Genomic DNA, 56,020 nt, shown 5'->3' on the forward strand with positions numbered 1-56,020 from the left:
CTGATTGCGGGACATTCCGCCCTCAATCGCCGCCACCACGCGCTTCCGCAGATCAAGAGAGTAAGGCTTGCCCATCCGTGCTGGCCTCCGCCCAGCCAGCATGGTGAATCAGAAACACACTGATTTGGGAATCCCAAATCGATTCAGCCTAACCCCATCCCGCTTTAGCCCCACACCACGCCGGCGTCTGGTTTCGCCGCGGCCATCCGCGGCGGCCGCACCACGGTGACGGTGCAGGTCGCCTCTGCAGCCACCTTGGCCGAGACGCTGCCGAGCCAGGTACGCCTGAACGAATTTTGCCGCGCTCCGATGATGAGATGGTCGACCGAGTTCATCTCGGCGAATTCCAGCAGCGCCGTGGCGGGATCGACCGCTTCCAGCACATGAACCGACAGCCGGCTCTCGTCCAGCTTCAGCGGCGTGGCCCAATGCCTGAGCGCAACCAGACGGTCGATATGCTTGTTGGAGCCCTGCTCGTCCAGGGTCCGGTCGATCGCGATACGGTTGAGCTTCAGCACATTGAGACAGGCGAGCCGCGCCGACGGCAGCGTGGCGAGAATGCGTTCCGTCGTCATGCGCAACGCCTCGTTCAGCTCCGGCGCGCCTTCCTCGGTGTCAAGCGCGACCGCCAAAATCGGGCTCGAGGCGATCTGCTCTGCGACATCCGATTTCGCATGCGGCTGCATGACACCCTGGTTGAAGCGGCGCCGCCAGGCGACGCTTAACGGATCGCGCTTCAGCCGCTCCGAGCGTGTCGTGAGCCTGACCTGGTCCGGATGGGTCAGGTCGAAGGCGAGTTGGGACGCAGTCGGATAGCGCCGCACCGGCTCGATCTCCAGGCATCGCAGCACCACCTCCTGGAGCCAGGACGGATAGTCGCTGCGTAGCGCGCGCGGCGGATGCGGATCGCGCCACAGCCTGCGCCGCATCGCGCGCAGCGTCTCGCCCTCGCCGAACGGCCGCTCGCCCGTCGTGAAGAAATAGAGCAGCACGCCCAGCGAAAACAGATCGCTGCGCGGATCGTCGCGCACCCCCAGCAGCCGCTCCGGCGCCATATAGGGCGCGGTGCCGTAAGGCAGGCGGAACTCCTCCTGCAACAGATCCGGCAGATGGTTGTGGTGCGACAGGCCGTAGTCGATCAGCACCGCCTCGCCCGAATCGCGGAACATGATGCTGCTCGGCTTGATGTCGTGGTGGATCACGTTCTGCCGGTGCAGGTCGGCCAGCGCGACCGCGATCCTCGCAACCAGCCGGCGCGCTTCCTCGTAAGGCAGCGGCAGGTCGGGCAGCCGCTTGTAGAGCGTGGCCCCGGGAATGCGCTCGATCACCACATGGGCCTGGTGGGCGAAATCGCCAGTGCCGAAACAGGCTGGCACGTGCGGCCCGGCGAGCCGCGGCAATATCATCATCTCCATCTCGAAGGAGACGATCGCGGCAGGATCCTCGCCCTCCGACACCCGCGGAATCTTCATCAGCAGCGGCACGTCGATGCCGGGATGGGTGACGGTCCACAGCGTCGCCATGCCGCCGGCGTGGACGCATTCGCCGATGGTATAGCCGTCGATCTGCGCGCCTGACTTGACCAGGGGTTTCGGCATCGGCCTCTAGCGCCCTTGCGACAGCCGCTCGGCGAGCCAGGGCGGCAAGCCGTTCTCGCGGATGCGGCTCGCAGCCGTCTCGATGTCATAGGGCGCGCGGCAATAGGTGATCTGACAGGACACGGTGTCGAACAGCACGAAGGCCGCGGATGGATCGCCGTCGCGGGGCTGGCCGACCGAGCCGAGCACGGCGAGCCATTGCCGTCCGCGCAGCAGCGGCACGGACATGTCGGTCTTGGGCACAAGGCCGGTCATCTTCGCCGTCACCGACATCGAGTACAGCGCCGGGCGGTGGATGTGGCCGCAGAACGTGACATGGGCACGGGTCGATATCAGGCTCCTGGCCGCATCCGCCGTCGAGCGAACATAGTGCCAGCGCTGGGGGCTGGAGGCCTCCGAATGCACGAACAAGCGATCGCTATCCTCCACCAGCAGCGGCAGCTCGGCGAGGAACCGCCGCTGCGCGGCGTCGAGCCGGCCGCGGGTCCATTCGATCGCGATCTGCGCCTCGGCATTCATCGTCTCGGCCGAGGAATTGACCGCCTGATCATGATTGCCGCGCACGGCGACTGCCCCCTGGGCAACCAGCTTCATCGCGGTATCCACCACCCATTCCGGATCAGCGCCATAGCCGACGAAGTCGCCGAGCAGGACGAACCGCTCCGCCCCCTTCGCGCGGGCAACCTTCAGGCAGGCCTCGAACGCCTGCCGGTTGCCGTGGATATCCGAGAAGACAGCGAGAAGCACGCACCCTCCACCCTCAGGTTCTTATTGGAAGCCGATAAGGCCAAATTGAGGGAGGTCAAGAAGATGCGCCAGCGCGGGACGGTTTACCAGCGCGGCCCTGCCGCAATGGTGAAGAGCCTATTGCTCGTCCTTCGGCGGCATCCGGGGCGGTGGCAACGGCGTGAATACGACACCTTGCGCGCCGGCCGGTGGTGCCAGGAATTCGCCGGTCGAGGAATCGCCGCCGCTGGTCTCCAAAATGGTCTTCGGCGTCACATATTCCCGAACCATGTCGATCAGGCTGCCGTCGCCGCCGCCGAAATCCGCCGCGCGGCCGCCTTGCAGATGCCCCAGCGCAATCTCGTTCTCCGCTGCATGGGTCTTGTCGGCGAGGCGGTCATTGTAGGGCACGCGAAAGGCGCGCGGAATGCCGCTCGGGCGATTGTCCTCATCCAGTGCCTCGACCCAGAGATAAATCGAGCCGGGATCGCCCTCCAGCGAATGTGGCTCGACGATGCGGGTCTTCAGCAGCTTGAAGGCAGCAGGCAGCCGGTCGGAACTGGCCCAGCCGAGCAGCCCGCGCATTTCGGTGAAGCTGACGACATAGAACGCGCTGGTCACGACCACCGCGACCGCTTTGAACGACCAGTGCAGCCGCGCATAGACCAGCACGACCAGCAGCAGCGCGCCGATCACGGCGTAGGCGACCGAGAGCGTGAGGATGACCGTTTGCAGGTTAGTCACGGCGCACCCTCGTAGCGTTCTTGCTCACTCCGGTCCTTGGGTCGAGATCGGCGCCGTTGCGCCAGCCGCTGCGGAATGTCTCCAGCAGCGATTTCGGCCGTTGATCCACGTTGACGACCTTGCCTTCCGCGTCCAGCCGGAACCGCACCGCAGTCTTCTCGTCGCCGGTGTGGTCGAGCGTGAACTTGTTGTCGAAGACCACCTGCGCGGTGGGATTGAGTTTTTGTACCTTCACATTGGCCGTCACAGGCTCGCCGGTCGTAGCGACGAAATGCGAGACATTCACCGTGTATTCGCCGGCGACGATGCCACGCACCGTGACGATCTCTTCGCGGATCGGCGAGGCGATCTTCTTGCCGTTGACCATGATGAAGTCGTTGGCCCCGCCGCGGTCGTCGCGGTCGAGCGTGAGGAAGCCGGCCTCGCGGTGGCGGTACCAGGCGATGTTGCCAACAGGATCCTGCACGAACAGGTCGAGATCGTCGGGGTGGCTGTCCGGCCAGTCCAGCGTGATCATGAACTCCGCCTTGGAATCGATTTTGCCGTCCTTGGCGTCCGGGGAGACCGCGAGAAGCGCGAGGAAGAACAGGAAGGCGATCACCTGGAGCGCCTTGAACAGCATCACGCCCAGCGGATCGAACGGCTCCTCGCGCGGATAGAGACCGAAATCATCCATCATGACGGCGTTCCGGCGCCTTTAATCACAGCACCTTGGCGCTCGAGCACCGGCGTCACATAGGTCTCGGTCAGTACCACCGCCTCCGAGAACACCCGCTGGGTCGCGGCATCCAGCATGTAGTACTGGATGCGGACCAGGATCGAACCGACGAGGCCCGCCAGCGTCGTGTACATGGCAACCGCCATGCCGTCGCTCATCAGGCCCATCGAGGAGCGCATCGCGACCTTGTCGGCGGCATCCAGCCCCGCGATCGGCGCCAACATGATGATGAAGCCGATGATGGTGCCGAGCAGCCCGAGCTTCATCAGCGTGTCGGAGACGAAGGCGCCGAACCCGTTGGAGCCGCGCAACCGGTCGGCGAGCGTCCGCAGCAGCAGCGTCTGGTCGACCGGCCGATAATCCTGCGCCGCCGCCTTGGTTACGAGGCTCTCGATGTGATCCCGCACCAGCCCGCGCGGCAGCCCGGCCGCGCCGGCATCGAGCACCTTGCTGCCACCGGGGGCCGCCAGCGCCGCCCGGCAGCGCCGCGCCGCCGCCCCTTCACGGGCAATCGCCCGCGTGCGCAGAAAGCAGTGGCCGCAGGTGAGGACATAGAGCAGCGCAATCACGCTGGAAATGTAGGTGCGGTCAGAGGTCAGCATCAGGCGGATCAGGCCGAAGCGCCACAGCAGGACGACGGCAAAGATCGAAAGCCCGGTGAAGATCATCCAGAACAGCAGCGCGCTGCGCTCGGATGGGTCGGTCGTTACAGGCACGATCGGTCCAATCGTCATCGAGCTCATGGTGCACCGCTCCCGGCCTGTCGAGATTCCTGCCCAATTAGATCAAAGCCGCCGCGCCCGGTCCAAAGAGCCATGCCCAATCCGGCTTGGGAAATTTGCCCGAGCTGCAATTCTGCCGTTCACTGCAATTGGCAAGGCGCGGCGGCGTTGTTAGGCTGAGCTTACCAAACTTTGGGGTGATCGCATGCGCCTTGTGCTTCAGCTCGTCGCCCGTTTGCTTGTCATCGTCGCGCTGTGCCTTGGCGCAGCAACGGTGTGGGCCACCTTCGATGCCTATCGCAGCGTCGACCGGGCGACCGCGGCCTCGGCACAGCGGGTCGCGCAGGCGCTTCAGGCACTGTACTGGCACGAGTTCTTGTTGCGCAGCAGCAGAACGCGCGAGCAGCTCCTGCCGGTTCCGGAGTGGCGCACGCTGGAGACGATGAAGCTGATCTCGCCGGGCGTCTGCGTCGAGTTCCAGCCCACGATCGCATTCGAAAGGCCGCTCTGCGGCCAGAGTCAGGGCATCGGCAGGACGCCGCCGAGCTGGTTCGCGGCGATCGTACCGATCTTCCTCGGCAGCCACGCCGAGGTGATAAGGCCCGTCAGTCCCCGCGCGGCAGGCGCCGGGACGATCGTTGCGACGCCGGACGCCGCAGCGGCCATCTCGCTTGCCTGGGAGTACCTCCTCAACGTGGTCGATGTCGCGCTGCTGATGGCAGCGGCGATCTCGCTGCTCGCCTCGCTCGCCATCGCGCACGCGCTGGCGCCGGCGCGCACCATCGTCGCCGCGCTCCAGCGCATGGCGCGGGGCCAGTATCGCACCAAGCTGCCGCGCTTCCGCTCGATGGAGCTGGCGATGATCGGCAGCGCCGTCGGCGAGCTCGGCGGCCGGCTAGAGGAAGCGACCGAGCAGCGCGCGGCGCTGACACGGCGGCTGATCGAGATCCGCGACGACGAGCGCCGTGCGCTCGCCCGCGAGCTGCACGACGAGTTCGGCCAGAATCTCTCGGCCATCCTCGCCTTCGCCAACACCATCGAGACGGCGAGCGCAAGTCAGAGCAAGGACAACGGCATCGCGCAGGACGCCCGCATGATATCGCAGGCCACCCATCATCTGATGACCTCGCTGCGCGATGCGCTGAAGCGCCTGCGCAATCCCCTGCCCGACGAGCTCGGGCTCGAGGCCAGCCTCGTCAATCTCGTCGACAGTTGGCGTTCGCAGAGCACGGCGCGGCCGACGATCCAGCTCGACCTCAGGGGCGACCTCACCGACATCAGCGGCCCGGCCGCCACCACCGCCTATCGCGTCGCCCAGGAATGCCTAACCAACGCGCTGCGCCACGGCGCGGCACGCGAGATTTCGCTGCGCGTCGAGCGACGCGCGGGCGATGACGACGCATTGCTGATCCGGGTCGAGGACGACGGCGGCGGCGATGCGGCGCGCGTGGCACAGTCGGCCGGATTCGGCCTCACCGGCATTCGCGAGCGCCTCGCGGCGGCCGGCGGATCATTATCGATCCTGCCCGCCAGCCGCGGCCTCAGCGTCGCCGCCACCATTCCGCTCGCCGCATGAGGCCGGCATGAGCGAGGTTGCGGCATCAGGCATCTCCGTGCTGCTGGTCGACGATCATCCGATCGTGCGGCAAGGCTATCGGCGGGTGCTGGAGAGCCAGGGCGATCTCCATGTCGTGGCGGAAGCCGACAACGCGGCGGATGCCTACGGCGCCTTCAAGGCGCACGACCCTGACGTCGTCGTGCTGGATATTTCGATGCCCGGTGCGAGCGGGCTGGAGGCGATCCGCAACATCCGTGCGCGCAGCCCGCGGGCGCGCATCCTCGTCTTCACCATGCACAACGAGGCCGTGCTGGTGAAAGCGGCCTTCGGCGCCGGCGCCTCCGGCTTCGTCACCAAGAGCAGCGAACCCTCCGCGGTCGTCACCGCGATCCGCGCCGTCGCCCGCGGCGAACGCGCCATGAGCGATGATATCGCGCACATCCTGGCCGAGGACAGCCTGTCGGCGGGATCAGTGCTCGATCAACTGGGCGAGCGCGAGATCGAGATTCTGCGCCAATTCGCCGGCGGCGCCACCACCGAGCAGATTGCGACGCATCTCAATTTGAGCGTGAAGACGGTGCAGAACTATCACTACCTGATCAAGACCAAGACCGGCGCACGCACGGATGCGCAGCTGGTGCGGCTTGCGGCAGCCTGCGGGCTGACGAGGATTTAGCTGGGGAAAGTTGCTTACGCCTTCAGCCCGCGCAGCAGCAGCGCCAGCGTCGCATCCATGCGCGCGGGCAAATCTGAGTCCTTCCACTCGTCCGCATGGGCCGGGTGATGGAAGCGGACGGTGGCATCGAAGATCGCGCGCGCAGTGGTCTTGACATCGTCCACCGCGAACACGCCCTGCTTCACGCCATCAGTCAGGATCGCCGCGATCTGGTCGATCATGGTGTCCTTGTGGCACTTGACGGCCGCGCAGGCTTCGCGTGCCAGCGTCAGATAGGTCTCGAACATCTCGGGGTCGTCGAGCACGCGCGAACGTTTTGCGGCGAACAGCGTGCGCAGCCAGCGGTCGAGGCGCACAGGCGCGGGGCCCTGCTCCTCGGCGATCGCCAGCAAGGGCGCGTCGATGCGGTCCAGCCAGCGCTTGGCGACCGCCTCGCGTAGCGAGGCTTTGCTCGGGAAATGGCGATAGACGCTGCCGTGGCTCACATCGAGCGCACGGGCAACGTCAACCACGGTGGCCTTGGCAAGTCCGTAGCGCCGCAGAACGTCCTCGGTGACTTCGAGGATCCGCTCCGGCGTCAAAACAACGGCTTCGTTCATGCCAGCACCTTGTTCCCGTTCAGAGGTTCACCCGGCGATGGAGCTGCTTCCGAAGCGCCCACACCGGTCGTTCGGAAAGCTCTCGCCTCAATGAGGCAGTTTTGCAGCCTGCGCCGCGATCTGGCGCGCAACCAGTAAATTGAGCCAATGCCCAATCGTCCCGGTGAGATTGATGATTTCGGTCGTCATTGTCTTAAGTCTCCATTCGTCCGCGATCCCCTCTCTTCAATTTCGCCCCTCGATCCACATTTGTTTCGGATCTCAGGTTTGCCGGGGGTAGCCGCGGGACGCCCAATCGGAGCGTCCGAGAACGGATATACACGTCTCGCTGACAGATTTCAATATCTGTCAGTCAACGATCCGTGATTGACAGCCAGTTTTTTCGGTTCCGGCCTGGGTCGCTGGCCGTCGTCCGCCGCATCTGAGCCTGTAGCAGCCCATCATCCCCCGCTACCTTGCGCCGCCGCCTGTTTCGCCCTCCCCCTCTGCTAAATCGCGGCGTAGAAAGCACTTTGGCCGGCCCCTCGGGCCACCGTCCCAGATTATCCCCGGCATCGGGCGGGTTACGCTACGCTCACCGCGCCCTGCGAAGAAGAAACGGATCCCTTCATGCCCATCGTCAACCGCGTTGCCGCCCTCTCCGACGAAATGGCCGCCTGGCGCCATGACTTCCACGAGAATCCGGAGCTGCTCTACGAAGTCCACCGCACTGCCGGCATCGTCGCCGACCGCCTGCGCGAGTTCGGCTGCGACGAGGTGGTGACGGGCATCGGCCGCACCGGCGTGGTCGGCGTGATCCGCGGCCGCAAATCGGCCTCCGGCAAAGCCGTTGGGCTGCGTGCCGACATGGACGCGCTGCCGATCATGGAGACGTCAGGCGTGCCGTACGCCTCAAAGGTCCCAGGCAAGATGCACGCCTGTGGTCATGACGGCCACACCGCGATGCTGCTCGGCGCCGCCAAATACCTCACAGAGACGCGCAATTTTGACGGCACGGCCGTGGTGATCTTCCAGCCCGCCGAGGAGGGTGGCGGCGGCGGCAAGGCGATGGTCGAGGACGGGCTGATGACGCGCTGGAACATCCAAGAAGTCTACGGCATGCACAACATGCCGGGCCTGCCCGAAGGCCATTTCGCGACGACGCCCGGCGCGATGCTCGCCTCCTCCGACAACATCCAGATCACGGTCCACGGCAAGGGCGGCCACGCCGGCGCGGGTCCGCACAAATCGGTCGACAGCGTGCTGATCGGCGCGCAGATCGTCAATGCGCTGCAATCGATCGTGGCGCGCAACGTCGATCCGCTGAAATCAGCGGTCATCTCGATCACGCAATTCCACTCCGGCACGGCCTTCAATATCATCCCCGAGATCGCCGAGCTCGGCGGCACCGTGCGCACGCTCGATCCCGAAGTGCGCGATCTCGTCGAGCGCCGCATCGGCGAGGTCGCCGACAACGTCGCCCGCGCCTATGGCGGCTCGGCCGAGACGAAATACACGCGGATGTATCCGGTGACGATGAACCATGCGCGCGAGGCCGGCCTTGCCGCCGACGTCGCCCGCGACATCGTCGGCGCCGATCGCGTCAACGACAAGTTCATCCCGATGATGGGCGCCGAGGATTTCTCCTTCATGCTGGAGGCGCGCCCCGGCGCGATGGTGCTGGTCGGCATGGGCGACGGCAACGAGTGCCACCACCCGTCCTATGTCTTCAACGACAACATCCTCGGCCACGGCGCATCGTTCTGGGCGCGCCTCGTCGAGACGCGGTTACCGGCGGGCTGAAATCGTAGCGTGGTCGGCCCTGCGGCTGCGCGCCGCTCGGCGCAACCCGATCTGCTCCGGCGACAGCAAATTGAACATCTATGGCATCGGCCGCTTCACGGCGGAATCATCAGTTACATTCTTCCTGCTGACCGATAGTGGTTGTCCCTGCCATTCTGTTTCCTATTCGGCAGCCAGGCTTGACCGGGCGACATCCGGCATTGTTGCAAATAATCTGGCCAGTAGCCTGCGGCCTTGCCGGAGCAGTCTCGATCTGCTTTCGCTCCGTATCCCGCTTCCGAGACTCATCCCGCGTCGCTACGGGCTTTTTCTCAGGAATTTTCTCGCACTCGTTATCGTCACCAACGCGATAACCGGCGCGGCAGGTGATCTTCACGCATTGATCGCCGTCGGCCTTGAATCCGAAATTGCAAACGAGCGGGCAGACCCGTCCTGGCTTTGCCTTCAGCGCATCGAGCGCGTCGATACTAGCGAGCTTCACATCGAACTGCGTACCGGCATATTTGTTGAACAGCGTGAGCGAGCGTTGCGCGGCCGACGACCACCCGCCCTCTGCAGTCGACGTAAGGCAGCCGACGCGACGTAATTCGCTCTGCAAGGATTTTGTCAGCTCGGCCGTGGATAATGTGGATGTCGATGCCGGAGAGAGTGCGGCCACTTTCTGGTTCTCGGCTTCGGGCATTTGCCGATCGGGAGCCGGCTTTGCGCCCTGCTCCGCTTTCTCTGCAGCCTGTTTTGCAGCGAGCTCCGCCTTTGCCTTCTCCGCGGCCTGCTTCTCGGCCTGTGCTTTTGCGGCGGCAGCCTCAGCCACCTTGCGCTGCTGTTCGGCTGCCTCGGCCCTTGCCTGCTCGATCTGCTTCTGCTTCTCCGCGACGATCCGGGCGTCGTCGGCAGCTTTGGCCGCCGCAGCCGCCTTGTCCTGCTCGGCCTTCTGGGCGCGCTCGGCAATAAGCCTTGCCTTCTGCTGCTCGGCCGCATTGGCTTTTTGCTCGGCCGACGCGCGCGTCTCTTCGGCGGCGATCTTGTTCAGCTGGCCCTTGGCGAGGTTGGCATAGAACCCCTCGGGATATTGCGCCAGGAACGCTTCCCAGCCGTCGCGCGTGCCGAGTTGGAGCGCAAGTTCATAGTCTCGCCGGAGCTCAGACTGCGGATTTGCCTGCGGACCGCTCGCGACCGGCTTGGCAGGAACCAGCGGCACGTCATCGCCGCCCAGCGAGCCATACACGAAGGGCTCCTGCTTGTTCGCGGTGCTCCTCAGCACATCGTCGCGCACGAAGCCGAACGCCTTGCGCAGGTCCAGGCCGGGCTTTGGGAGGTGCTCTACAAGCGCCGTCGCAAACGGGCTGTTTCTGGAATCGCCATCCGACGCCGTCGAGCCCGCCTTTGCCGCAAACGCGATCATCGTATTGGGACTGGTCGGCTCGACCTTGGCAAGCCCGCGGCCGATTGCGCGGTAGGCCACCGTGCGCTTCATCGTCTTGGCGAAGGGATTGTCGCGGCAGGCATCGAGAATGACGAGACGAAGCTGTTTGGCCGGCTCGATGCTCACCAGCACGCGGTCGATCGGCAACGCCTCATCGTAGACGTCGGTGTCGGTTTCGAGCGCGGCATCGATCGGGATCAAATAGTTGGTGCCGTCCACCTCGAGACCATGGCCCGCATAGTAGACGATCGCAACATCGGCGTCTCGCGTCCGTGCGACGAACTCGCGCAGCGCCTTGCGCATTTCGGGCGCGTTCAGATCCTGCCTGACGTCAACCGTATCGAAGCCGGCTTTCCTGAACATGTTGCCCATCAGGATCGCGTCGTTCACGGGATTGCCGAGCTTGGGCGCGCTCTTGTAGGCGGAATTGCCGATCACGAGCGCGACGCGCTTCTCGGCCTGCGCGGCGGCACAGCCGAGCCAGCTTGCAAGAATCACGAATGCGAGAAGCCTAAATCCTATCATCAGAGATCCAACAATGCTCGATGGCAGTCAGTTGCATATCTCCGTGGTGACTGTGACCCCGATGTTAAGCTTCGTCGTTCCGAGACGGCACCCTTTTCCAACCGGCCGGCATCCTGCGCCGTTGCAGACCATCTGGCCGGACGCTTGGGACTTCGGCGCCGCAGAATCGGCATCTTTCCGGTCCTGATCGCGCTTTCTGGAATCATCGCGCGTCGCGACCGGCTTCTTCTCCTGAACCTTCTCGCATTCGTTGTCGTCGCCGACGTGATAGCCGGCGCGGCAGGTGATCTTCACGCATTGATCGCCGTCGGCCTTGAAGCCGAAATTACAAACGAGCGGGCAGACTCGCCCCGGCTTGGCCTTCAGCGCATCGAGCGCGTCGACGCTGGCGAGCTTCACATCGAACTGCGTGCCGGCATATTTGTTGAACAGCGTGAGCGAGCGCTGCGCGGCCGACGACCACTCGCCCTCTATAGCCGGCGTGAGACAGCCGACCCGGCGCAATTCGCTCTGCAGGGATTTCGCGAGATCGCCGGGCGGCGGAGCACTCGGCGGCGGCGCCAGCGCAGCGACCTTCCTGCTCTCGGCATCGGCCGCCTTCTTCTCCGCAGCCTGCTTCGCTGCGGCCTCAGCCGCCGCTTTCTCGATCGCCTGCTTCTCCGCGAGCGACTTGGCCGCGGCAGCTTCCGCCGCCTTGCGATCTCGTTCGGCCGCCTCCGCCTTGGCCTGCTCGATCTGCTTGGCCCTCTCGGCCGCAACCCTCGCCTCTTCCGCGGCTTTCGCGGCGGCGGCAGCTTTGTCCAGCTCGGCCTTCTGGGCTCGCTCGGTCGCGAGCCTCGCCTTCTCCTGTTCGGCCAGACGCGCCTTCTCGGTCGCCGCTGTGCGATCCTCCTCGGCGGCAATCTTCTTCAACTGCACGCGGGCGAGGTTGGCGTAAAAGCCATCCGGGTAGGTCTGGAGGAATGCTTCCCAGGCTTCGCGCAGGCCGGCTTGAAGGGCGAGCTCGTAGTCCTTGCGTATACTGTCCTGTGGATTTGCCTGCGGACCGGCTGCGGCGGCCGGCCTTGCCGGCACCAGCGGCACATCGCTGCCGCCCAGGGAGCCATAGACATACGGCTCCTGCTTGTTGCCGGTCTTCTTCAAGACGTCGTCACGGACAAACCCGAACGCCTTGCGCAGGTCGAGCCCGGGCTTCGGCAGATGATCGGTCAGCGCCACCGCGAACGGGCTGTTGCGGGAGTCGCCGTCGGACGCCGTCGATCCCGCCTTGGCCGCAAAGGCGATCATCGTGTTCGGACTGGTCGGCTCGACCTTGGCAAGCCCGCCGCCAATCGCGCGCGAGGCCAGGGTGCGCTTCATCGTCTTGGCAAAGGGGTTGTCGCGGCACGCATCGAGGATGACGAGCCGAAGCTGCTTGGCCGGTTCGACCGCATACAGCGCGCGATCCAGCGCGATCGTCTCGTCGAGGACGTCGCCGTCGGTTTCCAGCATGGCATCGGTCGGAACGAGATAGTTGCTGCCGTCGAGCTCGATGCCGTGGCCCGCATAGTAGATCACCGCCATGTCGGCATCGCGCGTCCTGGCCGCGAACTCGCGCAGCGATCGCCGCATTTCGCTGGCATTGAGGTCCAGCCTGATCTCGACCGTATCGAAGCCCGCGTTCCTGAACATGCCGCCGACCAGCCCGGCGTCGTTCACGGGGTTCGCGAGCCGCGGCGCGTTCTTGTAGGCGGAATTGCCGATCACGAGCGCAACGCGCCTCTCGGCCTGCGCGGGTGCGCAGGCGACGAGAAATGCAAAAATCAAAGCGCAGAAGAATCGAACAATATTCACGTAAATCATCCGCGGACCTTGAGAACCTGTCGGTCGGGAAAGGCTAATTGCACACCTCGTAGGAGCCTCCCGTAGCGGTATTTGAGCTGACCCGGCCAGGGATGACTCCGCTGACGAGCCGACATCCCTTCTGGACCGGGCGGCAGCCTGTCGAGCTGCAAATGATCTGCCCACTCGCCTCGGGCTTGGGAGGAGCGGACTCCGTCGTCCTCCGCTCCGCGTCGCGTTTTGACGAGTTTTCCCGCGTCGCGACCGGCTTCTTCTCCTGTACCTTCTCGCACTCGTTGTCGTCGCCGACGCGATAGCCGGCGCGGCAGGCGATCTTCGCGCATTGATCGCCATCGGCCTTGAAGCCGAAATTGCACACCAGCGGGCAGACCCGTCCCGGCTTCGCCTTCAGCGCGTCGAGTGCGCCGAGGCTTGCGAGCTTTGCGTCAAACTGGGTGCCGGCATATTTGTTGAACAGTGCCAGCGAACGCTGCGATGCGGCGCTCCAGTCGCCGTCCGCAGTTGTGGACAGACAGCCGACACGGCGCAATTCGCTCTGCAGGGATTTTGTCAGGTCAGCGGCCGACAAGGTGGATGCCGGCGCCGGCGAAAGCGCCGCAACTTTTTGCTCGACCTCGGGCATCTGCCGATCGGCTGGCGGCTTTGCGGCCTGCTCCGCCTTTTCTGCGGCCTGTTTGGCAGCAAGCTCGGCCTTGGCCTTCTCCGCGGCCTGCTTCTCGGCCTGTGCTTTTGCCGCGGCAGCTTCGGCCAGCTTGCGCTGGTGCTCCGCCGCATCAGCCCTTGCCTGCTCGATCTGCTTTTGCTTCTCCGCCGCGATCCGGGCCTCTTCGGCGGCCTTGGCCGCCGCGGCCGCCTTGTCCTGCTCGGCCTTCTGGGCGCGTTCGGCGATCAGCTTTGCCTTCTGCTGCTCGGCCGCATTCGCCTTTTGCTCGGCCGACGCGCGCGTCTCTTCAGCGGCGATCTTGTTCATCTGGCCCTTGGCCAGATTGGCGTAGAAACCTTCGGGATATTGCGCCAGGAAGGCTTCCCAACCATCGCGCGTGGCAAGCTGCAGCGCGAGCTCGTAATCCCTGCGAATTGAATCCTGCGGGTTGGCCTGCGGGCCGGTCGCGGCCGGTTTGACCGCAACCAGCGGCACGTCGTCGCCGCCGAGCGAGCCGTAGACATAGGGCTCCTGCTTGTAGCCCGTGCTCTTGAGCACGTCGTCGCGCACGAAGCCGAAGGCCTTGCGCAGATCGAGTCCCGGCTTCGGAAGGTGCTCGACCAGCGCGGTGGCGAACGGGCTGTTGCGGGAGTCGCCGTCGGACGCTGTCGAACCTGCCTTCGCGGCGAAGGCAATCATCGTGTTGGGGCTGGTCGGCTCGACCTTGGCGAGCCCGCGTCCGATCGCGCGCGAGGCCAGCGTGCGCTTCATGGTCTTCGAAAAGGGATTATCGCGGCACGCATCCAGGATGATCAGGCGCAGCTGCTTGGCCGGCTCGACCGCGAACAGCGCGCGCTCGACCGGGATGGTCTCGTCGAGCACGTCGCCATCGGTCTCCAGCGTCGCGTCAGTCGGAATGAGATAGTTGGTGCCTTCCAGCTCGATGCCGTGGCCGGCATAGTAGATCACCGCCATGTCGGCATCGCGCGTCCTGCCGGCGAACTCACGCAGCAGGCGCCGCATCTCGCTGGCACTGAGATCCAGCCTGACGTCGACGGAATCAAAGCCCGCCTTCTTGAACATGCCGCCGACCAAGGTGGCATCGTTCACGGGATTGCCGAGCTTGGGCGCGCTTTTGTAAGCCGAATTGCCGATGACGAGCGCGACCCGCCGGTCCGCATGGGCCGGTCCAGAGGCAAGGCAAATCGCAAATATCAATAAGGCAAATAGCCGAAGCGGAATCACTTGCGTCCCCCCGGATGCAATTCCATGAGACTATTCGGTAGCGTCGCGGATTGCCAATTCTTCCTCTGTGACATCAGTCACATAGGGCCTCGCCAGCAGCAGTATGGATAATGCGGGGAAGCGCCGCCCTTCCCGTCGAGCGGGCGAAGCCAAAGCCTGATCTGTTTGGGCTCGCTACGCCTGCACCACCTCGTGGCGCATCACGAACGGTGCAAGCAGCGCGTGTACCTCGCTCGCAACCGCCTCGCGTTGCTCCGAGGGCAGGCCCGCCAGCGTCACAGTCGCGATCGAGCCGTGGCTGCCATGGGCACCGACCTTCACCTTGCAATCGATGCCGCGCTCGACGAGCGGCGCGAGCACCTTGGTGAACACGCGCTGCGCGGCGTCCCAGCGGAGCTGCGGTTTGAACACCTTGCCGACGCCTGTCACCGGCATCGGGTCGATCGGAATGACCTGCACCGGAACGGCGGCGCGCTCCGGCGTGCGCTCGCGCACCCACGTCTCCAATTCGCCGGGCTCGACCTTGGCGCCCGGTTTCAGCTGCACGTAGCCGACCGGCAGCTCCCCGGCATAGGCGTCGGGCTGGCCGACCACCGCGGCGAAGCCGACCGCAGGATGCCGGAACATGATCTCCTCGATCGGCGCCGGATCGATGTTGTGGCCGCCGCGGATCACGAGATCCTTGGCGCGGCCGGTGATCCAGAGATAGCCCTCGGCATCGAGCCGGCCGAGGTCGCCCGAATTGACCCAGACCTCGTCAACGAAGGCGCCCTTGTTGTGCTCGTCGTTGAGATAGCCGCCGAACACGCCGGGCCCGGCCATGACGACCACCCCGATTTCGTCCGGCGCACAGTCGCGGATCAGGCGGCCGTCGGCGTCGAGCTGCACGATGCGCACGCGCGCGTAGGGCATGGGAAGCCCGACCGAGCCGAGCCGGATCGGCCGCGACGGATAGGCCAGCGTGTGCACGCTCGACGTCTCGGTCATGCCGTAGACCTCGACCACCGGCAGCTTGAGCTTCTCCTGGATCGCCGAGCCGACCGCGACCGGGATCGCCGAGCCGCCGCCGGCCGCATATTTCAGGCTGGAGATGTCGGCATTGCCGGGCGGCACCGCGAGCGTCGCCGCGAGCACCGTCGGCACGCTCGACAGCGCTTCGGGCTTGAAGCGCGCGACCAGCCCCCAGATGTTCTTCACCGCATTCGGATTGCGCCAGCCGCTCGGCGACAGCACGACCAGCGAGCCGCCGCTCGATAGGGTCGCCAGCACCTGGGTCAACGATCCCCCGACGTGAAACAGCGGCATGCCGAACAAAAGGTTGGAGCCCGGTTTCGGCTTCAGCAGCAGATTGAGCGCCCAGGCCTGGTAGACCTGGTTGGCGTGGGTGTGTCGCACCAACTTTGGCGTGCCGGTGGTACCGCCGGTGTGGAAATAGGCGGCGATGTCGCTGCCCGAAATCTTGCGCCCGCTGACGAGCCGGTCGGAGGGCTGCTGCTTGATCAGGTCGTTGAAGGCAAAGATGCTCTTGTCGGGATCGCCGCCGCCGAACACCTGCACGATCGCCTTGAGATGCTTCAGCTGCGGCCGGATCTGCTCGACCTTCTGCCAGATATCGGTGCCCGGCATCGGCCCGAGCGCCACCAGGATCTTGGTGTTGGCAGCTTCCAGGATCTCCGCGATCTGATGCGGTTCGAGCAGCGGGTTGACGGGATTGGCAATGCCGGCGGCCTCGGCGCCGAGCAACGTCACGAAGGCATCGGGCACCAGCGGCAGCATGAAGCTGACGACGTCGCCCTTCTCGACGCCGAGCGCGTGAAACATGTTGGCGGCCTGCGTGACGCGCGCAATGAGATTGCGATACGTCACCACGACAGGCGTATCCGCCGGATCGGCATTTTGCAGAAACTGGATCGCCGCGCCGTCCGGATTGCGCGCAGCACCGAGCCTGACGGCATCATAGGTGCTCTCGGCCGCGACGCGATCGGCGTAAGGGACCTGTTCGAAGGCCCGGACGTCTTCGTCCGTCAAAAACTCGGGATAGTCATCGCCGATGAACCGATCGAGCGCGTGGATGCCCGCCATGGAATTCCGTCCTCCCTCAGATGCACTTCCCCGCCCCCTGTCTTTTGACATTTTGGTTCGGCGGGGCCCCGACCGACAGGCCGGTCGAGCACGGACAGAATGGTGGATGATTGAGCGTTCGTCCATGGCCTAACGGTTACGGTAGTCACACTCGGATCGAGGCCTTTGAACCTCCGCGCCCGATCGGGGGACCAAGAACATGCACTGGAATCGCCTGCCAGCGTCCTGCCGCAAGACTTGAGGTGATCTTGACCATGCCCCCGCAAAACCGCGTCACACGGCTGATTGCCGCGCTCGCCATGACTTCGGCGATTATGGCGATCGCCCTGCCCCGCGCGGCGATCGCTGGAGACAGCCAGTTCGACAAGATGCGCGCCAAGATCGCGGCCTTCGTCGGCGACAAAGTGGAGAAGCTGGGCGGCTCGCGCATCACCTACAAGGTGGACAGCGACGGCTTGCGCGCGAGCGTCGTCACCGATTTGCGCGACGACGTCTACAAGACCCTGCGCGAGGGCAAGATCGCCTTCTCCGGGCTTGCGATCCGCGACGGCGGCGTCGAATTGAAGATCGCGGATGCCAGGGGCCGCGAAGAGCTCAAGCGCAAGCTCGCCTCGGCCGCGGAGGGGTTGCCGTCGCATGCACTCGCCGCGACCGACGGCGGCGACGGACTGGTCAGGCTCGCGCCGACCGATGCCGCATCCGCCGCGCGGTTGCGCGATCTGGTCGAAGATTCCATCGCCATGATCGAGCAGCGCCTCAAGGACGCCGGCATCAACCTCGCCAGCGTCCAGCCCGAGAGCGCGGATCGCATCAGCATTTTCATCCCGGGCGTGATGGATCCCGAGCGCGTGACCGCGATCTTCGCCAGGAAGGTCAAGGTCAGCTTCCGCCTGGTGGACCTCTCGATGCCGGGCGGGCAGGCGCAATCCGGCACGGCGCCCGCGGGCTCGGAAGTCCTGCTCGGCTTCAAGGACAAGCTCCCCTATCTGGTCGCCAAGGACAGCGCGCTGGACGGCGACGACATCAGCGATGCCGGGCCGGGCTTTGCCAGCGCCACGAAGGAGCCGATCGCCTCGTTCCGCTTCAACGGCCGCGGCACGCGGCGCTTCGCCCACCTCACCGCAGAGAACGTCGGAAAGCCGTTTGCAATCGTGCTCGACGACAAGGTTATCGCCGCTCCCGTGATCCGCGAGCCCATCACCGGCGGCTCCGGCCAGATCTCCGGCAATTTCACACTGGAGGAAGCAAACAGCGTCGCCATGATGCTGCGCGCCGGTTCGCTGCCCGGCCACCTCGGCCTCGTCGAGCAGCAGGTCGTGCAGCCCGCCGCGAAGCCATAAGGCGGAGTCCGGCTTGCGCTCGCCTCGTCGGGTGCCGAGGTCCCTCCGCGCCGCCGAAGCTCACGCCCAGAGGCCCCGAATCGCGGGCGCGCCAACGTCATACGCGCAACCAACGGGCAATTGCCGAAACGCCCGATCAGGCTAAAATTTGCCTCTTGCGGCACGACGGCCAAAGGCCTCATTTCAGGCGGTCGTCATTCGATTTCGGCTATACCTGTCGAGCATACCGACCAGGACCGAAGGCCTTACGCGGGGTTAGTACCATGCCGTCCGGCAGCGCAGACATTTCCTCGATCCTCGACCGCATCCTCGAGGCGGCCACGGATAACCTCAGGATCGCGAAGATTTTGGTCCAGATGGGCCTCGATCCCAACAACGTCACCTATGACGCGATCTTCAACCGGATGCTGGAGATCTTCGTCCACAACATCACGTTCGCCAATCTGTTCGCCGCAGTCGGCGCCGGCTTCTTCGTCGCCACCCTCTTGATGCGGACGATGGTGCCCCTGCGCGTCGCCAACATGATCGGCTGCGCGTTCTTCGCCGTCTTCGGCGCGCTCACCGCCAACGTCGCGACGTTCCTGCTCTATCTTCTGCTGCTTCCGATCAACGCCCTGCGCCTGCGGCAGATGCTCAAGCTGGTCAAGAAGGCGCGCCACGCCGCCGAGGGCGACATGTCGATCGAATGGCTGAAGCCGTTCATGACCGAACGCAAATATCGCCGCGGCGACACGCTGTTCAAGCTGCGCGATCCGGCGAACGAGATGTTCCTCACGGTGACCGGCAAGTTCCTGGTCAAGGAAATCAACATCGAGATCGGCCCCGGAGCGCTGATGGGAGAGCTCGGCTTCCTCACGCCGGACAACCGGCGGACCGGAACGGTCGAATGCATCGAGGACGGACAGGTGCTGACGATCACCTATGACCGGCTGCTCGAGATCTACTTCCAGGACCCGCAGTTCGGCTACTACTTCCTGGTGCTGACCAGCCAGCGCCTACTGCAAAACATCGACCGCTTGCAGAAGCAGCTGGCGACGGAGCGGGCGGCGACCACGAACCGGATCGCGTGACCTTTGTGCAGTCCTGGCGCGACGCCGCATCCTGCTCCATCATTTCGATCGCAGCGAAATTCACGCGGGCTCTCCGGAGTTTTGCGGGCCTGTGCCTGCTCGCACCGCAGCATGGCTGCCGACAGCGGGAACATGCGGCAATCACGGAATGGAATCGCTCCAAATTCGCGCCAAGCAGGCCCGCCGCAAAACCGCCCCAAAAACCGAATGGTAACCATGCCGGGCTAGGGTAACGACGTGACAGACTCTCCGACGATCCTGGTGTTTGATTCCGGCCTTGGCGGGCTCACGGTGCTGCGTGAGGTCGTGGCCGCACGCCCGGACGCACATTACGTCTACGTCGCCGACGACGCCTTCTTCCCTTACGGGCACCACAGCGAGGACGAGATTATCGCCCGCGTCGTGCCGCTGATGGGGGAATTGATCGGCCGCCACGATCCCGACCTCGTCGTCATCGCCTGCAACACGGCGTCCACGCTGGTCCTGTCCCACTTGCGCGCGGCTTATTCCGTGCCCTTCGTCGGCACGGTGCCGGCGATCAAGCCGGCCTGCGCGCAGTCGAAGAGCCGCCGCGTCTCGGTGCTCGGCACCAAAGGCACGGTGAAGCGCGAATACACCAAGACGCTGATCCGCGATTTCGCCCTTGGCTGCGAGGTGACGCTGGTCGGCTCGCCCGAGCTTGCCTCGCTCGCCGAGGCCGAACTTAGCGGCACCCCGATCAGCGACGGCGACATCCTCGCCGAGCTCGCCCCCTGCTTCGTCGGCGATGCCGCGGACGCAGGCGCGCGCACCGATACGGTGGTGCTGGCTTGCACGCATTATCCGCTGCTGCTCGACCGGATGAAAAAACTCGCGCCCTGGCCGGTCGAATGGATCGACCCGGCCCCCGCCATCGCCCGCCGCGTCTCGGATCTGCTCGGCGTGCGGATCGGCGGCATCGCGCAGTCCGGCGCCGAGATGATCTTCACCTCGAACCGCGCGCATCGCCTCAGCGCCATGTTGACGCCGTTCTTTGGCGGCCGCGCGCTGGCCTGACTTTCCGAGCTAACGGCGCGCTGCTAGGTTTCGCCGTCGTCATCTTGCGCAAGGTCATCTCATGTCGCTGCCTGCAACGCCGCTCAACCGTCTCCGCCAATTGTGGAGCGAAGGGCGCCCCGCCTTCGGCGCGATCGCGACCATCCCGAGCGTGCAGACCGTGCAGATCATGGCGCGCTCGCTCGACTGGATCATCGTCGATCTCGAGCATGGTCCGATCGGACTGACCGAAGCGCATGCGATGATCGCCGCGACGACCGGCACGCCATGCACGCCGCTGGTGCGGATCGCGGCGAACGAGCCGTGGCTTGCGAAAGCGCCGATGGACATCGGCGCTTTCGGCATCAATTTCCCGATGATCACCAATCGCGACGAAGCCGAGAAGGCGGTGCGCAGCGTGCGCTATCCGCCGCGCGGCGACCGTCTCTGGGGCCCCTTCCACGCGCCGTTCCGCTGGGGCCAGTCGATGCCCGACTACATGGCCAGCGCCGATGACGAGATGATCTGCATGATCACCATCGAGCATGTCGATGCGGTCAATCGCATCGACGAGATCATGGCAACGCCCGGCATCGACGTCGCGGTGATCGGTCCCGGCGATCTCGCGACGTCCATCAACAAGCGCGGCCAGATGGACGATCCGGAGCTCCTGGAGCTGGTCGCGCGCGCCGAGGCCGGCATCCTCCGGAGCGGCGTGCCGATCGGCGGCGTCGCCCGCACCGCCGATCAGGCCAACCAGTTGGTCGACCGCGGCTACCGCGCGATCGCGCTCGGCTTCGACTGGTCGCTGTTCCAGCGCGGCATCATGGCGGCGTTCGAGGGGATCAGGCGCTGAACCGCCGGAGCAAGGCCTTGCCGGGAACTGCCGCGCTGCTAGGCTCAGCCGTTCCAGGGAGGAAAATCATGCTCAAAAAGACTGTGCTTGCTCTCGCCTTTGCCGGCCTCGCCGTTGCGGCCTTCGCTCAGCAACCCAGCATCAAGCGCACCCCGCTCCAGAAGGTCGAATTTCCGGATAGTTACAACACCATCACCGCTATTGCGGAAATCCCGGCGGGCGGCGCGGCCGGACGTCATACCCATCCCGGGATCGAAACCGGCTATGTGCTGGAAGGCGAGCTCAATCTTCTGATCGACGGGCAGCCGGAGAAAACCCTCAAAGCCGGCGATTCCTACCAGATCCCGGCAGGCGTCGTGCATGACGCCAAGGTCCACGGCGACAAGTCTATGAAAGTGCTTGGAGTTTACGTCGTCGACAAGACCAAGCCGCTGGCCTCGCCGGCACCCTGATGCGGCGAACCGACCGGCCCCAAGCGGGTTGGTTCGTGCTAGGAGAAATCAGGCGGCGAGCGGGAACCCACTCGCTGCACATATTTTCATCCTCGGGAACCGGAGACTGATGCGCGGGACGCCCAAGACCATTTCGCTGCGGCGCCGCCTGATTTGCGACCTGATGCGCGCCTCGATGGGCGTGCCGTTCGTCTCGCTGTCCCGTTCGCTCAATATCCGTCCCCTGCTGGAGGCCCGCGCAGATGCGATGGCGCCGGCCGGTTGGGCGGCGATGTTCGTCAAGGCCTTTGCCCTGGTCGCCAGGGACGAGCCGGTCCTGCGCACCGTCTACGCCAAATGGCCGTGGCCGATGCTTTACGAACTGCCGAAGAGCGTGGCGTCGATAGCCATCGCCCGGGTCGAGGACGGCGAGGAATGCGTGCTGCCGCAGCGAATCGCCGCCCCTGAAACCATGACGCTGGCCGCGGTGGACACCGAGATCCGGCGCGCCAAGACGGCGCCGATCGCGGACATCCCGATGTTCCGCAAGATCATGCGGGCGACCCGGCTGCCGCTACCGCTGCGGCGCCTGTCCTGGGCGATTGGCCTGAATTTCGGCCGGCAACGAGGCAACTGGTTCGGCAGCTTCGCGGTGAGCTCGGTGGCCGCCTATGGCGGCGGCGAGCTGCATCCCATCACGCCCGGCCCCTTCATCGTCAATTACGGGATGGTCGAGCCCGACCAGACCATCCATGTCGTGATCCGCTGGGACCACCGGGTCACCGACGCCGCCCCCATCGCTCGGGTCCTGACCCGGCTGGAACAGGCCCTGAACACTGAAATCGCCGCCGAATTACGCTCGGCGGGGCCGAAGCCGATCCGGGTTGTCGGGACGTAGAATACCGTCGTTCCGGGGCGGCTCGCAGAGCCGGACCCGGAACCTCGAGATTCCGGGTTCGCTCTGCGAGCGCCCCGGAATGACGGCTAAACGATTGACAGAACGACCCACATTCACCTAAAAGCCGCCTGCTCGCGGGCCGATTTCGGCCCGCGAAGCGTTTCGCGACCCGTGGTCCTGTCCCTTAAGCTTTGGGGATCGGGCCTGTCAGTGCCGGACCTAGGTCCGTCACACAGGAGGGCGCGTTTCCTCAAACCATGTACCTGAAGAGGACGCGATGACTAAGCGCAGTGAGGCGAAGTACAAACTCGATCGCCGTATGGGCCAGAACATCTGGGGCCGCCCGAAGAGCCCCGTGAACCGCCGCGAGTACGGCCCCGGCCAGCACGGCCAGCGCCGCAAGGGCAAGCTCTCCGACTTCGGCGTGCAGTTGCGCGCCAAGCAGAAGCTGAAGGGCTATTACGCCAATATCTCCGAGCGCCAGTTCCACGGCATCTATGTCGAGGCCAGCCGCCTCAAGGGCGACACCGGCGAGAACCTGATCGGTCTTCTGGAGCGTCGTCTCGACGCGGTCGTGTACCGCGCCAAGTTCGTCTCCACGATCTTCGCCGCGCGCCAGTTCATCAACCACGGCCACGTCAAGGTGAACGGCCGCAAGGTCAACATCTCGAGCTACCAGCTCAGGGTCGGCGACGTGATCGAGGTCAAAGAAGCCTCCAAGCAGCTCGCCCACGTCCTCGAAGCGAGCCAGCTCCCCGAGCGTGACACGCCCGACTATCTCGAAGTCGACCACGGCAAGATGACCGCGAAATACATTCGCATCCCCCACCTCTCCGACGTGCCGTTCCCGGTGCAGATGGAGCCGCATCTGGTCGTCGAATTCTATTCGCGCTGATAGTTTCGGCATCAATCGCTCAAAGGCCCCGGTTTCCGGGGCCTTTTTGTTGTGACCGGCCATTTCCGTGTTTCGATCCACTCGTGCTATGATTGCGTAGTGGAGCTTGATCATGACGCGTCTTCTTGAAGAAGCCTTCAACAAGGTTTCCGCCCTATCTGATTCAGAGCAAGACGAGCTGGCGCGCACCCTGCTTGAACTCGCCGGGGTCGATCAGCCTCCGATCCAGCTGACGGCAGCGGAAGAAGCAGACCTCGCCGAGGCCGAAGCTGAAATCGCCCGCGGCGAACTGGCTAGCTCCGACGAAGTTCGCGCGATGTGGGCCAAGCACGGACTGTGAACGTCCGTTACACAAAGCGGGCACTCGCCCAGATCGACGAAATTCTGACCTATATCGAAGCGCGATCGCCCCAGGGCGCGGGCCACGTCCGCGACCGCATTGTCGCTCTGATCGCGCTGCTCCAGACTCATCCTTATGCAGGGCGACCGACCACTCGTGCATACGTCCGTCGCTTGCCGGTCAATCCTTATCCCTATCTGATAGACTATCGTGTGACCGCGACGGAAATCGTTATCATGCGGTTTCGTCACGCCGCCCGGCGTCCACCCAGAACTCGCTGACAGCGAGTGACTGCCATTCCCTCAGGGAGCAAGTTGATGCTCTACACCCCTCCCCCGATCGATCCGAAGGCGCCGCCGGTGCGCATCAATCTGCTGTCGGACACGCAGACCAGGCCGACGCCTGCGATGCGCGAGGCGATGGCGCGGGCCGAGGTCGGTGACGAGCAGGTCGGCGACGATCCGACCGTGAACGCGCTGTGCGAGCGCGTCGCGGATTTGCTCGGCAAGGAAGCCGCCGTGTACATGCCCTCCGGAACGATGTGCAACGTCACCGCGACGCTGGTGCACTGCCGGCCCGGCGACGAGATCCTCGCGCACGAGACTGCCCACATCATCGCTCGCGAAGGCGGCGCCCATGCCGCGATCGGCGGCTTCCAGGTCACGCAGCTGAAGGGCCCCGACGGCCAGTTCACGCCGGAGACGTTCCGGAAGGCGCTGCATCCGCGCACACGCTACCAGCCGCCGCAGACGGTCGTCAGCGTCGAGCAGACCGCCAATATCGGCGGCGGCACGATCTGGAAGAAGGCCACGCTCGACGAAATCGTCGCGATCGCCAAGCAGCACGGCCTCGTCACCCACATGGACGGTGCGCGCCTGCTCAACGCCACTGTCGCAAGCGGCATCTCTCCGCGCGACATGACGGCGGGATGGGATACGGCCTGGATCGACTTCTCCAAGGGTTTGGGCGCGCCGATCGGCGGCGTGCTCGCCGGCACGCGCGCCTTCATCGACGCGGTCTGGCAGTGGAAGCAGCGCCTCGGCGGCTCGATGCGGCAGGCCGGAATCTGCGCGGCCGCCTGCATCTACGCGCTCGACCATCACGTCGAGCGTCTTGCCGACGACCACGCCAATGCGCGCGCGCTCGCCCGCGGGCTGTCGCAGATCGCAGGCGTCGAGGTGCAGGAGCCCGAGACCAACCTTGTCTTCTTCAAGCCCGATGGCACTGGCGTTGCCGGCGACAAGATGGTTGCGGCACTCCGCCAGCGCGGCGTGACGCTCGCGATGATGGACGGCCGTATCCGCGCCTGCACGCATCTCGACGTCAATGCGAGCCAGATCGAGGAGACGATCGGCTATGTGCGCGAGATCGTGCGTGGGGCGTAATCAGAGCGTTTTCGAGCGAAGTGGATACCGGTTCGCGTAAAGAAAACGCGTCGAAACAAAAATCTACCGCCCCATCGCCTGATAAATCAGCGTCTTCAGCGCGAGTTGAATCCGGCCGCGCTGTGACGGGGTCTGCATCATTAAGATCCCGAACAGATCGTCTTCGGGATCGATGAAGAAGAAGGTACCGCCGACGCCGTCCCAGCGATATTCGCCGAGCGGCCATGACGTCCCCGCCGGCACCGAGGTGCGAACGGCGAAGCCGAGACCGAAGCCGGAGCTGCCGCCCGGATAATAGTTCTGGTCGCGCGCGATCTTGGTCTCCGGCCCGATATGATCCGACGCCATCAGCGCGATGGTCTCGGGCTTGAGATAGCGCCGGCCTTCAAAAGTGCCGCCGTTGAGAAGCATCTGCGAGAAGCGCGCGTAGTCGCCGATCGTACCGACGAGGCCGCCGCCGCCCGACTCCCACCTCAGCGGTTTCCTGATATCGCGCAGCTGCGTCATCGGGCTGATGGCGCGATCCGTCGGCAGCGGCTCGGCGATGCGCGGCCACTTGGCGGGATCGGCGACATAGTATGCAGTGTCCGTCATCCCGAGCGGATCGAGCAACCGCTCCTTCTCGAACTGGAACAGCGATTTCCCCGAAATAACCTCGACGATGCGGCCGAGCACGTCGGTGGAGTGGCCGTAATCCCAGCTCGTGCCGGGCTGTTCGGCGAGCGGCAGCGCGGTGATCTTCGCGACGAGTTCGGCATTGGTCAAAGCCTTGTTGTCGAAAAGACCGGCATCGGCATAGAGCTTGTTCACCAGGCCCCCGCCATAATAGCCGTAGGGCAGCCCAGCGGTGTGACGCATCAAATCCTTGATCGTCACGGGATGATGGAGCGGCTCCAGCTCCAGCGAAATCTTGCCGTCCTCGGCCTTCTTCTCGACGCCGACTTTCATCCCGCCAAACGCCGGAATGTATTTTGCGATGGGATCCTCGAGCGAAAGCTTGCCCTCCTCGACCAGCATCATCGCCATGACCGTGGTGACCGGCTTCGACATCGAATAGAGCCGGAAGATCGTGTCCGCGCTCATCGATATCCCGGTCGCGACGTCGCGGACGCCGAAATTCTCGTAGTAGACCGGCTTGCCGTGCTGCTGGAGCAGCAGAATCGCGCCCGGAAACGTGCCGGCCGCGATCTCGCCCCGGATGTAATCGGAGACCTTTGCCAGACCTTCTGGCGAGAAATTGTGGGCGCGTCCCTCGGAGCCCGCCCGCGCACCGACTGCACTGAACAGAAGAACGAGCGCCGCGATCAGCCCGCGGCGCCCGAACATCTCACTTTTCCATCGCTTCATAAACCAACTGCTTCAACGTCCGCTGCACGCGCTGGCGCTCGGTCGGGGTCTGCTCCAAGAGAACAAAGAACATGTCCTGCTTGGGGTCGATCACGAAATAGCAGCCGGAGGCGCCGTCCCACTTCAATTCCCCGAGATCGCCGGGCGGCGGCGGCTTTGAGTTGCCGGGATCCGTGCGGACCGCAAGGCCGAGCCCGAAGCCAAAACCGTCGCCGGGGAAATAGAAATAATCGCGGTCGACGCCTGATTTAGGGCCGATCTGGTCGGTCACCATCAGCTTGAACGTCTCGGGCTTGAGAATGGTCCTGCCGTCGAGACTGCCGCCGTTGAGCAGCATCTGTGCGAAGCGCTCATAGTCGGCCATGGTCGTGACCATGCCGCCGCTGGCGAACTGGATCTTCTTGACGACCGTCGGATCGTTGATCCGGCCGACCCGGAAATCGCTGTCGTTCGGCACCGGCTGCGCCAGCAGCTTCTGCTTCTCGGGGTCGGTGACGAAGAAGCCGGTGTCGACCATGCCGAGCGGATCGAGCAGCTTCTCCCGCATGATGTCGATCAGCGGCTTGCCCGCCGCGACTTCCATGACTCTCGCCAAAATGTCGGTGGAATGGCCGTATTGCCACAGCGCGCCCGGCTGATTGTGCAGCGGCAGCTTGGCGATACGCTCGGCGAACTCAGCGAGGTCGAAATCGCCGTCATAGATCTTGGCGTCGCGATAGGCCTTGCGGACCAGGCTGTCGCCATAGAAGCCATAGGTGACGCCGGACGTGTGCGTCATCAGGTCGTGCACCGTCATTGGCCGGTTCGGCGGCACGAGCTCGAGCGACTTGGTGCCGTCGTCCGCTTTCTTCTCGACGCCGACCTTCACATTGGCGAAGGACGGGATGTATTTCGAGACGGGATCGCCGAGCTTGATCTTGCCATCCTCGACCAGCTGCATCGCGACCACCGAGGTGATCGCCTTGGTCATCGAGAACAGGCGAAAGATCGTCCTGTCGGTGATCGGCGCCTTGCTCACCACGTCCTGCACGCCGTAGGCTTCGCGAAAGACCGGCTTGCCGTGCTGCTTGATCAGCACGGTTGCGCCGGCGATCTTGCCGGTCGCGACCTCGTTCCTGAAGAACTCGCCGACCTTGGCGAGCTTCTCCTGGTTGAAATGCGCGCCGGCCGGAATCTCGTAAGTGCCCTCCGCTCGCGCGAACGACATCGCGCCAAGCAACACCAGCGCGCCGCAGACCAGCGCACGCAGTCCAGACTGTGAAATCATCTCCCCTCCCCGGAACATGGTCCGGCGGAGTGTACCGGCAGCGCCATCAGGCACAAGGGCTGCCGTAGCGCGCCAAAACGTCCGTGTGAAGAGCGGCGCTCCTCTCCGAGAAACAACAGAATATGACGCGGGCGACCGAGGGAGCGGTCGGCAGTGCCTCGATAGTCGCATGCACTGCGATCTTCGCGGCCTGGTCGGCCGGAAAGCGATACACCCCGGTCGAGATCGCGGAGAACGCCAGCGAGTTCAGCTGATTGACCTGGCAGAGTTCGAGCGCGCGACGGTAACAGGAGCGTAGCGCCTCGGCCTCGCCGCGGCCACCGCCGTGCCAGACGGGGCCGACCGCGTGGATCACATGGCGCGCGGGCAGAAGGTAGCCCTTGGTGATCTTGGCGTCGCCGGTCGGGCATCCTCCGAGCGTCCGGCACTCGGCGAGAAGCTCGGGACCCGCAGCGTCGTGGATTGCGCCATCCACGCCGCCCCCGCCAAGGAGCGACGTGTTGGCGGCGTTGACGATGGCGTCAACGCCGAGTGTGGTGATGTCGGCAACGATGACCTTGAGCTCGGCGCCGCCAATGCGACGCGTCAGCGTGGTCAAGCCTCAGGCCGCGACAGCGACGCCCTTCTCGGACAAGAGCTGCTGCAATTCGCCGGCCTGGAACATCTCGCGGACGATGTCGCAGCCGCCGACGAACTCGCCCTTCACGTAGAGCTGCGGGATGGTCGGCCAGTTCGAGTATTCCTTGATGCCGTTGCGCAGCTCGGCGGATTCGAGAACGTTGAGGCCCTTATAGCCGACACCGATATGGTCGAGGATCTGGACGACCTGGCCGGAGAAACCGCACTGCGGAAATTGCGGCGTACCCTTCATGAACAGAACCACGTCGTTCGACTTCACTTCGTTGGCGATGAATTCCTCGATGCTCATATCCATGTCCTTCCGGGGCGGAGCCCTCAACGATTCCTTCGGGCCGGCTCAGCCGATCTAACCCGATGCATGGCTATATATGTAGCCCAAACCGTTGTGCATCCAAAGTAAAATGGCGGCGAGAAGCCCCCGGGCGGCAGGTCCCGACCGCCTCGGCCCATTAGATGACGGCCTGAATATCATCACCGGGGAGGACTTTCATACCGTAACGGAGCCCCTATCTAGGACGAACCCGGGTTTTGGAACCGGGTAACGCCAACAACGTTCTCTTGTCCTGTCTGGAGAAAAACGTGACGAAACAAGCCTCCGCTACGGCCAGTCCGCCGCTTTCGTCACAGTCCTCCGACCCGGGCAACCTCGCTCTGCGGCTCGAGCATGCCTTTCTCGCCGTCCGCAACGAGACCGAACGCCATGCCGCGCCGCTCTCGCCGGAGGACCAGCAGATCCAGTCGATGCCGGATGCGAGCCCGGCGAAATGGCACCGGGCGCACACCACCTGGTTCTGGGAGCAGTTTCTGCTCGGCGAGCACGTCCCTGGCTACCGGCCCTTCCACCCCGATTTCGCGTTCCTGTTCAATTCCTATTACGTCAGCGCCGGCCCGCGTCATGCCCGGAATCATCGCGGCGACATTACCCGTCCCAGCGCTAGCGAGGTCGGCGCCTATCGCAGCTATGTCGATACGGCGGTCGTAAAATTCTTCCGCGAGGCCGGTGAGGACAAGCTTCGCGAGATCGCACCGGTGGTCGAGGTCGGGCTCAATCACGAGCAGCAGCATCAGGAGTTGATGTTCACCGACATTCTGCATGCGTTCGCGCAGAACCCGGTCTACCCGGCCTACGATCCGGACTGGCGCTTTCCGTCCGCAACGCGCCCGGGCGAGGATTGGCTGATGCTGAACGAGGGCATCCACACCGTCGGCCATGTCGACGACAGTTTTCATTTCGACAATGAGAAGCCGGCGCATCGCGCCCTGGTCGGACCCGTCAAGATCGCCCGCAATCTCGTCACCAATGCAGAATGGCTCGCCTTCATGCGTGACGGCGGCTACCGGGCCGCAACGCTGTGGTTGATGGACGGCTTTGCCGCCGCCAGCAAGGAAGACTGGCAGGCCCCGGGCCATTGGCGCGAGATAGATGGCCAGTGGCACGTGATGACGCTCGGCGGCGTGAAGCCGGTCGATCCCGACGCGCCGGTCTGCCACGTCAGCTATTACGAGGCCGACGCCTTCGCCCGCTGGGCCGGAAAGCATCTGCCGACCGAGATGGAATGGGAGGTCGCGGCACGCGCCGGCCAGCTCAACGACGCCTTCGGCATCGTCTGGCAGTGGACCCGCAGCTCATACTCGCCCTATCCCGGCTACCGCGCGGTCGAAGGCGCCCTCGGCGAATACAACGGCAAGTTCATGATCAACCAGCTGGTGCTGCGCGGCTCCTCGCTTGCAACCCCCGAAGGCCACAGCCGTATCACCTATCGCAACTTCTTCTATCCGCACCACCGCTGGCAGTTCACGGGACTGCGGCTCGCCGATTACGAGTAAAATTCTCATCCGACGACAAATGCGCGCCGGACAGCGCGTTCAGGAGAGTATCATGAATGTGCACGCCAGCGCTTTGGCCGAAGCCCATCTCCCCGACGAACAGACCACCGCTTTCGCCCGCGAGGCCATCGAGGACCTCTCGCAGCAGCCGAAGAAGCTGTCGCCGAAATATTTCTACGACGCGACCGGATCGGAGCTGTTCGAAGCGATCACGCGCCTGCCGGAATATTATCCGACCCGCACCGAGCTATCGATCCTGACGGAGCGCGGCAGCGAGATCGCGAAGATCATTCCGGAGCATGCGGCGCTGGTCGAGTTCGGCGCCGGCGCGACGACGAAGGTCCGCCTATTGCTCAACCACTGCAAGTTCGCGGCCTATGTGCCCGTCGACATCTCCGGCGACTTCCTGAAGGCACAGGCGAACGGCCTGAAGCGGGATTTTCCCTCGCTCGGCATCTATCCGGTGGCGGCCGACTTCACCACGCCGTTCGAGCTGCCTAAGGCGGTCGCATCGATGCCCAAGGTCGGCTTCTTCCCCGGATCGACCATCGGCAATTTCGAGCCGCAGGAGGCCCAGGCCTTCCTGAAGAGCGCACGCCAGATTCTCGGCCGGGGCGCGCAGATGATCATCGGCGCCGACCTCGAAAAGGACGAACGCGTCCTCCACGACGCCTATAACGATGCCGCCGGCGTCACCGCGCGCTTCAACCTCAATGTGCTGGTGCGCATCAACCGCGAGCTCGGCGGCAATTTCGACCTGTCCGGCTTCACCCATCGCGCGATCTACAATCGCGAGCGGCACCGGATCGAGATGCACCTGATCAGCAAGAAGAACCAGACCGTGCGCCTGCTCGGCACCAGCTTCTCGTTCCGCCCCGGCGAGAGCATCCACACCGAGAACAGCTACAAATACAGCCTCGAGCGCTTCGCCGTGCTGGCGCAGGGCGCGGGCTGGCGCGTGCGCGAAAGCTGGACGGATGCGGCCAGGATGTTCTCGGTGCACGCGCTGGAGGTCGCGGAGTAAGCGCTCCGGGGCCAGTGGCGCCGGGTCAATGCTCCTCCTCGGCCTGTTCCGGAGAGGTCCCCAGCGACACCGACTCCCACACCGCGACCACGATCAGGATCCCCGTCGTCGCGACTGACAGCCAGAGCGGCGACAGGTCGGCGGCGAACCACCACAGCACCGCGAGCGCGATGATGCCGATGCCGTGCGAGAGCTGGAGAAAGCCGCGGATCGCGTGCTTGAATAGGATGGTGCCGACCAGGAACACCAGCGGACCGCCGATCGTGCTGACGATGATCCTGATATCGGAATGGCCGCCCGGATGCTTCAGCACCAGCTCGTCCGACACCGCGGTCAGGATGATGCCGGCGATGATCGGCATGTGCAGATAGGTGTAGGCGAGCCGCGCCAGCCGGCCGGATTCGGTGGATTTCGAGATGCGCTCGGCGCCGGCTTCGGCGCCCTTGTGGAAATAGATCCACCACATCGCGATGGCGCCGGTAAGCGCTGAGACGAAGGCGAGCATGTTGTCCGCGGTCCAGTCCAGCTCGGCAAAGGTCGCGCCGTTGACGACGACGGCCTCGCCGAGCGCGATGATGACGAAGAGAGAACATCGCTCGGCCATGTGGCCGCCTTCGACGGCCCAGGCCTCGACAGACGAGAAGCCCAACTTCGGGACCCAGAAGCGCGCTGCGGGCGAGACGTATTCGATCGTCAGCGCCGCGATCCAGAACCACAGCCGCGCGTCGTCATGCGCAAGCCCTCCGAGAACCCAGAAGATCGCGGACGCCGAGAGCCAGACCAGGATACGGATCGCGTTGTGCCGCACCGCAGTCCGGTGGCGCGGCGTTGCCAACATCCAGAACGCGGTGCGGCCGACCTGCATGGTCGCGTAGGCGATCGCGAACCACAGGCCACGCCCCTCGAACGCTGTCGGGATCGTCGTCGACAGCACGAGGCCGCCCAGCATCATCAGGAAGATCAGGATGCGGACCGGCGTCAGTTCGGGATTGAGCCAGTTGGTGACCCAGGCGGTGTAGACCCACACCCACCACACCGCCAGAAACAGCACCGCAACGTGCACCGCGCCGAGTGGCGTGAAATGGTGCAGCAGCGTGTGCGAGACCTGCGTGACGGCGAAGACGAAGACGAGATCGAAGAACAGCTCGACATTGGTGACGCGGCTGTGCTGGTTCGGCACGATGACGCGAAACATCGCGCCGCGCGGATTGTCCGCAGCCATCATCGTCCCCCGTCGCGCTGGTCAGGCCAGGTGCAACTCCGTCAAGTACCTGGTACCCCGGTTTGCAGCGCCAGCGCGTGCAGCACGCCGCCCATCTGGCCTTGCAGGGACTGATAGACGATCTGGTGCTGCTGAACGCGGGACTTGCCGCGGAACGATTCCGAGATCACGGTCGCGGCATAGTGGTCGCCGTCGCCGGCGAGGTCACGGATCGTCACCTCGGCATCGGGGATCGCTGCCTTGATCATCGCCTCGATATCGTGGGCGTCCATGGGCATTCGGGTCGTGCTCCTTGTCTCGGCTGCAATCAGCCTCGTCGTCGAATCGCTGCCGGGGTCCCCTTGCCGACAGGGCCAAACTTAGCGTGAACGGCCTTCTACGTCACGCTTTCCGGCACTATATCCCTGATCGCACCGGGATAAAGACACGACAAAGTGCCGCGCGCGGCAGATTGATGGAAAAAGGCGTGAAATCATGAAGCTTCCAGGGCCCGACCACCCCATCACCATCACCCCGAACCCGCGCCGCGTCCGCGTCACGGCCGGCGACATCGTGATCGCCGAGACCAGCAAGGCGCTGACGCTCAAGGAGGCCAAATATCCGGCGGTGCAATACGTGCCGCGGGAGGACACCAACATGGCGCTGCTCGAGCGTACCGACCGCGTCACCCATTGCCCCTACAAGGGGGATGCGAGCTATTACAGCGTCAAGGCCGACGGCAAGACGCTGGATAACGCGATCTGGACCTACGAGACACCGTTCCCCGCGATGACCGGGATATCCGGCCATCTTGCCTTCTATCCGGACAAGGTGAAGATCGAGGAAGTGGGGTAAGCCACCCCACGTTGCTACGACGTCATGGCCGGGCTTGTCCCGGCCATCCACGTCTTTGGCTGTAGCGATATGGAAGACCGCGGATGCCCGGGGCAAGCCCGGCCATGACGATTGTGCGTGTAGGAGCAGCCCGAGCTACGACGCCCTGAAGATCGTGAGCCCGAGTATCAGCAGCACCAGGAAGATCACGACGAAGACGTAGAACAGGAAGCGGGCGATATCGGCGGAGGCGGCCGAGATACCGGTGAAGCCGAGCACGCCGGCCACGATCGAGATCAAGAGAAAGATCAGCGCCCATTTGAGGATCGTCATCGCCAGCTCCAGATTGGTACCGCTTTCGCAGCCCTCAAGCCCTTTGGCGAACGCTAACTTCGCTGCGGGGAACTGGTTCCTAGCGGTTGTGGACCACGCGGCGCATCCCAAACGAGGCTTGCTGAATCGAGTTCCCGGCGGCACAGTCCCGCCAGGGCAGGAGCGCGGGCGACCATGGTCACGATGTCACATTCAGCGATGATCGGCGCGGAAGCGCATGCCGCGCCGAAGGCCAGGGCGCGCAACGTCTCGCTCGACCGCGCCCGCACCTTCCTGACGCTGGTGGTGCTGCTGCATCACGCCGTGATCCCCTATACCTATTTCGGTCACACTGATCCGGCGTCCTTTGCCGGTTTCGACATGATCGTGCTCGCCACCGACAGCTTCTTCATGGCGATGTTCTTCTTCCTGTCGGGCCTGTTCACCTGGCCCGGCATCGCGCGCAAGGCGCCATCGGTCTTCCTGCGCGACCGCCTGCTGCGGCTGGGGCTGCCGTTCGCGATCGCGGCCCTCACCGTCATTCCGCTCGCCTATTACGCGATCGCGCTGCGGCACGATCCGGAGCTGAGCTTCGCTTCCTTCTGGTGGACGACGGTCACATCGGGCCCGTGGCCGAGCGGCCCGATCTGGTTCGTATGGGTGCTGCTGGCGTTCGACCTCACCGCGAGCCTGCTCTACCGGGTCTCGGCCCATCTGGTCGATCCGGTCAATCGTGTCTCGCTGCGCGGATTCGAGCAGCCGGCCGTGTTCTGGCTGCTGCTCGCCGTCGTCAGCGTCATCGTCTACGTGCCGGCGCTGCTCTATTTCGGCGGCAGCAGATGGTTCGAGTTCGGGCCGTTCTCGGTACAGGCCAGCCGCATCCTGCTCTATTTCGCCTATTTCTTCTTCGGCGTCAGCGTCGGCGCGGCGAATTTCGATCGCGGCATCCTCAGCCCGGACGGCCAGTTGCCGAAAAGCCGCTGGACCTGGGCGATCATCACGCTGATCCCCTACTGCCTGATGTGGGTCCTGATCTACATCAAGCGCGAAATTCTCGGCAACCCCGACCCGCTGCCGCACTGGTACCTGGCGATCTACGGCACGTGCGTCGTGCTGTTCTCGGCCTCGATCCTGCTGGCGATCCTCGCCTTCTTCCTGCAGCAGACCTCGCCGGGGCCTGGCCTGCTCGACCGCATGCAGGCGGATGCCTATGGCATGTTCCTGGTGCACTACCCGATCGCGCTTTGGATCCAGTATGCGTTGTACGATTACAGCCTGCCGGCCATCGTGAAGGCCGCGGTCGGCTTCGTGCTCACGGTGCTGCTGAGCTGGGGACTGACGGCGGGCCTACGGAAGATTCCGGGCGCCTCGCACGTGTTGTGAGATTTGAGAGTCTGTAGCCCGGATGGAGCGCAGCGCAATCCGGGGCGTTTCCTCATCGAGCACTGTCCCGGATTACGCTGCGCTCCATCCGGGCTACGGGACTGAGCTGTGGCGACGCCCTACGCCGCCTTCCCGCCCATATATTCCGGCAGCCAGCGCTCGAACGAGGTCCGCAAGCTGTCGATCGTTACAGGCGCTTCGCCGGCGATCGCGATCGCATCGCCGCCGGTGGTGCCGATCCGCACACAGGGCACCTCGCAGCCGCGCATTTTGGCGAGCACGCGGCCGGCTTCGGTTTCCGGAACGGTGACGAGATAGCGCGCCTGGTCCTCGCCGAACCAATAGGCCTGCGGCACCAGCGCGGTCGGTGCCGCCAGCAGCTTCGCGCCGATGCCACTTGCCATCGCCATTTCGGCAAGCGCGATCAGCAGGCCACCGTCCGAGAGATCGTGCACGGCGGTCGCGGTGCCCGCATGGATCATGCCGCGCACGCAATCGCCGTTGCGCTTCTCGGCGGCGAGATCGACCGGCGGCGGAGCGCCCTCCTCGCGGCCGCAGATGTCGCGCAGGTAAACCGACTGGCCGAGCCAGCCGTGGGTCTCGCCGATCAAAAGAATCGCCTCGCCTTCGGCCTTGAAGGCGAGCGAGGCCGACTTGGTGAAATCGTCGAGCAGGCCGACACCGCCGATCGAGGGTGTGGGCAGGATCGCGCGGCCGTTGGTCTCGTTGTAGAGCGAGACGTTGCCGGAGACGACCGGGAAATCGAGCGTGCGGCAGGCTTCCGAGATCCCCTTCAGGCAGCCGACGAACTGGCCCATGATCTCGGGCCGCTCAGGGTTGCCGAAATTGAGATTGTCGGTGATCGCGAGCGGCTTGCCGCCGACCGCGGTGATGTTGCGCCAGGCTTCCGCCACCGCCTGCATGCCGCCTTGATAAGGATCGGCCTCGCAATAACGCGGCGTGACGTCGACGGTCAGTGCCAGGCCCTTCGGCCCGTCCTGCACGCGCACCACGGCGGCGTCCCCGCCGGGACGCTGCACGGTGTTGCCGAGGATGACGTGGTCGTACTGCTCCCAGACCCAGCGCTTGCTGCACATGTCGGGCGTGCCGATCAGCTTCTCCAGCGCCGCACCGACGCCCATCGGCGCCGGCACCTCGCGCGCGTGCACGACCGGCAGCGCGGCGGAGGGGACATGCGGGCGGTCATAGAGCGGTGCCTCGTCGCCGAGCTCCTTGATCGGCAGATCGGCCATGACGTCGCCGCCATGCTTGACGACGAAACGCTTGCTCGGCGTGGTGTAGCCGACCACGGCGAAGTCGAGGCCCCACTTTTTGAAAATGGCCTCGGCTTCCTTCTCCTTCTCGGGCTTGAGCACCATGAGCATGCGCTCCTGGCTCTCCGAGAGCATCATCTCGTAGGCGCTCATGCCGGTCTCGCGGGTCGGCACCGCGTCGAGATCGAGGTCGACGCCGAGATCGCCCTTGGCGCCCATCTCGACCGCCGAGCAGGTCAGCCCCGCCGCGCCCATGTCCTGGATCGCGATGACGCAGCCCTTCTCCATGATCTCGAGACAGGCCTCTAACAGCAGCTTCTCGGCGAAGGGATCGCCGACCTGCACGGTCGGGCGCTTCTCCTCGGACTTGTCGTCGAACTCGGCGGAGGCCATCGAGGCACCGTGGATGCCGTCGCGCCCCGTTTTGGAGCCGAGATAGACGATCGGCATGTTCACGCCGGAGGCGGCTGCATAGAAGATCTTGTCGGCATCGGCGAGGCCCACGGCCATCGCGTTGACGAGAATGTTGCCGTCATAACGGGTGTGGAAGCGCACCTGGCCGCCGACCGTCGGCACGCCGAAGGAATTGCCGTAGCCGCCGACGCCGGCGACGACGCCGGAGACGAGATGCCGCGTCTTGGCGTGCTCGGGCGCACCGAAGCTCAGCGCATTGAGGCAGGCGATGGGACGCGCGCCCATCGTGAACACATCGCGTAAAATGCCGCCGACGCCGGTGGTCGCGCCCTGATAGGGCTCGATATAGCTCGGGTGGTTGTGGCTCTCCATCTTGAAGACCACGGCCTGGCCATCGCCGATGTCGATCACGCCGGCGTTCTCACCCGGGCCTTGGATCACCCAGGGCGCCTTGGTCGGCAGGCCGCGCAGATGGATGCGCGAGGATTTGTACGAGCAGTGCTCGTTCCACATCGCCGAGAAGATGCCGAGCTCAGTGAACGTCGGCTCCCGCCCGATCAGCTTCAGGATGCGCTCATACTCGTCGGGCTTGAGCCCGTGGGCGGCAACCAGTTCCGGGGTGATCTTGGGTTCGTTCTTCATGGATTCCAGGCTTTCGGCGGCGGTTGGCCGTTCTTAGGAACATCGGCGGCTCACGAAAAGCCCTTTATGGCGCATTTTCCCGCTGTCCCACGTTTTGCGGCAGGCCGGCGCGGGAGGGGAATTGCACCGCGCTGACGGATCGGATTTAAGGACAAACGACCCGTAATTGAAGGCCCATTTCCTTGCACGAATTGACCAAAACGGCCCCTCCCGGGCGCCCGGACCTCCACGTCGCCACCGAGGGGGAGTTCAAGGGCTGGCAGACCTGGATCCGCGACAGCTTTGAGAACCATATCGGCCCCTTCTGGCACAGGTTCGAGGCGGACGGCCGCGTCCGCTGCGCCTTCCGGGTCGAGAAAAAGCACCTAAACGGCTCCCAGAACGTTCATGGCGGCTGCTTCATGGCCTTCGCCGATTACTGCCTGTTCGCGATCGGCCGCCATGCGCTCAACGGGCGGGGCGTGACGGTCAATTTCGCCTGCGAATTCCTCGACGCGGGACATGACGGCGAGCTGATCGAGTGCACCGGCGAGGTCACCCGCGCCGGTGGCTCGCTGATCTTCCTGCGCGGGGAGATGATGGCCGGCGAACGCCGTCTGTTCACCTTCTCCGGGACGATCAAGCGGGTGAAGCGGAAGCCGCAATCTCAGCCGGACGCATAGCTCGACGCCTTCCCTTTTGGTGCGCCCTCGCCCAGAGTTAGCGCTGTCGCGCCGGGGAGCAGAAACAAGGTGCCGCAGAGCACATCGCCGACGGGCCGCAGCACCGCGGCCTCCGCAGCAGCGCAATTGCCGTCCATGCCCAGCACCGGAGCGCGCAGCTGGCGCGACTACGCGCTGCTGTTCGCGCTCGCCTGCTGCTGGAGCTCCACCTATCCGCTGGCCAAGCTCGCGCTCGACACGATCCCGCCCGTCACCTTCATCTCGGCGCGCTCGCTGATCGCCGCCGCCTTCCTGTTCGCGATCCTGTGGATACGCGGCATCAAGCTCCCGACGGACGTGAAAGCCTGGAAGCTGTTCGCGACCCAGCAATTGATCAACTCGACCTTTCCGTTCCTGGTCATCACCTGGTCGCAGCAATATGTGCCCGCGTCGAACACGGTGGTGCTGGCCTCGACGACGCCGATTTTCGCCTTTCTGATCACCTCGCTGATCACGCGTCACGAGCCGGCGACGCTGCTCAAGCTCGCAGGCGCAATTCTCGGCCTCGCGGGCACCATCGCCATCGTTGGCCTCGACGCGCTGCGTGGCCTCAGTAGCGAGATCGTGGCCGAGATTGCGACCCTGCTCGCCACCATCTCCTTTGCCTGCGCGACGATCTTCGGCCTCAGGCTGTCCGAATACGACCCTATGGTGGTGGCGACCGGCTCGCTGCTGTTCGGCGGCCTCGTGCTGCTACCGCCCTCGCTCATCATCGATCAGCCCTGGACGCTGCATCCGACGTTTGAGGCGATCGTCGCCACCATCGTCATGGGGATCGTCTCCAGCGCACTCGGCTTGATGCTGTTCTACGTCTGCCTCGGCCGGCTCGGCACGCTGACCACCAACGCGCAAGGCTATCTGCGCATCCCGATCGGCGTGGGATTGTCCGTGCTGCTGCTCGGCGAGAGCGTGCCGGCGAACCTCGCGCTGGGACTGCTGCTGGTGATGGCCGGCGTTGCCGCAATGACGGTGCCGGCGGAAAGGCTGAAGTGGCGGTAGCAAGGGTCATCCACTCCATTGCATTACGCTCGTCAAACCGCCTTGCGCAGCAATCCGCTCGCCAGCTCTCGAAACGCGTCAATGGCCTTGGTCAATACGTCCGGCGGATCGTCGGCTGCAGCGACCCATAACGCGGCGCTGAGCGCGGCGCCGTTCAGCAGCCGTCCTGCCGCTTCGACATCAACCGGCTTCACGATCCCCTGTTCGATCAGCGACCGGATCGTTCGCACGGTGATTTCAAGGCAGGCGTTCTCGCCGGGCCATTTGGATGGATCGCCGAGCACGGCAGGCCCATCCAGCAGCATGATACGCTGGATCTCGGGATCGAGCGCCATCTCGATATAGGCGCTGCCCTCCGCGAGCAGGCCTTGCCACAAGGTCGGCGCTTGCTCACGGACCGTGCGGAGCCGCTCCGCCATTTCGCCGTCGATCTGCTCGACGACGGCCCAGAGCAGCCCCTTCTTGTCTTCGAAGTTGTGATACAGCGCGCCCCGGGTCAGTCCGACTGAAGCAGTCAGTTCGTCCATTGAGGCGGCTGCATAGCCCTGTGTGGCAAACGCCTTGCGCGCGGCGCCGATGAGCTTGGCCCGACTTTCCGCCATCGCCTCGGCGCGTTTCCCCTTCGCCATGCTTCCCCAACTCCATTTGCCGACCTTACGACCCTATTGACATACGAGCCGTATGTGAGGCATATTTCACATACGTTACGTATATGAACAGATCGCGGAATGCCAGTGGCAGGCGCTGCCAACCACAGCCGCGACCGCCATTCCATCGATAAAGGATCCAGACATGCCCAAGCGCGACGCAATCTTTCCCGCCGGCCGCCACGCGCTGTATGAAGCGCACCGCTATTCGGCCGCGATCCGGTCCGGCGACCTGCTCTTCGTCTCGGGGCAGGTTGGAAGTCGCGAGGACGGCTCGCCCGAGCCGATGTTTGAGGAACAGGTCCGGCGCGCGTTCGCCAATCTGCGCGCGGTGCTCGCGGCTGCCGGATGCACACTGGACGACGTGGTGGACGTCACCACGTTCCATACCGATCCGGCCACGCAGATCGAGAAGGTATTGGCCATTCGCGCCGCGGAGATCGGTGAGGCACCTTATCCAAACTGGACGGCAGTCGGAGTGAATTGGCTCGCCGGGTTCGACTTCGAGATCAAGGTGATCGCCCGCATTCCTGCAGCCGGGTAGCGTTCTCGGTGGCGACCGTCAAAAGGCGCTATTACTTGGCGTCGTCGGCCAGCATCTTGCGGTACTTCTCGACGTCGCGCGTCACGAGCTTTTGCAGCACCTCGGGCGTGTGTTCGTCGGGATCGGGCGCGACGGTCGACAGATCGGCAAAGCGCTTCTTCACCGCATCCGTCTCTACGGCCGTGCGCGCCGCGGCGTTCAGCCTGGCGATGACGGCCGGCGGCGTGCCCTTGGGCGCGAACAGGCCATTCCAGCCCTGCGCCTCGAATTCGGGCAAGCCCGCTTCAGCCGACGTCGGCAGGTCAGGCAGCGTGGCAAGCCGCACGGTCGAGCCGACCACGAGCCCCCTCACCAGCTTCTCGTTGATCGACTGCGAGACCGAGGCCGCGGCATCGCAGACGCCGTCGATCTGGCCGCCGATCGCATCCGTCAGCGCGGGCGCGGCGCCACGATAGCCGACCAGCGTCGCGTCGATACCGCGGCCGTCACGAAGCTCTTGCAGATGAGGTAGTTCGACGAGCCGACGCCGGCGTGGCCGAGATTGATCTTGCCCGGGTTCGCCTTGGCGTAAGCGATGAACTCCTTCAGGTCCTTCGCCGGAAAATCCTTGCGCACGGCGATGATACCGAACGTCTTCGCGACCATTCCGATCGGCACGAACGACTCGGGCGTGAACGGCAGCTTCGGATAGATCGTGTAGGTCGCGGCATTTGTGCCGGCATTGCCGATCGCGATAGTATAGCCGTCAGGCTCGGCGCGGGAGGCACGCGCCAGAGCGGTCGAACCGCCGGCGCCGGCGACGTTCTCGATCACGATGGTCTGGCCGAGCGCAACGCCCATCTGCTCGGCGACCGTGCGGGCGATCACGTCCGACGTGCCGCCGGCAGCGAACGGCACGATCATGGTCACAGGACGTTTGGGGAAATCCTGCGCGAACGCGGCAGTCGCAAGCGACAGCACCGCGATCGCGGAAAGAGCACGCTTGAGCACGAACGAGATCACGCGGCCTTTTCCAGGTGCTGGACGAGGCCGGCGAACAGGCCGCGGCCGTCGGTGCAACCCATGATGTCTTCGACGTGGTTCTCCGGATGCGGCATCATGCCGAGCACGTTGCCCCCGTCATTGACGATGCCGGCGATGGACTGCGCAGCGCCATTGATGTTGTGGGCCTCGTCCACCACGCCTTCGGCGGAGCAATACCGATAGAGCACCCGCCCGTCGCCCTCGAGCCGCTTGATGGTCTCTTCATCCGCCTCGTAATTGCCCTCGCCATGGGCGACGGGCACGCGGATCACCTGGCCGGCATTGTAGCCGCGGGTGAACGGCGTGTCGGAACGCTCAACGCGCAGATGCACGTCATGGCAGATGAACTTCAGCCGCGCATTGCGCATCAGCACGCCCGGCAGCAGGCCGGATTCGCAGAGGATCTGAAAGCCGTTGCAGACGCCGAGCACGAGGCCGCCTTTGGCCGCATAGTCGCGCACCGCATCCATCACCGGCGACCGTGCCGCAATCGCGCCACAGCGCAGGTAGTCGCCATAGGAGAAGCCGCCGGGCACAACGATCAGATCGGTTCCTGCCGGCAGCGAGGTCTCGGCATGCCAGACCATCGCGGGCTCGCTGCCCGAGATCAGCCTCAGCGCGCGCGCCATGTCGCGCTCGCGGTTGATTCCGGGAAAGACGAGGATGGCGGCTTTCATGGCAGAGGTTCCGACGGTGGCGGGAATCGGGCTGGCCAACGGGCCAAATCGTGAGGAGACATAACCATTTGACGGGGATTTTACCAGTGCTAGCGTTGCGGAACGGCCTTGTACACAGGCCATGGCCCGCTCGTCTTCGACCGACCGATTTGCCCGGGATTGAAGCCATGAATGTCCCGTCGCTGCCCGCATCCCTCTCCGAGCCGGTGTCCGCCGAGGGCGTCATCGCCGCCGGGGCCTATGTCGATGGCCGGCGCGTTGCCAATATTGCCATCAGCGAGGCCTCGAGCTGGCGGGCGAAACCGGGCCACGTGGTCTGGATCGGCCTGCACGAGCCCGACATGGCACTACTCAGCGCGGTGCAGAAGCAGTTCGACCTGCACGAGCTCGCGATCGAGGATGCCAACCACGCTCATCAGCGACCGAAGATCGAGCAATATGGCGAGGCCCTGTTCATCGTGGCGCGCACCGCGCAACTGGTCGAGGGTCGGATCGCCTTCGGCGAGACGCACATCTTCGTCGGCGAAGGCTATCTGGTCTCGGTGCGCCACGGCGCCTCGACGTCGTACACGCCGGTGCGCGAGCGCTGCGAAAGCTGCCCGCGGGCGCTGGCGCGCGGCGAGGACTACATCCTCTACGCCATCCTCGATTTCATTGTCGACAATTACTCGCCAGTGCTCGAGAGCATTCACGAGGAGGTCGAGGGCATCGAGGACGACGTGCTCTCCCAGCCGATCAGCAAGGCGCAGATCGAGCGGCTCTACATGCTGCGCCGGGACCTGTTGCGGCTCAGGACCGCGATCGGCCCGCTGGTCGAAGTCTGCCGCCGGCTGGAGCATGACGAGCTTGCGATGGTCCGGCAGACCATGCAGCCGTTGTTCCGCGACGTCACCGACCACGTCCGCAACATCCAGGAGCGCATCGATTCCATGCGCGAGGTGCTGGCCTTCGCGTTCGAAGCAAGCCTCCTGGTCGGCCAGGCGCAGGAGACCGCGGTCTCCAAGAAGCTCGCCTCCTGGCTCGCGATCATCGCGATCCCGACCGCGCTGGCGGGCATCTACGGCATGAACTTCAAGCACATGCCGGAGCTGGAGTGGGAGTACGGCTATTACCTGCTGCTCGGCGTGATGCTGACGGCGTGCGGCTCGCTCTATTGGCGTTTTCGTCGGGTCGGATGGCTGTGAGCCATCCCGTTCACCCGAGCAGCTCCACCCGATAGTTCTCGATCACGGTGTTCGCCAGCAGCTTGTCGGCGGCCTCCTTCAACGCGGCCTCGGCCTTGGCCTTGTCGGCACCGGCGAGCTCGATGTCGAACACCTTGCCCTGGCGGACGCTGGCAACGCCGTCGACGCCGAGCGACTTCAGCGCACCCTCGATGGCCTTGCCCTGCGGATCGAGGATGCCGTTCTTCAAGGTAACGGTAACACGTGCCTTCACGTCAAAACCCTCTTCAGCTCTTCACCAGCACCGGGCCAGTGCCCTGCGGACGCTCGTTCTCCATGAGGATGCCGAGGCGCTTTGCGACTTCGGTATAGGCCTCGAGCAGGCCGCCGAGGTCGCGGCGGAAACGGTCCTTGTCGAGCTTCTCGTTCGACTTGATGTCCCACAGGCGGCAGCTGTCCGGCGAGATCTCGTCGGCGACGATGATCCGCATCATCTCGTTCTCGAACAGGCGACCGCACTCCATCTTGAAGTCGACGAGACGGATGCCGATGCCGAGAAAGAGACCGGTCAGGAAGTCGTTGACGCGGATGGCGAGCGCCATGATGTCGTCGATCTCCTGGGGCGTCGCCCAGCCGAACGCGGTGATGTGCTCTTCCGACACCATGGGGTCGTTGAGCTGGTCGTTTTTGTAATAGAATTCGATGATCGAACGGGGGAGTTGCGTGCCCTCCTCGATGCCGAGCCGCTGCGACAGCGAGCCGGCGGCGACGTTCCGCACCACCACCTCGAGCGGCACGATCTCGACCTCGCGAATCAACTGCTCGCGCATGTTGAGGCGGCGGATGAAGTGAGTCGGCACCCCGATGTCGTTGAGGTGCTGAAACAGGTACTCCGAGATCCGGTTGTTGAGGACACCCTTGCCCTCGATCACCTGATGCTTCTTCGCATTGAACGCGGTGGCGTCATCCTTGAAGTGCTGGATCAGGGTACCGGGCTCGGGACCTTCGTAAAGAACCTTTGCCTTGCCTTCGTAAATGCGACGCCGACGGCTCATGGGGATGTACCGTGTTTTGTTGAAATCCATGTATTTGGTGTGCTCCGGTTACCAGGTTACGACCCACAGCGGAGCTGCCGTGAACGACCTGGAACCCCGTCTATAACCCTTGGAAACAGAACAGGAACCAAGCCTTCAGGCAACCTATCCGATTGGCTGTCCCAGCACAATCGATCCGGTTCATCCGATGCCAACTTATACCGCCTTGCCTGCGGCTTAACGGCTCGTTGTTTTGCCGATTCGTGCTCCTTATCTAGGCATGCGCCGGCACTCTCGCAACGAGGGCCGCCGGGTCCGGTCAGCAGGGAATTGGAAAAGGCATGAGCGAGATCAACAAGCGTCAGGAAGGCTTCGAAAAGAAGTACGCCCTCGATGAGGAGCAGAAATTCAAGGCGGAAGCCCGCCGCAACCGGCTGCTCGGGCTGTGGGCGGCCGAAAACCTCGGCATCACCGGCGATGCCGCGACCGCTTATGCCAAGGAAGTGGTCGCGGCCGATTTCGAGGAAGCGGGCGATGCCGACGTCCTGCGCAAGATCGCGGGCGATTTCGCCGCCAAGAACGTCGCCGTCACCGAACAGGCGATTCGAGCCAAGATGAGCGAGCTGCTCGCGGTGGCCGCGGCCGAGGTGAAGGCCGGGAAATAGACCGGTCGCGCGTGGCGAATAGAGCAACTCTATTCGCTACCTCGCCGCCTGCTTTTTCGAAAACTCCCGCCGGATGATGTCCAGCAGACGCCGCGAGGCGGCACTCAGGAAGCCGCCCCGCCGGGTCACCGCAACGATATCGTGAGTTGCGGTGAGATCGCCGACGCGAATGGTCGCGATCGCCGCCGCCTCCAGCTCCTCCGCGGCGTTGCTCTGCGACAGCAGCGCGATACCGAAGCCGGCTTCGACCAGGCGCTTCTGCGCGGTGAGACTATCGACCGCCGTCCACTCGATCTCGCCGAATCCTGCGGTCTGGAACAGCGCGAAGACGTGCGAGGCCGTGATCTCGCGGCGGCCCGGCACTTCCGGAAACGCGATCCATTTTTCGCGGCGCAGATCCGCGAGCTTCGCCACCCGCTTGCGCGCCAGCGGATGATCCGGCGCGCACACCACCTGCAGCGGCTCGGCAAACAGCAGCTCGCAATCCAGATCCGCCGAGCGACCGCGGTCGTAGCGCAGGCCGACGGTCGCTTCCCCGCGCCGGACGAGATCACTGACCTCGGCGCTGGTCGCCGTGCGCAGCGTCAGCGCGACATTCGGGTGCCGGCCGGCGAAGCGCTTCAGCACCTTGGAGAGCTTGCTCCCCGCGAGTGTGCCGGTCACCGCCAGCGAAACCGGCCCGGCGCTGTCGCGCAGCAGCGCCCGCACCGCGTTCTCGGCGTCCTGCGCCGCCGCCACCGCACGTTCGGCATAGGGCACCATGACCCGGCCGGCATCGCTGAGCCGCGTCTTGCCCGCGACCCGCTCGAACAGGGGCACGCCGAGCTCCTGCTCCAGAAGCGCGATGCGCCGTGAGATCGCCGGCTGAGAGCGATGCAGCGCCTTGGCCGCATTCGAGATGCCGCCGCGCCGGTGCACCACCAGGAACGTGTTGAGCGCGTCGCTATCCATGCCGGACCTCATGCAAAAAACTGATGATATGGAGAGAAATAACAAATTTGTCTGATGGGGGAAATCGCCCTATCCCTATTGCCGCCACGACGACGGACAAACAGGAGCCCCCATGCGCACCCAGGCCGACAAGGCAGCAAGATTTCGCGAACTTCATCAGCGGCCCGGCGCTTTCATCATTCCCAATCCTTGGGATGCCGGCACCGCAAAGCTGCTCGCTTCGATGGGTTTCGAGGCGCTGGCGACGACGAGCCTTGGCCTTGCCAACACGCTCGGCAGCACGACCGTCAGCCTCGACGCCATCCTCGAGAACTGCCGGACCATCGCCGAGGCGACCGACCTTCCCGTCAATGCCGACCTCGAAAATTGCGGCGCCGACGATCCGAGCACGGCGGCAAGGGCGATCACGCGCGCGGCGGAGGCCGGCTGCGTCGGCGGCTCGATCGAGGATTTTACCGGCGACCCCCGCAAGCCGATCTACGATTTCTCGCTCGCGGTCGAGCGCGTGCAGGCCGCCGTCGAGGCGGCACGCGCACTGCCCTTCCCGTTCACGCTGACGGCCCGCGCCGAGAACCTGCTAAAGGGCCAGAACGATCTCGACGACACGATCCGGCGGCTGCAGGCCTTCGAGGCCGCCGGCGCCGACGTGCTGTATTCGCCTGGCGTCCACGACATCGAGACCATCCGCACCGTCGTGGCGTCAGTCAAGAAGCCCTTCAACCTGGTGATGGGCTTTGCCGATCCGACGCTGACCGTCGCGCAGATCGCCGCCGCCGGCGTCAAGCGCATCAGCGTGGGCGGCGCCATGGCCCGCGTGGCGCTGGCGGCGTTCCTCAAATGCGCTCGCGAGATGAAGGATCAGGGCGCCTTCACCTATGTGCGCGAGATGGCACCGATCAGGGAGGTGCGGGCGGCGTTTGACTGACCGATCCCGGCCGTCATGGCGTGGCGCGCCGGCAACCGGCCGGCGCGAACAGGCCGGCTGCTTTCGATTTCCGGAGGAGGATTGTGGTCCCATCCGGGATGATGGCGCCTGCAGGCGGCTCGAGGCTTGCAGCCGGCCTCCAGCAATGCCAAATGAGCGACCATGACCCAGGATCACATCTCGAACGTCCTTGCCGAACGCTATGCCTCGCCCGCCATGCGCGCCATCTGGAGTGGCGAAGGCAAGGTCCGCCTGGAGCGCGACTACTGGATCGCGGTCCTGAAGGGCCAGCGCGATCTCGGTATTCCGGTGCCGGATGGCGTGATCGAGAGCTACGAGCGGGTGAAGGACCAGATCAACCTGGACTCCATCATGCGTCGCGAGCGCGTCACCCGCCATGACGTCAAGGCGCGCATCGAGGAGTTCTGCGATCTGGCCGGTCATGAGCACCTGCACAAGGGGATGACCAGCCGCGACCTCACCGAGAACGTGGAGCAGCTCCAGGTCTATCGCGGACTGCAGCTGATCGAGACCAAGAGCATCGCCGCGCTGATCCGTTTTGCCAAGCACGCAAGGCAATTGCGCGACATCCCCTTCACGGCGCGCACCCACAACGTGGCCGCGCAGGTCACGACGCTCGGCAAGCGCATCGCGATGTTCGGCGAAGAGATGCTGCTGGCGCATCAGAGCCTGGTCAACGTGCTGCAAACCTATCCCGCGCGCGGCTTGAAGGGCGCGGTCGGCACGCGTCTCGACCAGATCACCCTGTTCAACGGCGATGCCGGCAAGGCGCGCGCCCTCGAACAACGCATCCTCGTCCACCTCGGCCTGCCCAAGAGCTTTGATGCGGTCGGCCAGGTCTATCCGCGCAGCCTCGACTTCCGTGCGGTCAGCGTGCTCGTCGATCTCGCCAGCGGGCCCGGCAGCTTCGCCAAGACGTTGCGCCTGATGGCGGGCCATGAGCTCGCCAGCGAAGGCTTTGCGAAGGGCCAGGTCGGCTCGTCCGCGATGCCGCACAAGATGAACAGCCGCTCCTGCGAGCGCATCAACGGCCTGCATGTGGTGCTGAAGGGCTATCTCGCCATGGCCTCAGGACTCGCCGGAGATCAGTGGAACGAAGGCGACGTCTCCTGCTCGGTCGTCCGCCGCGTGATGCTGCCCGATGCCTTCCTCGCCATGGACGGCCTGCTCGAAACCCTGCTCTCCGTACTCGACCAGATGGAAGTGTTCGACGCCGTGGTCGCGACCGAGCTCAATCGCTATCTTCCTTTCCTGCTGACCACCACGGTCATGATGGAGGCGGTCAAGAAGGGCGCCGGCCGTGAGGGGGCGCATGAGGCGATCAAGGAACACGCCGTCGCAGCCATTCGCGACCTGCGCACCGGCAAGATCGTGCAGAACGATCTGCTCCAGCGTCTCGCCGCCGACCCGCGTCTCGGCTTGAGCGAAGCCGAGCTTCAGCGCGTGCTCGACCACGGCCGCGCCAATTCCGGCGACGCGCCCGCTCAGGTCGACTACTTCGCCGAGCAGGTCGACGCTCTGGCAAAGACCAGGCCCGAAGCAGCCAGCTACGCGCCCGGCGCGATCCTCTAAGCGAATAGTGAGTGGCGAGTAGCAAAGATCCATTCGCAACCCGCCATTCGCCCCCTCATTCCTCCTTGAAGCCATACTCCGGCACGTTGCCGCTGGCGCCGTAATATTTGTACGGCAGAAACTTGCCGCTCATGGTGATCTTGACGCGGTCACCCTTCGGGTTGGCAATGCGCTCGATCCCCATGTCGAAGTCGATCGCCGACATGATGCCGTCGCCGAACTCCTCCTCGATCAGCGCCTTCCAGGCCGGACCGTTCACCATCACCATCTCGTAGAAGCGATAGATCAAAGGATCTGTGGGCGGCATCGGCGTGCCGGTGCCGCGCATCGGCACCTCGTTGAGCATCGCGGTCTCGGCTTTCGACAGGCCGAACAGCTCGCCGGCATTGGTGGCCTGCGGTTTTGTCAGCTTCATCTGTCCCATGATCGCACCGACGATCAGCACCTCCGAATAGCCGCCGATCTTCTCGCAGATGTGTTTCCAGCTCCAGCCCTTCTCGCGCTTGATGTCGAGCAGCTTCTCGGTGAGGTCTTCGCGCTTCATTTTGGGTCTCCTCTCTATGCAGTCAGTCCGGGACTGGTCCCGGGTGTCCAGGTCTGTCGTTGCTCTTCGCCGTTCGACGCGATCGTCAGTCCGGGCTTGGCGATGTGCACCACGGGCACATTGCGTGGATCGTGATCAGGATTTTCGACGGCGAAGGTCTTGCTACGCGTCACCAGGAAATCGACGATGTGGTTGCGGAGCGCGTAGTACAGCGGATGGCGGTGCAGATCGGTGCGCCCGCGATCCCTGGGCAGCGGATTTTCCACGACCTCCGCCAGCACCGCACCGGGGCCGTTGGTCATCAGAAAGATCTTGTCGGCGAGATAGATCGCCTCGTCCACGTCATGGGTGATCATGAACGCGGTCTGCCCGGTCTCCAGACAAATCCGCCGCACCTCGTCCTGGAGCGTGCCGCGCGTCAGCGCGTCGAGCGCCGAGAACGGCTCGTCCATCAGCATCATCTTCGGCGTGATCGAGAGCGCACGGGCGATGCCGACACGCTGCTTCATGCCGCCCGACAGCTCCGACGGCCGCTTGTGCTCCGAACCGGTCAGGCCGACGAGATCAATAAAGGTCTGCGCATGCGCCTTGACCCTGGCGCGATCCCAGCTCCGCCATTTCGAGCTCACGGCATAGCCGACATTGCCGAGCACGGTACGCCAGGGCAGGAGCGCATGGCTCTGGAAGATCACGGCACGGTCGAGGCTGGTGCCGGAGATCGCCTGCCCGTCGACGATGACGGCGCCCTCGCTCGGCGCATCGAGACCGGCGAGGATGTTGAGCACGGTGGTCTTGCCGCAGCCGGAATGGCCGATCACGCAAGCGAACTCGCCGCGCGGCATCGACAGCCACAAATTCTCGAACACGGTGGTCGTGCTGCCGTTTGCGCCGGGATAGCGCTTGGCGATGCCTTCGATGGAGATGAACTTGTCGGTCACAGCCACTACTCCGGAAACGTGACCATGCGCGTGAAGCGCGCGAGGATCTGGTCGAGCAGCATGCCGACGACCCCGATCAGCAGGATCGCGATGATGACGTTGGTGATCGAGAGGTTGTTCCACTCGTTCCAGACGAAGTAGCCGATCCCGGTGCCGCCGACGAGCATCTCGGCCGCGACGATCACGAGCCAGGCGATGCCGATCGAGATGCGCATGCCGGTCAGGATCGTCGGTGCCGCCGCCGGCAGGATCACGGTGAAGGCGCGCCTGAAGGTGCCGACCTCCAGCGTCCGTGCGACATTGATCCATTCCTTGCGGACGCTGGCGACCCCGAACACCGTATTGAGCAGCATCGGCCAGATCGAGCAGATGAAGATGACGAAGATCGCCGAGATCGAGGAATCCTTGATGGTGTAGAGCGCGAGCGGCATCCAGGCCAGCGGCGAGATCGGCTTCAGCACCTGGATGAAGGGATCGAGCGCCTTGCTGAGCAGCGGCGACATGCCGATCAGGAAGCCGAGCGGGATCGCGACCAGCACGGCGAGCAGATAGCCGGTGCCGACGCGCGCGATCGAATAGCCGAGCTGGATGCCGAGCCCCTTGTCGTTCGGCCCATTGTCGTAGAACGGCCGCTTCACATGCTCCCAGAGCTTAGCGCCGACGTCGAACGGCCCGGGCATGGCGGATTTGCCCTGCGTCGCGCTCAGGCCCATCAGCTTGGCGTATTCCGGGCTCATCGCCGCGGTGGCGCCGGTCGAGCGCGTGGCGAGATGCCAGATGCCGAGGAATGCCGCGAGCAACACGATCGAGAGCAGACCGGCGCGAAGGCGAAGGGAGGATGTCATCTCAGCGCGCTACCCTCTTGTCCCGGGCGCGGCGCAGCACGAAGTGATGCGACGCAGAACCGGGACCCGTGCGGCCCTGACTGGGTCCCGGCTCGGCGATGCACCACTTCGTGCTGCATCGCGTCCGGGACACGAAAGCGGCGCCCATCCTCACGACGCCTTCCTGATCTTGAAGCTCGCGACGTAATCCTCCGGCGTGGCGGGATCGAAATTCTTGCCCATCACCGCGAACGATTTGTACGCACTCGCCGGCGGCGACAGGCCCATCTCGGTCATCAGCTTCCGGGTGTCGGTGGCCAGATACACCTGCTCGGCCACCGCTTTGTAGTCGACGTCGCCCTTGATCTGGCCCCAGCGCTTCATCTGTGTCAGCATCCACACCGCAAAGGATTGCCAGGGGAACGGATCGAAATCGACGCGCTTGGCATCGGTCTTCACCCCGCCGAGACCGTCGGCGTAGGTGCCGGTCAAAACCTGCTCCAGCACCGTCACCGGCGCGTTGATGTAATTGGCGGGCGCGATGGCCTCGGCGATCTGCTTGCGGTTCTCCGCCTTCGATGCGTAGGCGGTGGCATCGACGATGGCGCGGGTCAGCGCCGCAAAGCTGTTCGGCGCCGTCGTGATGAACTCGCGGCTGGCGGCGAAGCTGCAGCAGGGATGGCCGTCCCAGATCTCCTTCGACAACAGGTGCATGAAGCCGACGCCGTCATAGATCGCGCGCTGGCAGACGTTGTCGGGCGCGAGGAAGCCGTCGATGTTGTCGGCACGCAGATTCGCGACCATCTCCGGCGGCGGCACCGAGCGGAGCTGCACGTCGGTATCCGGATCGAGCCCATGCTCGGCGAGATAGTACCGCAGCAGGTAATTGTGCATGGAATAGTCGAAGGGGATCGCGAACTTCATCCCTTTCCAATCTTTTGGATCGCGCTTGTCCTTGTGCTTGGTTGCCAGCACGATGCCCTGGCCGTTGATGTTCTCGATTGCAGGCACGGCGAAGGGAATGGCGTTGGCACCGAGGCCGAGCGAGATCGCGAGCGGCATCGGGGCCAGCATGTGCGCGGCGTCGTATTCCTTGTTGATGGTCTTGTCGCGGATCACGGCCCAGCCGGCGGTCTTGACCACGTCGACGTTGAGGCCGTGCTTGGCATAGAAGCCGAGGGGAGCAGCCATGATGATCGGCGTCGCGCAGGTGATCGGGATGAAGCCGACCTTGAGGTCCTTCTTCTCGGGCGTGCCGGCCTGCGCAAACACCTCGGTCGCCGTCTTCAGCGGAAAGAATTGCGACAGCGCGGCAAGCGCGGTCGAGGCCCCGACCGATTTCAGGAAGGCGCGCCGCGCCACATCCTGCGGAAACATGGCGCGCATGACGGCGGAGGCGACGACGCCTTCGTAACGCGTCTCCTCGCTCTCGACGGGAGCACAGCGCAACGCCGTGGCCTGCTCATGCTCGGCCGCGGATTGGTGCTGGCCACAGGCACAGCCGGCTCGGAGGTTGCGATCGGGATCAAACGGATTGTCGAAAGTGGACATCGGACCTCCTGCGCGTCATTGCAGGATGAATTACGCAAGGAGCGTGCCACCGCGATCGCCCGGGCCACCGCCTTGATGACGCAGGGATTTCGCTCGCCCTTGGTCGCTACGAAAACTCGTGATATACGAAAACTCGTAGTCAAATAACGAGATTTCGTAATGGCAACGACGCCAGCGCATGGCCCCGACGAAGCGGTCCATCAGCTTGATCTGCGTGCCGCAGCTTTCGAATCGTCCGTCGAGGCAATGCTGCTGGTCGATCCCTATGGCGACCAGATCATCGATGCCAATCCGGCCGCCTGCACCCTGCTCGGCTACGACCGCGGTCTGCTGCGGCAAACCAGGGCCAGCGCGCTACACGCAAGCCAGCTTCCAGCGCTGACCGTGTTCACCCAGGCGGTGCTGCACAAGGGCGCGTACTGGACCACCGCACTGACCCCGCGTCACGCCACGGGTCAGGAGCTCCGGCTCGAATATTCCGGCTGCCTCGTCGGCCATGATGACCGTACCCTGCTGCTGTTCACCCTCACCGATCTCGAAGCGCGCCGGCGGCGCAACGTGGACGCGGCCGCCGAAGACCACATGCGCAGCGGCATCTCGACCTGGCAACGGGTCGAGCGTGTCTTCCGGGACATCGAGCGCGAGAACCAGCTGATCCTGCGCGCCGCAGGCGAAGGCATCTATGGCGTGAACGCGGAAGGAAAGACCACCTTCGTGAACCCCGCGGCCGAGCGGATGCTCGGCTGGACCGCGGAGGAGCTGGTCGGCAAGGAAATCCACCCGATCGTGCACCACACCCATCATGATGGCCGGCACTATCCCAACCACGACTGCCCGATTTACGCGGCGTTCCGCGACGGCGCCGTGCACCAGGTCGACGGCGAGGTGTTTTGGCGCAAGGACGGCTCGCCGGCCTGGGTCGAATACACCTCGACCCCGATCCGCGACCGCGGCGCCGTGGTCGGCGCGGTCGTGGTGTTTCGCGACGTCAGCCAGCGGCGCGAAGCCGACGAGAAGCTGCACGCGGCACTCACCGAGGTCGACCGCCTGCGCGAGCGGCTCGAACTGGAAAACGCCTATCTCCAGGAAGAAATCCGCATCGAGACCAATCCGCGCGGCATCATCGGTGGAAGCGAGGCGATCCAGAAGACGCTGCGCCAGGTCAAGCTGGTGGCGCCGACCACCGCCGCGGTGATGATCACCGGCGAGTCCGGCACCGGCAAGGAGCTGATCGCCCGCGCCATCCACGAGGATTCCACTCGCAGCGATCGGCCGCTGATCCGCGTCAACTGCGCCGCGATCCCGCGCGAATTGTTCGAGAGCGAGTTCTTCGGCCATGTCCGCGGCGCCTTTACCGGCGCGATGCGCGACCGCATCGGCCGGTTCGAGCTCGCCGATGGCGGCACGCTGTTTCTCGACGAGGTCGGCGAGATCCCGCTCGAACTTCAGGGCAAGCTGCTGCGCGTGTTGCAGGAGGGCAATTTCGAGCGCGTCGGACAGGAACGCACCCGCACCGTGGATGTCCGCGTCATCGCCGCGACCAATCGCGACCTCAAACGGGAGGTGCAGCACGGCCGTTTTCGCGAGGATCTCTATTTCCGCCTCAACGTGTTCCCGATCGAGACCGTGCCCTTGCGCGAACGGCGCGAGGACATTCCCCTGCTCGCCCAGCACTTTTTGACGCGCGAGAGCAAGGCGCTCAAATCGAATTTGCGGCTGTCGGAAGGCGATGCACGGCGCCTCGCCCGCTACGACTGGCCCGGCAACGTCCGCGAATTGCAGAACGTGATCGAGCGCGCCGCGATCCTGTCGCAGAACGGCCGCCTGCGCATCGACCTGCCGGACACCCCCGGCGTCCAGCCCGCGACCGCCGCCACACGGCAAAAGGCCGATGCGCGACCTGCGGTCATGACGTCATCCGAGATGCGCGAGCACGAGCGCACCAACATTCTCGCGGCGTTAGAGGCCTGCGCGGGAAAAGTGTTCGGCCCCGGCGGCGCCGCCGAACTGCTCGACATCAAGCCGACCACGCTGGCCTCGCGGATCAAGGCGCTGGGAATCGCGCCTCGTCCGCGGGCCCTCGGTTAGCTGCGATCACGCTGCCTTGGTCGTCACCTCCGATGCGATCGGCAGCCCCTGCTCGATCGGCAGCGACGGATCGCGCGACCATTCGTTCCAGGAGCCGAAATACATCCGCACGTCCTTCACGCCGGCGTTCTTCAGCGCCAGGAACGTATTCGAGGCGCGCGCCCCCTTGAAGCAGTAGAGATAGACCGGCGTCGTCGTGGAGATGCCGACGGTGGCGCATTCCGCCAGGATCTCGTCCTTGGACTTGAAGCGCGGGCCTTCGGCCGTCGGCTTCATCATGCGGTACCATTCCAGCCAGACCGCGCCGGGGATGCGGCCCTTGCGCGGGCAGAAATCCTTGCCATAGGGAGAAGAGCTGTCGCCGATCCACTCGTCGACGTCGCGCACGTCGAGAATGGCGATGCCGGGCTTGCCGACGGCGGAGAGCATGGTCTTGGCGTCGATCAGGATCTCGCCAGCTTCGGGCACGATCGAGAACGAGGCCTTGGCCGGTGTGGGTACATCCTTCGTTACCGGGAAGCCCGCGGCCGACCAGGCGTCGAAGCCGCCATGCAGCACCTTCACCTTGGGATAGCCGAGCATGGTGAGGAGATAGTAGCCGCGGCAGGACTGGCCGAAACCCGAGTTCATCGACTGCTCGTAGATCACGGCCGTTTCCTTGCCGGAGAGGCCGGCGCCGCCGAAGGCGTCGGCAAATTTGGTCTTCAGCTCGGCCATGCCCTCGGGTGTCGAGGTCGCAAGAAACGTGAAGATCTCATGCACGTTGACGGCATTGGGAAGATGTCCGGCGGCGTAGGCGTCGGGATTGCGGGTGTCGACGATGACACACGGCTCGGTTTTCAAGAGATCGGCAAGTTCGACGGCAGTGATCAGGACGTCAGTCATGGCAGCCTCTCCGTTGAGGTGGGTGGTCTTGGGGTGGACTCGTAGAACTCAGGAATCGGCGAGCATCTTGCGCAGCTGCTTGGTGGCGGGCGTGACGATCGCGACGAAATAGGCCTCGCGCAGGCGCCGCTGCGCGCGGTGGCTCTTGAGATAGCCGCGCGCGCCACAATGCAGCATCGCCGCATGCGCCGCCGCGACGCTGGCTTCGCCGGCGCGCAGCCTCAGCGCGATCACCTTGCGCCAGTAGGTCTCCTCCTCGTTGTAGGGATCGCGCGCCAGCGCCATGGTCTCGGTTTCGAGCTCGGCGGCGAGATCACGAAAATGCACCGGCTGCTGCGGCAGGTAGCGGTTAACGTGACCGAGAGGAGCATCGACCTCGTCCATGATGTTGATGCAGTCTTTGATCACGCCGAGCGCCATGCCGGCCTGGAGCAGGATGAAGCCGGCGCGGATCTTCTTGACGAAGGGCGCAGCGGGATCTGCGAGGATCAGCTCGTCCGGCACGAAGACGTCGCGGAACTGCACGCCATAGGTGCCGGTGCCGTCCATGGCGAGAAACGGCTTGCATGGCGTCAGCGTGATCGCAGGGTCCGAGCAGTCGGCGAGGAACATGACCGTGCATGCGATGCCCTGATCGTCCTCGCGCTCGAAGATGGTGCCAAAGTAATGATCGGGCCCGAGATTGGAGACCCAGGGCAGCGCGCCGCGGACGATGTAGCCGCCGTCGACCTTGCGCCCTTTCAGCTTCAGCTTCTCGATGCCGAAAAAGCTCTTCATCGGATTGGAGAGCCCGGTGCCGCCGAGCACGCGGCCGGTCGAGAAGGCATCGCCGAAGCGCTTTGCCAGCTTTATATTGGTCGAGTTGGCGGCGTACCAGACCAGCGTGTTCTGGCACCAGGCCATGAAGGCCGTGGCACCGCAGACCTCGCCGATCGCCGCCATCGCCTGGATGGCGCAGCGTAAGTCGGCAGGTCCCTCGTGGGGCATGTGAC

The 56,020-nt window shown here is 64.7% G+C and carries 55 protein-coding genes and 1 pseudogene (1 of these 56 cut by a window edge); 25 read left to right on the forward strand and 31 right to left on the reverse strand.

Annotation, left to right across the window (positions count from 1 at the left end; all coding sequences use genetic code 11):
- Nucleotides 1-164: 164 nt before the first annotated feature.
- The 5 genes from QSV46_RS30335 to QSV46_RS30355 all read right to left on the reverse strand — a co-directional run bounded on the left by QSV46_RS30335 (nt 165) and on the right by QSV46_RS30355 (nt 4,529).
- Complete coding sequence (locus QSV46_RS30335; protein ID WP_314960310.1) at nt 165-1,598, reverse strand: bifunctional serine/threonine-protein kinase/universal stress protein; 1,434 nt, start codon at nt 1,596-1,598, stop codon at nt 165-167.
- A 6-nt stretch (nt 1,599-1,604) separates the two neighbouring features.
- Nucleotides 1,605-2,345, reverse strand: coding sequence for a metallophosphoesterase family protein (locus tag QSV46_RS30340; protein ID WP_314960311.1), 741 nt, complete (start codon nt 2,343-2,345; stop codon nt 1,605-1,607).
- A gap of 117 nt (nt 2,346-2,462) precedes the next feature.
- Nucleotides 2,463-3,068, reverse strand: coding sequence for a hypothetical protein (locus QSV46_RS30345; protein ID WP_314960314.1), 606 nt, complete (start codon nt 3,066-3,068; stop codon nt 2,463-2,465).
- Nucleotides 3,061-3,747, reverse strand: a complete 687-nt coding sequence (locus tag QSV46_RS30350) for a hypothetical protein (RefSeq protein ID WP_314960316.1) — start codon at nt 3,745-3,747, stop codon at nt 3,061-3,063. Before QSV46_RS30350 ends, QSV46_RS30345 begins: the two co-directional genes overlap by 8 nt.
- Nucleotides 3,744-4,529 (reverse strand): MotA/TolQ/ExbB proton channel family protein, encoded by a 786-nt coding sequence (locus tag QSV46_RS30355; protein WP_314960318.1) that lies wholly within the window; start codon nt 4,527-4,529, stop codon nt 3,744-3,746. The genes QSV46_RS30350 and QSV46_RS30355 overlap by 4 nt, the downstream gene beginning before the upstream one ends.
- A 184-nt stretch (nt 4,530-4,713) precedes the next feature.
- Between QSV46_RS30355 and QSV46_RS30360 the strand changes: the two genes are divergently transcribed.
- Together QSV46_RS30360 and QSV46_RS30365 are read left to right on the forward strand one after the other, a co-directional pair.
- The gene (locus tag QSV46_RS30360; RefSeq protein WP_314960320.1) at nt 4,714-6,084 is read left to right on the forward strand and encodes a sensor histidine kinase; all 1,371 of its coding nucleotides are present in this window, start codon (nt 4,714-4,716) and stop codon (nt 6,082-6,084) included.
- Between the two features lie 7 nt (nt 6,085-6,091).
- Nucleotides 6,092-6,742, forward strand: a complete 651-nt coding sequence (locus QSV46_RS30365; protein ID WP_314960322.1) for a response regulator transcription factor — start codon at nt 6,092-6,094, stop codon at nt 6,740-6,742.
- Nucleotides 6,743-6,756: 14 nt separating this feature from the next.
- On the opposite strand, the gene QSV46_RS30370 is transcribed toward QSV46_RS30365, so the two are convergent.
- Nucleotides 6,757-7,341: a TetR family transcriptional regulator gene (locus QSV46_RS30370; RefSeq protein ID WP_314960324.1), complete on the reverse strand. Its 585-nt coding sequence runs from the start codon at nt 7,339-7,341 to the stop codon at nt 6,757-6,759.
- A gap of 609 nt (nt 7,342-7,950) precedes the next feature.
- On the opposite strand from QSV46_RS30370, the gene QSV46_RS30375 reads away from it, so the two are divergent.
- Nucleotides 7,951-9,123, forward strand: coding sequence for a M20 aminoacylase family protein (locus QSV46_RS30375; RefSeq protein ID WP_314960326.1), 1,173 nt, complete (start codon nt 7,951-7,953; stop codon nt 9,121-9,123).
- 109 nt (nt 9,124-9,232) lie between these two features.
- Here the strand turns inward: QSV46_RS30375 and QSV46_RS30380 are convergent, their stop codons facing one another.
- The 4 genes from QSV46_RS30380 to QSV46_RS30395 form a co-directional block, all read right to left on the reverse strand.
- Nucleotides 9,233-11,071 (reverse strand): caspase domain-containing protein, encoded by a 1,839-nt coding sequence (locus QSV46_RS30380; protein WP_314960328.1) that lies wholly within the window; start codon nt 11,069-11,071, stop codon nt 9,233-9,235.
- A 27-nt stretch (nt 11,072-11,098) separates the two neighbouring features.
- Nucleotides 11,099-12,913, reverse strand: a complete 1,815-nt coding sequence (locus QSV46_RS30385) for a caspase domain-containing protein (RefSeq protein ID WP_409997222.1) — start codon at nt 12,911-12,913, stop codon at nt 11,099-11,101.
- A gap of 34 nt (nt 12,914-12,947) precedes the next feature.
- A complete protein-coding gene (locus QSV46_RS30390) occupies nt 12,948-14,801 on the reverse strand; it encodes a caspase family protein (RefSeq protein ID WP_314960332.1) in 1,854 nt (617 codons plus the stop codon).
- A gap of 174 nt (nt 14,802-14,975) precedes the next feature.
- Complete coding sequence (locus tag QSV46_RS30395) at nt 14,976-16,883, reverse strand: acyl-CoA synthetase (RefSeq protein ID WP_314960334.1); 1,908 nt, start codon at nt 16,881-16,883, stop codon at nt 14,976-14,978.
- A 254-nt stretch (nt 16,884-17,137) separates the two neighbouring features.
- Here QSV46_RS30395 and QSV46_RS30400 point away from each other — a divergent pair, with 254 nt between their 5' ends.
- From QSV46_RS30400 to QSV46_RS30445, 10 genes are all read left to right on the forward strand, one after another.
- Nucleotides 17,138-18,223, forward strand: coding sequence for a SecDF P1 head subdomain-containing protein (locus QSV46_RS30400; RefSeq protein WP_409997223.1), 1,086 nt, complete (start codon nt 17,138-17,140; stop codon nt 18,221-18,223).
- Nucleotides 18,224-18,486: 263 nt separating this feature from the next.
- On the forward strand, nt 18,487-19,293 hold the full coding sequence (locus QSV46_RS30405; RefSeq protein WP_314960338.1) for a cyclic nucleotide-binding domain-containing protein: 807 nt from the start codon (nt 18,487-18,489) through the stop codon (nt 19,291-19,293).
- Between the two features lie 237 nt (nt 19,294-19,530).
- Nucleotides 19,531-20,328: a glutamate racemase gene (murI, locus tag QSV46_RS30410; RefSeq protein ID WP_314960340.1), complete on the forward strand. Its 798-nt coding sequence runs from the start codon at nt 19,531-19,533 to the stop codon at nt 20,326-20,328.
- 61 nt (nt 20,329-20,389) lie between these two features.
- The gene (locus tag QSV46_RS30415; protein ID WP_314960342.1) at nt 20,390-21,163 is read left to right on the forward strand and encodes an HpcH/HpaI aldolase family protein; all 774 of its coding nucleotides are present in this window, start codon (nt 20,390-20,392) and stop codon (nt 21,161-21,163) included.
- A 68-nt stretch (nt 21,164-21,231) separates the two neighbouring features.
- Nucleotides 21,232-21,615: a cupin domain-containing protein gene (locus QSV46_RS30420; RefSeq protein ID WP_314960344.1), complete on the forward strand. Its 384-nt coding sequence runs from the start codon at nt 21,232-21,234 to the stop codon at nt 21,613-21,615.
- Nucleotides 21,616-21,724: 109 nt separating this feature from the next.
- Entirely contained in the window at nt 21,725-22,492 is a 768-nt protein-coding gene (locus tag QSV46_RS30425; protein ID WP_314960345.1) for an acyltransferase, read from the forward strand.
- 277 nt (nt 22,493-22,769) lie between these two features.
- Nucleotides 22,770-23,387, forward strand: coding sequence for a 30S ribosomal protein S4 (gene rpsD, locus QSV46_RS30430; RefSeq protein WP_314960346.1), 618 nt, complete (start codon nt 22,770-22,772; stop codon nt 23,385-23,387).
- Nucleotides 23,388-23,499: 112 nt separating this feature from the next.
- Entirely contained in the window at nt 23,500-23,727 is a 228-nt protein-coding gene (locus tag QSV46_RS30435; RefSeq protein WP_314960348.1) for a hypothetical protein, read from the forward strand.
- The gene (locus tag QSV46_RS30440; protein ID WP_314960350.1) at nt 23,724-24,008 is read left to right on the forward strand and encodes a type II toxin-antitoxin system RelE/ParE family toxin; all 285 of its coding nucleotides are present in this window, start codon (nt 23,724-23,726) and stop codon (nt 24,006-24,008) included. The genes QSV46_RS30435 and QSV46_RS30440 overlap by 4 nt, the downstream gene beginning before the upstream one ends.
- 36 nt (nt 24,009-24,044) lie before the next feature.
- Complete coding sequence (locus tag QSV46_RS30445) at nt 24,045-25,112, forward strand: threonine aldolase family protein (RefSeq protein ID WP_314960352.1); 1,068 nt, start codon at nt 24,045-24,047, stop codon at nt 25,110-25,112.
- Nucleotides 25,113-25,175: 63 nt separating this feature from the next.
- Here the strand turns inward: QSV46_RS30445 and QSV46_RS30450 are convergent, their stop codons facing one another.
- Genes QSV46_RS30450 through grxD form a run of 4 tightly spaced genes read right to left on the reverse strand, consistent with a single transcriptional unit; the run spans nt 25,176 to nt 28,654 of the window.
- Nucleotides 25,176-26,438 carry a serine hydrolase domain-containing protein gene (locus QSV46_RS30450; protein ID WP_314960355.1) on the reverse strand — a complete coding sequence of 421 codons (1,263 nt, stop codon included), beginning with the start codon at nt 26,436-26,438 and terminating at the stop codon, nt 25,176-25,178.
- Between the two features lies 1 nt (nt 26,439).
- Nucleotides 26,440-27,726 (reverse strand): serine hydrolase domain-containing protein, encoded by a 1,287-nt coding sequence (locus QSV46_RS30455; RefSeq protein ID WP_314960357.1) that lies wholly within the window; start codon nt 27,724-27,726, stop codon nt 26,440-26,442.
- 46 nt (nt 27,727-27,772) lie between these two features.
- A complete protein-coding gene (locus QSV46_RS30460) occupies nt 27,773-28,324 on the reverse strand; it encodes an O-acetyl-ADP-ribose deacetylase (RefSeq protein WP_314960359.1) in 552 nt (183 codons plus the stop codon).
- Between the two features lie 3 nt (nt 28,325-28,327).
- On the reverse strand, nt 28,328-28,654 hold the full coding sequence (grxD, locus tag QSV46_RS30465; RefSeq protein ID WP_314960361.1) for a Grx4 family monothiol glutaredoxin: 327 nt from the start codon (nt 28,652-28,654) through the stop codon (nt 28,328-28,330).
- Nucleotides 28,655-28,893: 239 nt separating this feature from the next.
- Here grxD and egtB point away from each other — a divergent pair, with 239 nt between their 5' ends.
- Together egtB and egtD are read left to right on the forward strand one after the other, a co-directional pair.
- Complete coding sequence (gene egtB / locus QSV46_RS30470) at nt 28,894-30,192, forward strand: ergothioneine biosynthesis protein EgtB (protein WP_314960363.1); 1,299 nt, start codon at nt 28,894-28,896, stop codon at nt 30,190-30,192.
- Between the two features lie 52 nt (nt 30,193-30,244).
- On the forward strand, nt 30,245-31,216 hold the full coding sequence (gene egtD, locus QSV46_RS30475) for an L-histidine N(alpha)-methyltransferase (protein ID WP_314960364.1): 972 nt from the start codon (nt 30,245-30,247) through the stop codon (nt 31,214-31,216).
- A 25-nt stretch (nt 31,217-31,241) separates the two neighbouring features.
- Here the strand turns inward: egtD and QSV46_RS30480 are convergent, their stop codons facing one another.
- Both QSV46_RS30480 and QSV46_RS30485 read right to left on the reverse strand, forming a co-directional pair.
- Nucleotides 31,242-32,438 (reverse strand): low temperature requirement protein A, encoded by a 1,197-nt coding sequence (locus QSV46_RS30480; protein ID WP_314960618.1) that lies wholly within the window; start codon nt 32,436-32,438, stop codon nt 31,242-31,244.
- Nucleotides 32,439-32,479: 41 nt separating this feature from the next.
- A complete protein-coding gene (locus QSV46_RS30485; protein WP_008139419.1) occupies nt 32,480-32,716 on the reverse strand; it encodes a BolA/IbaG family iron-sulfur metabolism protein in 237 nt (78 codons plus the stop codon).
- Nucleotides 32,717-32,912: 196 nt separating this feature from the next.
- Here QSV46_RS30485 and QSV46_RS30490 point away from each other — a divergent pair, with 196 nt between their 5' ends.
- Nucleotides 32,913-33,272, forward strand: a complete 360-nt coding sequence (locus QSV46_RS30490; protein ID WP_314960379.1) for a DUF427 domain-containing protein — start codon at nt 32,913-32,915, stop codon at nt 33,270-33,272.
- Nucleotides 33,273-33,407: 135 nt separating this feature from the next.
- On the opposite strand, the gene QSV46_RS30495 is transcribed toward QSV46_RS30490, so the two are convergent.
- Nucleotides 33,408-33,584 carry a DUF1328 domain-containing protein gene (locus QSV46_RS30495; RefSeq protein WP_314960381.1) on the reverse strand — a complete coding sequence of 59 codons (177 nt, stop codon included), beginning with the start codon at nt 33,582-33,584 and terminating at the stop codon, nt 33,408-33,410.
- A gap of 174 nt (nt 33,585-33,758) precedes the next feature.
- On the opposite strand from QSV46_RS30495, the gene QSV46_RS30500 reads away from it, so the two are divergent.
- Nucleotides 33,759-34,946 carry an acyltransferase gene (locus QSV46_RS30500; protein ID WP_314960383.1) on the forward strand — a complete coding sequence of 396 codons (1,188 nt, stop codon included), beginning with the start codon at nt 33,759-33,761 and terminating at the stop codon, nt 34,944-34,946.
- Between the two features lie 119 nt (nt 34,947-35,065).
- On the opposite strand, the gene purL is transcribed toward QSV46_RS30500, so the two are convergent.
- A complete protein-coding gene (gene purL / locus QSV46_RS30505; protein ID WP_314960385.1) occupies nt 35,066-37,276 on the reverse strand; it encodes a phosphoribosylformylglycinamidine synthase subunit PurL in 2,211 nt (736 codons plus the stop codon).
- Between the two features lie 182 nt (nt 37,277-37,458).
- Here purL and QSV46_RS30510 point away from each other — a divergent pair, with 182 nt between their 5' ends.
- Nucleotides 37,459-37,938 (forward strand): PaaI family thioesterase, encoded by a 480-nt coding sequence (locus QSV46_RS30510; protein ID WP_314960387.1) that lies wholly within the window; start codon nt 37,459-37,461, stop codon nt 37,936-37,938.
- On the opposite strand, the gene QSV46_RS30515 is transcribed toward QSV46_RS30510, so the two are convergent.
- On the reverse strand, nt 37,923-38,075 hold the full coding sequence (locus QSV46_RS30515; RefSeq protein WP_314960624.1) for a hypothetical protein: 153 nt from the start codon (nt 38,073-38,075) through the stop codon (nt 37,923-37,925). The genes QSV46_RS30510 and QSV46_RS30515 overlap by 16 nt on opposite strands.
- On the opposite strand from QSV46_RS30515, the gene QSV46_RS30520 reads away from it, so the two are divergent.
- The gene (locus QSV46_RS30520) at nt 38,008-38,976 is read left to right on the forward strand and encodes a DMT family transporter (protein ID WP_314960389.1); all 969 of its coding nucleotides are present in this window, start codon (nt 38,008-38,010) and stop codon (nt 38,974-38,976) included. The two genes, QSV46_RS30515 and QSV46_RS30520, sit on opposite strands and share 68 nt — an antisense overlap.
- A 32-nt stretch (nt 38,977-39,008) precedes the next feature.
- On the opposite strand, the gene QSV46_RS30525 is transcribed toward QSV46_RS30520, so the two are convergent.
- Nucleotides 39,009-39,605, reverse strand: a complete 597-nt coding sequence (locus QSV46_RS30525) for a TetR/AcrR family transcriptional regulator (protein WP_314960390.1) — start codon at nt 39,603-39,605, stop codon at nt 39,009-39,011.
- A gap of 163 nt (nt 39,606-39,768) precedes the next feature.
- On the opposite strand from QSV46_RS30525, the gene QSV46_RS30530 reads away from it, so the two are divergent.
- Entirely contained in the window at nt 39,769-40,167 is a 399-nt protein-coding gene (locus QSV46_RS30530) for a RidA family protein (protein ID WP_314960391.1), read from the forward strand.
- Nucleotides 40,168-40,198: 31 nt separating this feature from the next.
- On the opposite strand, the pseudogene QSV46_RS30535 reads toward QSV46_RS30530, so the two are convergent.
- A pseudogene (locus tag QSV46_RS30535) lies at nt 40,199-41,169 on the reverse strand (tripartite tricarboxylate transporter substrate binding protein BugD).
- Entirely contained in the window at nt 41,166-41,867 is a 702-nt protein-coding gene (gene purQ, locus QSV46_RS30540; RefSeq protein WP_314960392.1) for a phosphoribosylformylglycinamidine synthase subunit PurQ, read from the reverse strand. Before purQ ends, QSV46_RS30535 begins: the two are co-directional and overlap by 4 nt.
- A gap of 167 nt (nt 41,868-42,034) precedes the next feature.
- Between purQ and QSV46_RS30545 the strand changes: the two genes are divergently transcribed.
- Nucleotides 42,035-43,051 (forward strand): magnesium and cobalt transport protein CorA, encoded by a 1,017-nt coding sequence (locus tag QSV46_RS30545; protein ID WP_314960394.1) that lies wholly within the window; start codon nt 42,035-42,037, stop codon nt 43,049-43,051.
- A gap of 10 nt (nt 43,052-43,061) precedes the next feature.
- Here QSV46_RS30545 and purS read toward each other — a convergent pair whose 3' ends face one another.
- Nucleotides 43,062-43,304, reverse strand: a complete 243-nt coding sequence (gene purS / locus QSV46_RS30550; protein WP_314960396.1) for a phosphoribosylformylglycinamidine synthase subunit PurS — start codon at nt 43,302-43,304, stop codon at nt 43,062-43,064.
- Nucleotides 43,305-43,317: 13 nt separating this feature from the next.
- Entirely contained in the window at nt 43,318-44,085 is a 768-nt protein-coding gene (gene purC, locus QSV46_RS30555; protein ID WP_172782948.1) for a phosphoribosylaminoimidazolesuccinocarboxamide synthase, read from the reverse strand.
- A 320-nt stretch (nt 44,086-44,405) separates the two neighbouring features.
- Here purC and QSV46_RS30560 point away from each other — a divergent pair, with 320 nt between their 5' ends.
- A complete protein-coding gene (locus tag QSV46_RS30560) occupies nt 44,406-44,729 on the forward strand; it encodes a DUF1476 domain-containing protein (RefSeq protein ID WP_314960414.1) in 324 nt (107 codons plus the stop codon).
- 36 nt (nt 44,730-44,765) lie between these two features.
- Here QSV46_RS30560 and QSV46_RS30565 read toward each other — a convergent pair whose 3' ends face one another.
- A complete protein-coding gene (locus tag QSV46_RS30565) occupies nt 44,766-45,680 on the reverse strand; it encodes a LysR family transcriptional regulator (protein WP_314960416.1) in 915 nt (304 codons plus the stop codon).
- 112 nt (nt 45,681-45,792) lie between these two features.
- Between QSV46_RS30565 and QSV46_RS30570 the strand changes: the two genes are divergently transcribed.
- Nucleotides 45,793-46,605, forward strand: a complete 813-nt coding sequence (locus QSV46_RS30570) for an isocitrate lyase/phosphoenolpyruvate mutase family protein (RefSeq protein ID WP_314960418.1) — start codon at nt 45,793-45,795, stop codon at nt 46,603-46,605.
- A 162-nt stretch (nt 46,606-46,767) separates the two neighbouring features.
- Nucleotides 46,768-48,198: an adenylosuccinate lyase gene (gene purB / locus QSV46_RS30575; RefSeq protein WP_314960420.1), complete on the forward strand. Its 1,431-nt coding sequence runs from the start codon at nt 46,768-46,770 to the stop codon at nt 48,196-48,198.
- A 55-nt stretch (nt 48,199-48,253) separates the two neighbouring features.
- Here purB and cynS read toward each other — a convergent pair whose 3' ends face one another.
- From cynS to QSV46_RS30595, 4 genes are all read right to left on the reverse strand, one after another.
- The gene (gene cynS, locus QSV46_RS30580) at nt 48,254-48,742 is read right to left on the reverse strand and encodes a cyanase (protein WP_314960421.1); all 489 of its coding nucleotides are present in this window, start codon (nt 48,740-48,742) and stop codon (nt 48,254-48,256) included.
- Between the two features lie 14 nt (nt 48,743-48,756).
- The gene (locus tag QSV46_RS30585) at nt 48,757-49,680 is read right to left on the reverse strand and encodes an ABC transporter ATP-binding protein (protein ID WP_314960422.1); all 924 of its coding nucleotides are present in this window, start codon (nt 49,678-49,680) and stop codon (nt 48,757-48,759) included.
- Nucleotides 49,681-49,685: 5 nt separating this feature from the next.
- Complete coding sequence (gene ntrB, locus QSV46_RS30590; protein WP_314960424.1) at nt 49,686-50,525, reverse strand: nitrate ABC transporter permease; 840 nt, start codon at nt 50,523-50,525, stop codon at nt 49,686-49,688.
- Nucleotides 50,526-50,675: 150 nt separating this feature from the next.
- Complete coding sequence (locus QSV46_RS30595) at nt 50,676-52,055, reverse strand: CmpA/NrtA family ABC transporter substrate-binding protein (RefSeq protein WP_314960426.1); 1,380 nt, start codon at nt 52,053-52,055, stop codon at nt 50,676-50,678.
- 159 nt (nt 52,056-52,214) lie between these two features.
- Here QSV46_RS30595 and QSV46_RS30600 point away from each other — a divergent pair, with 159 nt between their 5' ends.
- Entirely contained in the window at nt 52,215-54,143 is a 1,929-nt protein-coding gene (locus tag QSV46_RS30600; protein WP_314960428.1) for a sigma 54-interacting transcriptional regulator, read from the forward strand.
- Between the two features lie 6 nt (nt 54,144-54,149).
- On the opposite strand, the gene QSV46_RS30605 is transcribed toward QSV46_RS30600, so the two are convergent.
- Entirely contained in the window at nt 54,150-55,028 is an 879-nt protein-coding gene (locus QSV46_RS30605; protein ID WP_314960430.1) for a sulfurtransferase, read from the reverse strand.
- A gap of 48 nt (nt 55,029-55,076) precedes the next feature.
- Nucleotides 55,077-56,020 carry the 3' portion of an acyl-CoA dehydrogenase family protein gene (locus tag QSV46_RS30610; RefSeq protein ID WP_314960431.1) on the reverse strand. It continues 178 nt past the right edge of the window, so 944 of the gene's 1,122 nt are visible here — the last part of the coding sequence; its start codon lies off the right edge, out of view — the gene reads right to left on this strand; it ends in the stop codon at nt 55,077-55,079.

The sequence above is a fragment of the Bradyrhizobium cosmicum genome (assembly GCF_032290525.1).
Classification (GTDB): domain Bacteria; phylum Pseudomonadota; class Alphaproteobacteria; order Rhizobiales; family Xanthobacteraceae; genus Bradyrhizobium; species Bradyrhizobium cosmicum_A.

Coding starts and splice junctions, on each gene's coding strand:
- QSV46_RS30545 (WP_314960394.1), top strand. CDS start 42,035: ATGAATGTCCCGTCGCTGCCCGCATCCCTCTCCGAGCCGGTGTCCGCC.
- egtD (WP_314960364.1), top strand. CDS start 30,245: ATGAATGTGCACGCCAGCGCTTTGGCCGAAGCCCATCTCCCCGACGAA.
- QSV46_RS30500 (WP_314960383.1), top strand. CDS start 33,759: ATGGTCACGATGTCACATTCAGCGATGATCGGCGCGGAAGCGCATGCC.
- QSV46_RS30335 (WP_314960310.1), bottom strand. CDS start 1,598: ATGCCGAAACCCCTGGTCAAGTCAGGCGCGCAGATCGACGGCTATACC.
- QSV46_RS30485 (WP_008139419.1), bottom strand. CDS start 32,716: ATGCCCATGGACGCCCACGATATCGAGGCGATGATCAAGGCAGCGATC.
- purL (WP_314960385.1), bottom strand. CDS start 37,276: ATGAAGAACGAACCCAAGATCACCCCGGAACTGGTTGCCGCCCACGGG.
- QSV46_RS30435 (WP_314960348.1), top strand. CDS start 23,500: ATGACGCGTCTTCTTGAAGAAGCCTTCAACAAGGTTTCCGCCCTATCT.
- QSV46_RS30480 (WP_314960618.1), bottom strand. CDS start 32,438: ATGGCTGCGGACAATCCGCGCGGCGCGATGTTTCGCGTCATCGTGCCG.
- QSV46_RS30380 (WP_314960328.1), bottom strand. CDS start 11,071: ATGATAGGATTTAGGCTTCTCGCATTCGTGATTCTTGCAAGCTGGCTC.
- QSV46_RS30565 (WP_314960416.1), bottom strand. CDS start 45,680: ATGGATAGCGACGCGCTCAACACGTTCCTGGTGGTGCACCGGCGCGGC.
- QSV46_RS30600 (WP_314960428.1), top strand. CDS start 52,215: ATGGCAACGACGCCAGCGCATGGCCCCGACGAAGCGGTCCATCAGCTT.
- QSV46_RS30395 (WP_314960334.1), bottom strand. CDS start 16,883: ATGGCGGGCATCCACGCGCTCGATCGGTTCATCGGCGATGACTATCCC.
- ntrB (WP_314960424.1), bottom strand. CDS start 50,525: ATGACATCCTCCCTTCGCCTTCGCGCCGGTCTGCTCTCGATCGTGTTG.
- QSV46_RS30450 (WP_314960355.1), bottom strand. CDS start 26,438: ATGTTCGGGCGCCGCGGGCTGATCGCGGCGCTCGTTCTTCTGTTCAGT.
- rpsD (WP_314960346.1), top strand. CDS start 22,770: ATGACTAAGCGCAGTGAGGCGAAGTACAAACTCGATCGCCGTATGGGC.
- QSV46_RS30490 (WP_314960379.1), top strand. CDS start 32,913: ATGAAGCTTCCAGGGCCCGACCACCCCATCACCATCACCCCGAACCCG.
- QSV46_RS30415 (WP_314960342.1), top strand. CDS start 20,390: ATGTCGCTGCCTGCAACGCCGCTCAACCGTCTCCGCCAATTGTGGAGC.
- QSV46_RS30560 (WP_314960414.1), top strand. CDS start 44,406: ATGAGCGAGATCAACAAGCGTCAGGAAGGCTTCGAAAAGAAGTACGCC.
- QSV46_RS30370 (WP_314960324.1), bottom strand. CDS start 7,341: ATGAACGAAGCCGTTGTTTTGACGCCGGAGCGGATCCTCGAAGTCACC.
- QSV46_RS30455 (WP_314960357.1), bottom strand. CDS start 27,726: ATGATTTCACAGTCTGGACTGCGTGCGCTGGTCTGCGGCGCGCTGGTG.
- QSV46_RS30605 (WP_314960430.1), bottom strand. CDS start 55,028: ATGACTGACGTCCTGATCACTGCCGTCGAACTTGCCGATCTCTTGAAA.
- QSV46_RS30360 (WP_314960320.1), top strand. CDS start 4,714: ATGCGCCTTGTGCTTCAGCTCGTCGCCCGTTTGCTTGTCATCGTCGCG.
- QSV46_RS30365 (WP_314960322.1), top strand. CDS start 6,092: ATGAGCGAGGTTGCGGCATCAGGCATCTCCGTGCTGCTGGTCGACGAT.
- grxD (WP_314960361.1), bottom strand. CDS start 28,654: ATGAGCATCGAGGAATTCATCGCCAACGAAGTGAAGTCGAACGACGTG.
- QSV46_RS30570 (WP_314960418.1), top strand. CDS start 45,793: ATGCGCACCCAGGCCGACAAGGCAGCAAGATTTCGCGAACTTCATCAG.
- QSV46_RS30515 (WP_314960624.1), bottom strand. CDS start 38,075: ATGGACGGCAATTGCGCTGCTGCGGAGGCCGCGGTGCTGCGGCCCGTC.
- purQ (WP_314960392.1), bottom strand. CDS start 41,867: ATGAAAGCCGCCATCCTCGTCTTTCCCGGAATCAACCGCGAGCGCGAC.
- QSV46_RS30445 (WP_314960352.1), top strand. CDS start 24,045: ATGCTCTACACCCCTCCCCCGATCGATCCGAAGGCGCCGCCGGTGCGC.
- QSV46_RS30375 (WP_314960326.1), top strand. CDS start 7,951: ATGCCCATCGTCAACCGCGTTGCCGCCCTCTCCGACGAAATGGCCGCC.
- QSV46_RS30385 (WP_409997222.1), bottom strand. CDS start 12,913: ATGATTTACGTGAATATTGTTCGATTCTTCTGCGCTTTGATTTTTGCA.
- purB (WP_314960420.1), top strand. CDS start 46,768: ATGACCCAGGATCACATCTCGAACGTCCTTGCCGAACGCTATGCCTCG.
- QSV46_RS30425 (WP_314960345.1), top strand. CDS start 21,725: ATGCGCGGGACGCCCAAGACCATTTCGCTGCGGCGCCGCCTGATTTGC.
- QSV46_RS30350 (WP_314960316.1), bottom strand. CDS start 3,747: ATGATGGATGATTTCGGTCTCTATCCGCGCGAGGAGCCGTTCGATCCG.
- QSV46_RS30530 (WP_314960391.1), top strand. CDS start 39,769: ATGCCCAAGCGCGACGCAATCTTTCCCGCCGGCCGCCACGCGCTGTAT.
- QSV46_RS30495 (WP_314960381.1), bottom strand. CDS start 33,584: ATGACGATCCTCAAATGGGCGCTGATCTTTCTCTTGATCTCGATCGTG.
- cynS (WP_314960421.1), bottom strand. CDS start 48,742: ATGAAGCGCGAAGACCTCACCGAGAAGCTGCTCGACATCAAGCGCGAG.
- QSV46_RS30405 (WP_314960338.1), top strand. CDS start 18,487: ATGCCGTCCGGCAGCGCAGACATTTCCTCGATCCTCGACCGCATCCTC.
- QSV46_RS30525 (WP_314960390.1), bottom strand. CDS start 39,605: ATGGCGAAGGGGAAACGCGCCGAGGCGATGGCGGAAAGTCGGGCCAAG.
- purC (WP_172782948.1), bottom strand. CDS start 44,085: ATGAGCCGTCGGCGTCGCATTTACGAAGGCAAGGCAAAGGTTCTTTAC.
- QSV46_RS30355 (WP_314960318.1), bottom strand. CDS start 4,529: ATGAGCTCGATGACGATTGGACCGATCGTGCCTGTAACGACCGACCCA.
- QSV46_RS30420 (WP_314960344.1), top strand. CDS start 21,232: ATGCTCAAAAAGACTGTGCTTGCTCTCGCCTTTGCCGGCCTCGCCGTT.
- QSV46_RS30400 (WP_409997223.1), top strand. CDS start 17,138: ATGCCCCCGCAAAACCGCGTCACACGGCTGATTGCCGCGCTCGCCATG.
- QSV46_RS30595 (WP_314960426.1), bottom strand. CDS start 52,055: ATGTCCACTTTCGACAATCCGTTTGATCCCGATCGCAACCTCCGAGCC.